At 26.7% G+C, this 57,671-nt stretch carries 43 protein-coding genes and 11 tRNA genes (1 of these 54 only partly in view); 6 read left to right on the top strand and 48 right to left on the bottom strand.

The window, feature by feature from the left end; translation table 4 throughout:
* Positions 1-1,968 precede the first annotated feature (1,968 nt).
* On the top strand, positions 1,969-5,208 hold the full coding sequence (locus EELLY_RS04230; RefSeq protein ID WP_219818093.1) for a BspA family leucine-rich repeat surface protein: 3,240 nt from the start codon (positions 1,969-1,971) through the stop codon (positions 5,206-5,208).
* Positions 5,209-5,416: 208 nt separating this feature from the next.
* Positions 5,417-7,018, top strand: coding sequence for a BspA family leucine-rich repeat surface protein (locus EELLY_RS04225; protein ID WP_104205567.1), 1,602 nt, complete (start codon positions 5,417-5,419; stop codon positions 7,016-7,018).
* 259 nt (positions 7,019-7,277) lie between these two features.
* On the opposite strand, the gene EELLY_RS00490 is transcribed toward EELLY_RS04225, so the two are convergent.
* The 3 genes from EELLY_RS00490 to EELLY_RS00480 form a co-directional block, all read right to left on the bottom strand.
* On the bottom strand, positions 7,278-7,502 hold the full coding sequence (locus EELLY_RS00490; protein WP_104205566.1) for a hypothetical protein: 225 nt from the start codon (positions 7,500-7,502) through the stop codon (positions 7,278-7,280).
* 43 nt (positions 7,503-7,545) lie between these two features.
* Positions 7,546-7,743: a hypothetical protein gene (locus EELLY_RS00485; RefSeq protein WP_104205565.1), complete on the bottom strand. Its 198-nt coding sequence runs from the start codon at positions 7,741-7,743 to the stop codon at positions 7,546-7,548.
* A gap of 547 nt (positions 7,744-8,290) precedes the next feature.
* On the bottom strand, positions 8,291-8,506 hold the full coding sequence (locus tag EELLY_RS00480) for a hypothetical protein (protein ID WP_104205564.1): 216 nt from the start codon (positions 8,504-8,506) through the stop codon (positions 8,291-8,293).
* Between the two features lie 195 nt (positions 8,507-8,701).
* Between EELLY_RS00480 and EELLY_RS00475 the strand changes: the two genes are divergently transcribed.
* Positions 8,702-12,055: a hypothetical protein gene (locus EELLY_RS00475; RefSeq protein ID WP_104205563.1), complete on the top strand. Its 3,354-nt coding sequence runs from the start codon at positions 8,702-8,704 to the stop codon at positions 12,053-12,055.
* Positions 12,056-12,262: 207 nt separating this feature from the next.
* Here EELLY_RS00475 and asnS read toward each other — a convergent pair whose 3' ends face one another.
* The 11 genes from asnS to EELLY_RS00420 all read right to left on the bottom strand — a co-directional run bounded on the left by asnS (position 12,263) and on the right by EELLY_RS00420 (position 23,679).
* Positions 12,263-13,639 carry an asparagine--tRNA ligase gene (gene asnS / locus EELLY_RS00470; RefSeq protein ID WP_104205562.1) on the bottom strand — a complete coding sequence of 459 codons (1,377 nt, stop codon included), beginning with the start codon at positions 13,637-13,639 and terminating at the stop codon, positions 12,263-12,265.
* A gap of 1 nt (position 13,640) precedes the next feature.
* The gene (locus EELLY_RS00465; RefSeq protein WP_104205561.1) at positions 13,641-14,486 is read right to left on the bottom strand and encodes an HAD family hydrolase; all 846 of its coding nucleotides are present in this window, start codon (positions 14,484-14,486) and stop codon (positions 13,641-13,643) included.
* Positions 14,473-15,615, bottom strand: coding sequence for an alpha/beta hydrolase (locus EELLY_RS00460; protein ID WP_104205560.1), 1,143 nt, complete (start codon positions 15,613-15,615; stop codon positions 14,473-14,475). The genes EELLY_RS00465 and EELLY_RS00460 overlap by 14 nt, the downstream gene beginning before the upstream one ends.
* Positions 15,616-15,630: 15 nt before the next feature.
* Entirely contained in the window at positions 15,631-16,410 is a 780-nt protein-coding gene (locus EELLY_RS00455; protein WP_104205559.1) for a MurR/RpiR family transcriptional regulator, read from the bottom strand.
* A gap of 120 nt (positions 16,411-16,530) precedes the next feature.
* Positions 16,531-17,475: a tRNA (adenosine(37)-N6)-threonylcarbamoyltransferase complex transferase subunit TsaD gene (tsaD, locus tag EELLY_RS00450; RefSeq protein WP_104205558.1), complete on the bottom strand. Its 945-nt coding sequence runs from the start codon at positions 17,473-17,475 to the stop codon at positions 16,531-16,533.
* Between the two features lie 80 nt (positions 17,476-17,555).
* The gene (locus tag EELLY_RS00445; protein WP_104205557.1) at positions 17,556-17,906 is read right to left on the bottom strand and encodes a hypothetical protein; all 351 of its coding nucleotides are present in this window, start codon (positions 17,904-17,906) and stop codon (positions 17,556-17,558) included.
* A gap of 65 nt (positions 17,907-17,971) precedes the next feature.
* Positions 17,972-18,325 carry a hypothetical protein gene (locus tag EELLY_RS00440; RefSeq protein WP_104205556.1) on the bottom strand — a complete coding sequence of 118 codons (354 nt, stop codon included), beginning with the start codon at positions 18,323-18,325 and terminating at the stop codon, positions 17,972-17,974.
* A 4-nt stretch (positions 18,326-18,329) separates the two neighbouring features.
* Positions 18,330-19,268 (bottom strand): DHH family phosphoesterase, encoded by a 939-nt coding sequence (locus tag EELLY_RS00435; RefSeq protein WP_104205555.1) that lies wholly within the window; start codon positions 19,266-19,268, stop codon positions 18,330-18,332.
* Positions 19,269-19,355: 87 nt separating this feature from the next.
* Positions 19,356-21,038 carry a hypothetical protein gene (locus EELLY_RS00430; protein WP_104205554.1) on the bottom strand — a complete coding sequence of 561 codons (1,683 nt, stop codon included), beginning with the start codon at positions 21,036-21,038 and terminating at the stop codon, positions 19,356-19,358.
* A gap of 60 nt (positions 21,039-21,098) precedes the next feature.
* Positions 21,099-23,507 carry a leucine--tRNA ligase gene (gene leuS, locus EELLY_RS00425; protein ID WP_104205553.1) on the bottom strand — a complete coding sequence of 803 codons (2,409 nt, stop codon included), beginning with the start codon at positions 23,505-23,507 and terminating at the stop codon, positions 21,099-21,101.
* 95 nt (positions 23,508-23,602) lie between these two features.
* A tRNA-Ile gene (locus tag EELLY_RS00420) sits at positions 23,603-23,679 on the bottom strand.
* A 347-nt stretch (positions 23,680-24,026) separates the two neighbouring features.
* On the opposite strand from EELLY_RS00420, the gene EELLY_RS00415 reads away from it, so the two are divergent.
* Complete coding sequence (locus tag EELLY_RS00415) at positions 24,027-24,212, top strand: hypothetical protein (RefSeq protein WP_104205552.1); 186 nt, start codon at positions 24,027-24,029, stop codon at positions 24,210-24,212.
* A gap of 102 nt (positions 24,213-24,314) precedes the next feature.
* The gene (locus EELLY_RS04155) at positions 24,315-24,476 is read left to right on the top strand and encodes a hypothetical protein (RefSeq protein WP_181021028.1); all 162 of its coding nucleotides are present in this window, start codon (positions 24,315-24,317) and stop codon (positions 24,474-24,476) included.
* A 47-nt stretch (positions 24,477-24,523) separates the two neighbouring features.
* Here EELLY_RS04155 and rpsI read toward each other — a convergent pair whose 3' ends face one another.
* The 7 genes from rpsI to oppD all read right to left on the bottom strand — a co-directional run bounded on the left by rpsI (position 24,524) and on the right by oppD (position 32,897).
* Positions 24,524-24,919: a 30S ribosomal protein S9 gene (gene rpsI, locus EELLY_RS00410; RefSeq protein WP_104205551.1), complete on the bottom strand. Its 396-nt coding sequence runs from the start codon at positions 24,917-24,919 to the stop codon at positions 24,524-24,526.
* The gene (gene rplM / locus EELLY_RS00405; protein ID WP_104205550.1) at positions 24,919-25,368 is read right to left on the bottom strand and encodes a 50S ribosomal protein L13; all 450 of its coding nucleotides are present in this window, start codon (positions 25,366-25,368) and stop codon (positions 24,919-24,921) included. Before rplM ends, rpsI begins: the two co-directional genes overlap by 1 nt.
* Positions 25,369-25,462: 94 nt before the next feature.
* The gene (gene tsaB, locus EELLY_RS00400; protein ID WP_104205549.1) at positions 25,463-26,032 is read right to left on the bottom strand and encodes a tRNA (adenosine(37)-N6)-threonylcarbamoyltransferase complex dimerization subunit type 1 TsaB; all 570 of its coding nucleotides are present in this window, start codon (positions 26,030-26,032) and stop codon (positions 25,463-25,465) included.
* Between the two features lies 1 nt (position 26,033).
* Positions 26,034-26,522, bottom strand: a complete 489-nt coding sequence (tsaE, locus tag EELLY_RS00395) for a tRNA (adenosine(37)-N6)-threonylcarbamoyltransferase complex ATPase subunit type 1 TsaE (RefSeq protein ID WP_181021027.1) — start codon at positions 26,520-26,522, stop codon at positions 26,034-26,036.
* A complete protein-coding gene (gene mgtA / locus EELLY_RS00390) occupies positions 26,509-29,169 on the bottom strand; it encodes a magnesium-translocating P-type ATPase (RefSeq protein WP_104205548.1) in 2,661 nt (886 codons plus the stop codon). The genes tsaE and mgtA overlap by 14 nt, the downstream gene beginning before the upstream one ends.
* 192 nt (positions 29,170-29,361) lie before the next feature.
* Positions 29,362-31,140: an ATP-binding cassette domain-containing protein gene (locus EELLY_RS04325; RefSeq protein ID WP_104205547.1), complete on the bottom strand. Its 1,779-nt coding sequence runs from the start codon at positions 31,138-31,140 to the stop codon at positions 29,362-29,364.
* Positions 31,140-32,897 carry an oligopeptide ABC transporter ATP-binding protein OppD gene (gene oppD, locus EELLY_RS00380; protein WP_104205546.1) on the bottom strand — a complete coding sequence of 586 codons (1,758 nt, stop codon included), beginning with the start codon at positions 32,895-32,897 and terminating at the stop codon, positions 31,140-31,142. Before oppD ends, EELLY_RS04325 begins: the two co-directional genes overlap by 1 nt.
* 74 nt (positions 32,898-32,971) lie before the next feature.
* Between oppD and EELLY_RS00375 the strand changes: the two genes are divergently transcribed.
* On the top strand, positions 32,972-33,463 hold the full coding sequence (locus EELLY_RS00375) for a hypothetical protein (protein WP_104205545.1): 492 nt from the start codon (positions 32,972-32,974) through the stop codon (positions 33,461-33,463).
* A gap of 125 nt (positions 33,464-33,588) precedes the next feature.
* Here EELLY_RS00375 and EELLY_RS00370 read toward each other — a convergent pair whose 3' ends face one another.
* The 27 genes from EELLY_RS00370 to EELLY_RS00245 all read right to left on the bottom strand — a co-directional run.
* On the bottom strand, positions 33,589-35,991 hold the full coding sequence (locus EELLY_RS00370; RefSeq protein ID WP_104205544.1) for an ABC transporter substrate-binding protein: 2,403 nt from the start codon (positions 35,989-35,991) through the stop codon (positions 33,589-33,591).
* A 15-nt stretch (positions 35,992-36,006) separates the two neighbouring features.
* Positions 36,007-36,966: an oligopeptide ABC transporter permease OppC gene (oppC, locus tag EELLY_RS00365; protein WP_104205543.1), complete on the bottom strand. Its 960-nt coding sequence runs from the start codon at positions 36,964-36,966 to the stop codon at positions 36,007-36,009.
* Positions 36,967-36,980: 14 nt separating this feature from the next.
* Positions 36,981-38,195, bottom strand: a complete 1,215-nt coding sequence (gene oppB, locus EELLY_RS00360; RefSeq protein ID WP_181021026.1) for an oligopeptide ABC transporter permease OppB — start codon at positions 38,193-38,195, stop codon at positions 36,981-36,983.
* A 744-nt stretch (positions 38,196-38,939) separates the two neighbouring features.
* The gene (locus EELLY_RS00355) at positions 38,940-40,769 is read right to left on the bottom strand and encodes an ABC transporter ATP-binding protein (RefSeq protein WP_104205541.1); all 1,830 of its coding nucleotides are present in this window, start codon (positions 40,767-40,769) and stop codon (positions 38,940-38,942) included.
* Positions 40,770-40,881: 112 nt separating this feature from the next.
* The gene (gpmI, locus tag EELLY_RS00350; protein ID WP_104205540.1) at positions 40,882-42,477 is read right to left on the bottom strand and encodes a 2,3-bisphosphoglycerate-independent phosphoglycerate mutase; all 1,596 of its coding nucleotides are present in this window, start codon (positions 42,475-42,477) and stop codon (positions 40,882-40,884) included.
* A 1-nt stretch (position 42,478) separates the two neighbouring features.
* Positions 42,479-43,297, bottom strand: a complete 819-nt coding sequence (locus EELLY_RS00345; protein WP_104205539.1) for an HAD-IIB family hydrolase — start codon at positions 43,295-43,297, stop codon at positions 42,479-42,481.
* Between the two features lie 3 nt (positions 43,298-43,300).
* Positions 43,301-44,047 (bottom strand): triose-phosphate isomerase, encoded by a 747-nt coding sequence (gene tpiA, locus EELLY_RS00340; protein ID WP_104205538.1) that lies wholly within the window; start codon positions 44,045-44,047, stop codon positions 43,301-43,303.
* 151 nt (positions 44,048-44,198) lie between these two features.
* Entirely contained in the window at positions 44,199-46,343 is a 2,145-nt protein-coding gene (locus EELLY_RS00335) for a hypothetical protein (protein WP_104205537.1), read from the bottom strand.
* A gap of 28 nt (positions 46,344-46,371) precedes the next feature.
* Positions 46,372-47,076, bottom strand: coding sequence for a hypothetical protein (locus tag EELLY_RS00330; protein WP_104205536.1), 705 nt, complete (start codon positions 47,074-47,076; stop codon positions 46,372-46,374).
* Between the two features lie 83 nt (positions 47,077-47,159).
* Positions 47,160-47,235, bottom strand: a tRNA-Phe gene (locus EELLY_RS00325).
* A gap of 8 nt (positions 47,236-47,243) precedes the next feature.
* Positions 47,244-47,320 (bottom strand) — tRNA-Asp (locus EELLY_RS00320).
* Positions 47,321-47,323: 3 nt separating this feature from the next.
* Positions 47,324-47,399 (bottom strand) — tRNA-Met (locus tag EELLY_RS00315).
* A gap of 11 nt (positions 47,400-47,410) precedes the next feature.
* A tRNA-Ser gene (locus EELLY_RS00310) sits at positions 47,411-47,503 on the bottom strand.
* A 42-nt stretch (positions 47,504-47,545) separates the two neighbouring features.
* Positions 47,546-47,622: transfer RNA gene (locus tag EELLY_RS00305), tRNA-Ile, on the bottom strand.
* A 10-nt stretch (positions 47,623-47,632) separates the two neighbouring features.
* Positions 47,633-47,709, bottom strand: a tRNA-Met gene (locus EELLY_RS00300).
* Positions 47,710-47,716: 7 nt separating this feature from the next.
* Positions 47,717-47,792 (bottom strand) — tRNA-Ala (locus EELLY_RS00295).
* Positions 47,793-47,806: 14 nt separating this feature from the next.
* Positions 47,807-47,883: transfer RNA gene (locus tag EELLY_RS00290), tRNA-Pro, on the bottom strand.
* A 46-nt stretch (positions 47,884-47,929) separates the two neighbouring features.
* Positions 47,930-48,006, bottom strand: a tRNA-Arg gene (locus EELLY_RS00285).
* 139 nt (positions 48,007-48,145) lie between these two features.
* A tRNA-Cys gene (locus EELLY_RS00280) sits at positions 48,146-48,220 on the bottom strand.
* Between the two features lie 45 nt (positions 48,221-48,265).
* Positions 48,266-49,237: a Pr6Pr family membrane protein gene (locus EELLY_RS00275; protein ID WP_104205535.1), complete on the bottom strand. Its 972-nt coding sequence runs from the start codon at positions 49,235-49,237 to the stop codon at positions 48,266-48,268.
* Between the two features lie 57 nt (positions 49,238-49,294).
* Positions 49,295-52,447: a spermidine/putrescine ABC transporter permease/substrate-binding protein gene (gene potCD / locus EELLY_RS00270; RefSeq protein ID WP_104205534.1), complete on the bottom strand. Its 3,153-nt coding sequence runs from the start codon at positions 52,445-52,447 to the stop codon at positions 49,295-49,297.
* Positions 52,411-53,583: a spermidine/putrescine ABC transporter permease gene (potB, locus tag EELLY_RS00265; RefSeq protein WP_245859134.1), complete on the bottom strand. Its 1,173-nt coding sequence runs from the start codon at positions 53,581-53,583 to the stop codon at positions 52,411-52,413. The genes potCD and potB overlap by 37 nt, the downstream gene beginning before the upstream one ends.
* Positions 53,584-53,585: 2 nt before the next feature.
* The gene (gene potA / locus EELLY_RS00260) at positions 53,586-54,635 is read right to left on the bottom strand and encodes a spermidine/putrescine ABC transporter ATP-binding protein (RefSeq protein WP_104205533.1); all 1,050 of its coding nucleotides are present in this window, start codon (positions 54,633-54,635) and stop codon (positions 53,586-53,588) included.
* A gap of 102 nt (positions 54,636-54,737) precedes the next feature.
* Positions 54,738-54,872 carry a hypothetical protein gene (locus EELLY_RS04315; protein ID WP_281253988.1) on the bottom strand — a complete coding sequence of 45 codons (135 nt, stop codon included), beginning with the start codon at positions 54,870-54,872 and terminating at the stop codon, positions 54,738-54,740.
* A gap of 67 nt (positions 54,873-54,939) precedes the next feature.
* A complete protein-coding gene (locus EELLY_RS00255) occupies positions 54,940-55,767 on the bottom strand; it encodes an HAD family hydrolase (protein WP_104205532.1) in 828 nt (275 codons plus the stop codon).
* A gap of 22 nt (positions 55,768-55,789) precedes the next feature.
* Positions 55,790-56,704 carry a carbohydrate kinase family protein gene (locus EELLY_RS00250; RefSeq protein ID WP_104205531.1) on the bottom strand — a complete coding sequence of 305 codons (915 nt, stop codon included), beginning with the start codon at positions 56,702-56,704 and terminating at the stop codon, positions 55,790-55,792.
* A 538-nt stretch (positions 56,705-57,242) separates the two neighbouring features.
* A protein-coding gene (locus tag EELLY_RS00245) for a hypothetical protein (protein WP_104205530.1) crosses the window boundary here: on the bottom strand, positions 57,243-57,671 show its 3' portion. It continues 75 nt past the right edge of the window; the window shows 429 of its 504 coding nt (coding positions 76-504); its start codon lies beyond the right edge, outside the window; the stop codon is at positions 57,243-57,245.

Raw genomic sequence — 57,671 nt, 5'->3', positions numbered from 1 at the left:
CTTCATCAATATTTTTTAAATAATCACCAGTCAAAGGAACTCAAAAACTATTTAGACAACTAGTGAAAATAACTTAAATAATTGCATAATCATTATTTTTGATTTGCTCTATAATTCTACCAATTTCATTTAAACTTAAACAACTTATTTGATAATTTACCTGATAATTTAAATAAGTAATTATTACTTTAAAAATTTATTATCATCAAGATAAGCCTCTTTTTCTTTTAACTTTAATACTTGATACTATCATATTGTTTAAATTCAACATTAAAGTCTGGCTTTTGACTGGAACATCTTCGGCCTCTAATGGCATCAAAGCACTATAAATTTTTTATAAATAATAATTTAAAATCTGAATTAATTAGTTCTAAGATTTCTAATAATTCTAATTTTCCATAACTATTAGTTCCAAAAGTATTAACAACCTATTCGATTTTAATTACTGTATGTAAATTTATTAATTAGCTTTTTCTATTTATTGATCAGAAAGGACTTTTTTGGTTTTTGCTAGGGTTTTTTAAAAGGTTCTTTAAACTTATTTTCAACTTTTGGTTTACTTAATAAAAATTTTATTTTTTCATGTGAAGATTTCATAATTCCTTATTTTAAAATAAGTTACGAATTGTAACTGTGGTTGAGCCTTTGTTTAATCATTTCAATGCTAATTCTTAACCAATTTTAACTTCACCTTTTAATACATCAAAAGTTCCAACTAATTCAATTTATTTGTCATGATGGTTAACACGAAAATCTGCTAAAATTCTGTAAAAAACGTTCTTTTTTCCAGTACTTTTTAATCTTAATTTTACCATTTTTCCTAATTACAAATTTTGTTTTTGTATTTCTTATTTTATAATTTTTATTTTCAAATTTAACGCTAAGTCATTCAAAATCTTTCTATCTATTAGTGTAATTTGTTGATAAAGCAACATTGATATCTACTCGTGAGATCTCAAGGGATACAGTATTTTACTTTCATCAACTTTTAAGGCATTTTTTGATTATAATTTTTAGTAAATTCTTCTATATAATCATTTACTAAAACTAAATTATCAATGCATATTAATTTCAATTCTTAAAGAATTCACTTTTAAAATCTATCTCATACTTTTTAGATTTTACCTTTTGTTGTGCGATAGACGTGCAAGAAAGTTTTATTGCTATATTGATTACACATAAACCTATATTTGTTATTTGCATCATTATAATCTCCACCTTTTTTTGGCGAATAAAAGTCAAATATCTTGTGAGTAATATTTCTTTTGCTGTTTTTTATTTTAATGATTATTTTGCTCATTGTAATAAGCCATATAAAGTCCCTTGCTTATCCAAATAAACACTTAGGTTAAATCATCGATATAAGCATGCGACCTTATTTTTCAATTTCAAATCATTATGAATTAAAACATCAGTTTGTACATATATTCTCCAAAATAAGCTTTTCATGGTTTAAACTAATTCCTTCTTTTTTTATCTAGTTTTATTTCAGTCAAAAAGTCTTTAACTTTAACTTTTTTTCTTTACTTTTTTTGAAAAATGAATATAGCTAAAATTGTGATAAAACTTGTGTCTTAAAATTAATATTTTATTACTATACCTTTTGATGTTTTTGATTAGAATACCTGTTAAAGTGTTTATGCATAAAACCTTTTAAACCTTCTTTTTTTATATTTTTCAAACTTTATGTTGATTTAAATGTTGTTCGCTGTTCCACTGCTGCTACATTAGATTTATTTATTTTATTTTTTTACTTATTGAATAACTTCAATACATTTCTTTCCGTATAGTTTACCTCTGTTCTCATATCCACCCCAATTTAATTGAAAGGGTTTTGGGCATTTCTACTTACCAATTGAACAGACAAAGTAACTTACGATTACACAAGTTGACAACATACATGAAATGTTTTGATTTTTTTTATTATATTGTTATAATTTATTTAGTGATTTAACCTTGGGGGCAAAAATGAAAAAAAAAATATTATTTGAAATAATATCGTCTTTATTGGTGACAACCACAATAGCTGGATCATTATTTATTATTTTTAATAACAAACAGAAAACAATTGTTAGTGAGAAAAAACATGTTTCTAAAGTTGAAGATAAATTGCAAAATATTTTAGATTCAAAAACTAATCAAGAATGAAGTATTGAAGAATTAAATCAAGCTATAATTACTGCTAATATCGATGTTGCTGGTGGAATCACCATTACTGCTGGTGAAAAATCACAAAACTTTGAAAATAAACGTGATTATCATAAAGATACTTATGTATTTACTGGTAATGGAACTTCTGAGAATAATTATAAATACAATAATTCTATTAGTTTAACTCATGAGTGAAATGAAAAAAACGATACAACACAAAATATTTCTAAAGTTGAAGATAAATTGCAAAATATTTTAGATTCAAAAACTAATCAAGAATGAAGTATTGAAGAATTAAATCAAGCTATAATTACTGCTAATATCGATGTTGCTGGCGGAATCACCATTACTGCTGGTGAAAAATCACAAAACTTTGAAAATAAACGTGATTATCATAAAGATACTTATGTATTTACTGGTAATGGAACTTCTGAGAATAATTATAAATACAATAATTCTATTAGTTTAACTCATGAGTGAAATGAAAAAAACGATACAACACAAAATATTTCTAAAGTTGAAGATAAATTGCAAAATATTTTAGATTCAAAAACTAATCAAGAATGAAGTATTGAAGAATTAAATCAAGCTATAATTACTGCTAATATCGATGTTGCTGGCGGAATCACCATTACTGCTGGTGAAAAATCACAAAACTTTGAAAATAAACGTGATTATCATAAAGATACTTATGTATTTACTGGTAATGGAACTTCTGAGAATAATTATAAATACAATAATTCTATTAGTTTAACTCATGAGTGAAATGAAAAAAACGATACAACACAAAATATTTCTAAAGTTGAAGATAAATTGCAAAATATTTTAGATTCAAAAACTAATCAAGAATGAAGTATTGAAGAATTAAATCAAGCTATAATTACTGCTAATATAGATGTTGCTGGCGGAATCACCATTACTGCTGGTGAAAAATCACAAAACTTTGAAAATAAACGTGATTATCATAAAGATACTTATGTATTTACTGGTAATGGAACTTCTGAGAATAATTATAAATACAATAATTCTATTAGTTTAACTCATGAGTGAAATGAAAAAAACGATACAACACAAAATATTTCTAAAGTTGAAGATAAATTGCAAAATATTTTAGATTCAAAAACTAATCAAGAATGAAGTATTGAAGAATTAAATCAAGCTATAATTACTGCTAATATCGATGTTGCTGGTGGAATCACCATTACTGCTGGTGAAAAATCACAAAACTTTGAAAATAAACGTGATTATCATAAAGATACTTATGTATTTACTGGTAATGGAACTTCTGAGAATAATTATAAATACAATAATTCTATTAGTTTAACTCATGAGTGAAATGAAAAAAACGATACAACACAAAATATTTCTAAAGTTGAAGATAAATTGCAAAATATTTTAGATTCAAAAACTAATCAAGAATGAAGTATTGAAGAATTAAATCAAGCTATAATTACTGCTAATATCGATGTTGCTGGTGGAATCACCATTACTGCTGGTGAAAAATCACAAAACTTTGAAAATAAACGTGATTATCATAAAGATACTTATGTATTTACTGGTAATGGAACTTCTGAGAATAATTATAAATACAATAATTCTATTAGTTTAACTCATGAGTGAAATGAAAAAAACGATACAACACAAAATATTTCTAAAGTTGAAGATAAATTGCAAAATATTTTAGATTCAAAAACTAATCAAGAATGAAGTATTGAAGAATTAAATCAAGCTATAATTACTGCTAATATCGATGTTGCTGGTGGAATTGAAGTTGCAAAAGCAGAATTAGAACCTTTAAAAAATGAAACAACAACAGTTAATCAAATAAAATACACTTTTACAGGTAAAGGTGAAGTTAATAATAATTATAAGTATAATGGCTCAATTGAATTAGTCACATCAATTATTTCTGGTGAATCATTAGCAGATAATATTACTGTTTATCAAGATCAAAATGGCAGTTTATTAGAAACTAGTGAGATGAATTTTTTAAATTTAAATGCAGTTGAAATATATAAAATTGGATTTAATTCAGATGGTTCTACAATTCAAAATTTGAAAACTGTAAAATCATTACCAAGCACATTGCCTAAGGAAATAACTTCATTGAAAGCTTGTTTTGCAAATTCTTCATTAAATTCAATTAAAGGGATAAGCAATTGAGATACATCAAATATTACTAGTATGGAAGAAACGTTTAATAGTGCTTCAAATTTTAATGGTGATATATCAAATTGAAATACATCAAAAGTTACTGATATGTCCTATATGTTTTACAAAGCATTTTCATTTAATCAAGATATTTCAAAATGAAATACAGGCAATGTTGAAAATATGTCTTTGATGTTTGCATCAAATTTAGAGACAATAACAATGCCTTTTAATCAAGATATATCTAAATGAGATACATCAAAAGTTACAGATATGTCAGGAATGTTTCAAAACGCTTCATATTTTAATAGTGATATCTCAAAATGAAATACAAGCAATGTTACTAAGATGAACCATATGTTTTGCAATGCATTTTCATTTAATCAAGACATATCTACTAAAAAAGTAAATGATGAAAAAGGTAAAAAATATACAGCTTGAGATACATCAAAAGTTACAGATATGTCATATATGCTTGCAACAATTTCGAATTCAGAATTAATGTCATTCAATCAAGATATTTCAAAATGAAATACAAGCAATGTTACTAACATGAAGGCAATGCTTCAGGGTGCATCAAGTTTTAATCAAGATATATCTAAATGAGATACATCAAAAGTTACAGATATGTCCTATATGTTTTGCAATGCATTTTCATTTAATCAAGACATATCTACTAAAAAAGTAAAAGATCAAAATGGTGAAGAATATACAGCTTGAGATACATCAAAAGTTACAGATATGACTCAAATGTTTTGAAATGATCGTTACCCTTCATTTAATGGTAAAGAAATGAGTTTTAATCAAGATTTAACTAATTGAAATGTTAGTCAAGTTAGTGTTTATACAGAATTTTGAAATGACAAAAATATAAAATGAGACAAGCAACCAATTTTTACTAAATAAAAAGTTAATTAAAAATACAATATTAGAAATAAGTTTAAAATCAATATTATTTGTGATTTCAAACTTACTTTCTTAATGTATTGTTTTTTTTGTAATAATATTAGTTAAGTTTGTTAAAGTTGAAAGTAAAAAATGAAAAAGAAAAAAATATTATTTGCAATAATATCATCTTTATTGGTTACAGTTGTAATTGCTGGACCTGTAATTTATGTTATGAATAAAAAATGAAAAACCAATTGTTAGTGAGAAAAAACAAAATATTTCATTAATCAAAGATAAATTACAAAATATTTTAAATTCAAAAACTAAAAGCGAATGAAGTGCTGAAGAATTAAATCAAGCTATAATTACTGCCAACATTGATGTTGGTGGTGGAATCAATGTTACTGCTGGTGAAAAATCACAAAACTTTGAAAATAAACGTGATTATCATAAAGATACTTACACTTTTACTGGTAATGGAACTTTTGAAAATGCTTATAAATACACTGGTTCTATTAATTTAATTCATGAGTGAGATGAAGTTAACGATACAACACAAAATATTTCTGAAGTTGAAGAAGAATTACAAAATATTTTAGATTCAAAAACTAATGGCGAATGAAGTATTGAAGAATTAAATCAAGCTATAATTACTGCTAATATCGATGTTGCTGGTGGAATTGAAGTTGCAAAAGCAGAATTAGAACCTTTAAAAAATCAAACAACAACAGTTAATCAAATAAAATACACTTTTACAGGTAAAGGTGAAGTTAATAATAATTATAAGTATAATGGCTCAATTGAATTAGTCACATCAATTATTTCTGGTGAATCATTAGCAGATAATATTACTGTTTATCAAGATCAAAATGGCAGTTTATTAGAAACTAGTGAGATGAATTTTTTAAATTTAAATGCAGTTGAAATATATAAAATTGGATTTAAAACAGATGGTTCTACAATTCAAAATTTGAAAACTGTAAAATCATTACCAAGCACATTGCCTAAGGAAATAACTTCATTGAAAGCTTGTTTTGCAAATTCTTCATTAAATTCAATTAAAGGGATAAGCAATTGAGATACAAGTAATGTTACTAGTATGGAAGAAACGTTTAATGGTGCTTCAAATTTTAATCAAGATTTAAATAATTGAGACACTTCAAAAGTGACTAATATGTATTTAATGTTTGGCAGTGCTACAAAATTTAATAATTATATATCAAATTGAGATACAAGTAATGTTACTAATATGGCAGGGATACTTCAATATGCCTCTAATTTTAATCAAGATTTAAATAATTGAGATACATCAAAAGTGACTAATATCTCCCATATGTTTAATAGTGCCTCATCTTTCAATGGAGATATTTCAAATTGAGATACATCAAAAGTTACAGATATGTCATGAATGTTTAGAGATGCTTCAAATTTTAACCAAGATATCTCTACTAAAAATGTAAAAGATCAAAATGGAAGAGAAAATACAGCTTGAGATACAAGAAATGTAACCAATATGGAGAAGATGTTTAATGAAACGTTTGCTTTTAATCAAGATATATCTAAATGAAACACAAGCAACGTAACTAACATGAGCTATATGTTTTGTAATACATTTTCTTTTAATCAAGATATATCTAAATGAGATACATCAAAAGTTACAGATATGAGTCAAATGTTTTGAAATGATTATTTACCATCATCGAATGGAAAAGAAATGAGTTTTAATCAAGATTTAACTAATTGAAATGTTAGTCAAGTTAGTAATTATGAAGAATTTTGAAATGACAAAAATATAAAATGAGACAAACAACCAATTTTTACTAAATAAAAAAATAAAATATTATAAAAATGTTTTAAATCAATATTATTTATTATTTCAAACTTATTTTCTTAATGTATGTCAGTAGGTAAATAGAAATGTGTCAATAGATAAATATAAATGTCGCGAAAAAGTTAAATTAAATACTAAATTTAAGAGTGGAACATTGTTCTTTCCACTTTTTTTGATAATAAATTTAGTTTAAATTTTTTCATTTATTGCTATTTGTTTTAGTTTTATTAATTTTTGACACTTTGATATTTATATATTAACACAAATTTTTTTGATCAATTTCTATTAATGAATAAAAGTTTGTGTAATAGTTTGCAAATATTTCACCAGTGAAAGTTTTCACAATCATTACATCTTGCTTTTTAGCTGAATTAACTCTTGTGCCATTTTTATCAAAAGTTGCATAATTTTTATTTTCAAACTTAATGGTTAAACCATTTAAAACCTTTCTGCTATAATGAGTCGAAGGAGCAAAATCCATATCAACTTCATGGGCTTCTCAAGGTACAAATAAATTTTTTTGTCTACTTTAATGCATAGTTTTCATTATAATTTTGAATAAATTCTTTGATTCATTCGTTAGCTAAATTCATATCATTTATGCAAACTAATCTTAGCTCTTGAGCAATGCACTTTTGAAAGCCTCATCATAGTCTTTCAATCTTAACTTTTGTTTGAGCCACTGATGGGCAAGTTAAAGTTATTCATAATTGATTACACATAAATCCATATTGTGTATTAGAATCATTTTGATCTGTGTTTTAAAAAACTGTTCTTTTGTCTGTAAGCACTTCTTTTGGTGATCCATAGTTCTCAAACATTTGTTTTGTAGCCCTATAATAGCCGTTAAAGTCTCTTGTTTATCAAAATAAGCAGAAAGTACCATTCCAGTTGAATTGTCAATAAAAGCATGTAGTGTTTATTTTTCCTTTTCAATTCAATTATGAATAGAAGCATCTGTTTGTACACATTTTCCAAAAAAATCTTTTCTTGGTTATAAAGGGTGAGCAGATTTGGAGTCTAAGATACTCTCATTTAAAAATTGTTTAAAATCTTGTTGGTCAGTGTTTTTATCTTCCATAATTTTCTTCGCCATTTTCTTTCTAGTTGAACGATGTGAAAAAGGTGAAATAATATACTGTTTTTCAAGAATAAAAAATTAATGTTTTATAAGAAATCCTAATATCTTGATCTTAAATTAATTTATCTCAAAATGTATATAACTAAAATCATAGTAAATTTAATATCTTAGTTTTAAAATTTTGTTATCTACAACATTAGGTGTTGCTTATTAGATTTTTTATTACAGTTTTTATGAATAAAACCTTTTATACCATTTTGTTTATATCTTATTATTTTTCTATTGATCGTTCTTATTGTGCAATTAAGTATGATTGCTGCTTTTTGTTTTGTAACCTTGCCCTTCATTACTTGTTCAATAAATTCGAATGCATTTCTTTTGATATAGTTTACCTCTGTTCTCATTTCATCACCTCAAATATAATTTTAAGGCTTTGGGACATTTCTACTTTCTAATTCATTGAGACATTATCACTTACAATTCGACAGAAGGTTCTTATTTTTGGCCAAAATGCCTTGACAAAAAAAAAAAAAAAAGAATAGAATGAAGTTAATTTAGTGCATTGTCATAAGTTAAATGTTGAGATTATAAGGGGTAATATGAAAAAACGTAAGTTGATTTTATCATTATTATTTTCTGTTACATCTTTAGTAGTTATTGCCATTATTATTTATGAAGCTAAATCTTGTCAAAAGAAGAAAAATAATTTAATTCATAAAGTAGAAATATATAATTTAGCAGATTTAAAAACAAACCCTAATTTTAAATTACAACTTTCTAATCAAATAACAAAAGAAGAAATATTACAAGCTGTAATTAGTGCGACTGAATTTAATAATTTAACTGAGGCAAATGATTTAATAATTACTATTAATAAAGCTAATTCTCAAGATAATGGAGCTATCGACATTACAGCACGTAATTCAAAATGAGTAACTGGTAGTGCCCAATTTGAGATTCCAAAAATCAATTTATATAATTTAGCAGATTTAAAAACAAACCCTAATTTTAAATTACAACTTTCTAATCAAATAACAAAAGAAGAAATATTACAAGCTGTAATTAGCGCGACCGAGTTCAAAGGTTTAACTGAAGCAAATGATTTAATAATTACTATTAATAAAGCTAACTCTCAAGATAATGGAGCTATCGACATTACAGCACGTAATTCAAAATGAGTAACTGGTAGTGCCCAATTTGAGATTCCAAAAATCAATTTATATAATTTAGCAGATTTAAAAACAAACCCTAATTTTAAATTACAACTTTCTAATCAAATAACAAAAGAAGAAGTGTTACAAGCTGTAATTATTGCGACTGAATTTAATAATTTAACTGAGGCAAATGATTTAATAATTACTATTAATAAAGCTAATTCTCAAGATAATGGAGCTATCGACATTACAGCACGTGATTCAAAATGAGTAACTGGTAGTGCGCAATTTGAGATTCCAAAAATTAATTTATATAATTTAGCAGATTTAAAAACAAACCCTAATTTTAAATTACAACTTTCTAATCAAATAACAAAAGAAGAAATATTACAAGCTGTAATTAGTGCGACTGAATTTAATAATTTAACTGAGGCAAATGATTTAATAATTACTATTAATAAAGCTAATTCTCAAGATAATGGAGCTATCGACATTACAGCACGTGATTCAAAATGAGTAACTGGTAGTGCGCAATTTGAGATTCCAAAAATTAATTTATATAATTTAGCAGATTTAAAAACAAACCCTAATTTTAAATTACAACTTTCTAATCAAATAACAAAAGAAGAAATATTACAAGCTGTAATTAGTGCGACTGAATTTAATAATTTAACTGAGGCAAATGATTTAATAATTACTATTAATAAAGCTAATTCTCAAGATAATGGAGCTATCGACATTACAGCACGTGATTCAAAATGAGTAACTGGTAGTGTGCAATTTGAGATCCCAAAAATTAATTTATATAATCTAGCTGATTTGAAAAACAATTCTAATTTTAAATTACAATTTTCTAATCAAATAACAAAAGAAGAAATATTACAAGCTGTAATTAGCGCGACCGAGTTCAAAGGTTTAACTGAAGCAAATGATTTAATTATTACTATTAATAAAGCTAACTCTCAAGATAATGGAGCTATCGACATTACAGCGCGTGATTCAAAATGAGTAACTGGGAGTGTCCAATTTGAGATTCCAAAAATCAATTTATATAATCTAGCGGATTTGAAAACAAATCCTAATTTTAAATTACAACTTTCTAATCAAACATCAAAAGAAGAAGTATTACAAGCCGTAATTAGCGCGACTTCTTTTGAATCATTAAATGAAACTGATGATTTAATTATCGGCATTACTAAAGTAAACAACATCAAAGATGGATCGATTGAAATTACAGCGCGTAATTCAAAATGAGTGACTGGGAGTGTTAATTTTATTATCCCTCAAACAAATTTATATAATTTAGCGGATTTAAAAACAAATTCTAATTTTAAATTAGATCTAAATAATAATTTAAATAATTTTGATGTTTTAAAAAGTATTCAGATGTTTTTTAATGATAATTCCATAAATGAGAATAATGATATAGCAATATCTATTAATAAATCTGATTATTCAAAAGATGGTAGTGTTATAATAAAATCTAAAAACTATTCAGAATTATGTACTGGGAATGTTAATTTTATTATTCCTAAACTAAAACCATTTGATATGGCACTGTTAGACATTAAATATGATCAACAATGAGATATAAATGATTCTGATACATTAAAAAATTACTTTTTGAACTTATTACACCAAATCACCAATAATAATTTAATAACAATTGATAGCTTTGATATTTCTATTTCCAAACCTTCTTGAACAAATATGGGTTATATTAATTTATCAGCTAAAGATGATAATAAATATTTGATAAATTCTTATAGAATTGATATCCCAAAAACAGAAAAATTTGATTTAGCTAAATTTAGTATGAATAATATTTCTAATACAGATATTGAAGGTGAATATTCAAGATTAATTCAAAAAATAGATTCATTTGCTAGCTTCCAAACTGCATATAAAAGAGATTACACTATCACATCTCAACTAGGAACTATTGGAAAAGATGGTTATATTAAGATAACAACTGTTAAAGGTTCTCTATATTTAAAAGGAGAAGTAATTTTAACAATTCCAGCAAATCCCAAAATAGACCTTGGCTCATTAAAAATTGAAGATCAAGACTTCACTTATGATGATTTATCTGATGAGGGTAAGATAGTAAAACTAATTCGTAAAAAATATGATATTAACGAAGCAAAATTAGGAACTGATTTTACAATAAAACAAAACACTAAGCAAATTTCAAAACCTAATTATTATAATATAACAATTATTGCCACATCTGATTCGAATTACTTCGTAGGAGAAGTTACAATAAACTCAACAAATTATATTAAATTAGACATATCAAAAACAGAAAAAAATGAAAATGAAATAAAGAAAATAATGAAAGATTATGATCATAAAGATTTCAATAACCCTTACACAAGTTATGGTTTAATACAAAAACTTTTTCCATTAAATTCACCGGGCAGCATTGGGGATACTAATGTGTCTGTATCGATGCCATATTATGGTATTGATGGAAGTGTCAGAATTACTGCTAAAACAGAATCTACAAAACTCGAAGGAAGTTTAACTTTAAGATTTGAACCTTGATCACCATTAAATATAAACGACTTTGATGCAAACATTTTTTCTAAACTGAAAGTTGAAAATTTCGGTTCAAATGATATAATAAACGAATTTTCAAAATTGTTAGGGACCGATAGCAGAGGTTCTATCAAAGAAGGAACGGATTTCACATTTAGTAAAATGGGAGATGGACGTATAAAAATTACTGCTGTAAAAAATTCCAAATATATCACAGGTGAAAAAATATTTGATAAAAATCCTCCTTACTATCAATAAAGCTAAATTGTTTAACGCTAATAAAAAATATACATTTTATAAAAGTGATTAAAATTCACTTTTTATTTTTACATTTTAGATTCTTTTAAAAAATTTATTTTATCATTTGATTTGGTGTTGGTTGTTGTATTTTTCAATTCCTGTATTAAAATTAACTACTCTGATTATTTATCAGATTTGATTGTAGGTGTGCAAAAAATCAATCTATTAGTACAATAGCGTTTTTGGAGTTCTAGGAAAAGGGATAACATCTCTGATGTTAGCAGCTCCAGTAACATACATTATAAGTCTTTCGAATCCTAATCCAAATCCAGCTGATTTATAAAAACCATATTGTCTTAAATTATTATACCATTCTAAGTCTTCAGGGTTAATTCCACTTTCTTTGCACCTTAAAATTAGAGTTTCATAATTTGATTCTCTTTCACTACCTCCAATTAATTCTCCAATGCCTGGGACCAATAAGTCAACAGCAGCTACTGTTTTATTGTCGTTATTAACTTTCATGTAAAATGATTTAATTTCTTTTGGGTAATTAGTGACAAATGTTGGACATTTATTAACAATTTCACAAATATATCTTTCATGTTCTGTACCTAGGTCTAAACCAAAGAAAATTTTATTTTCTTCAAATTTGTGCCCATTATCAATTGCTTGTTGTAAAAGTTTTAAAACTTCTTCATAAGTATTGACTTTGAAATCAGCATTAACCATTTTAGTTATTTTTTTAATTAATCCAGATTCTAATTGAGATTCTAAAAATGTTAATTCTTTAACATTGTGATCTAAAAGATATTTAACTACATAAACTAGCATATCTTTCATTAAATTAATATTGTGATTAATGTCAGCAAATGCTACTTCAGGTTCTATCATTCAAAATTCAGCAGCATGTTTTGAAGTATTTGAATTTTCAGCTCTAAATGTTGGTCCAAAAGTATATATATTTTTAAATGCTTGAGCAAACGCTTCGCCATTTAATTGACCCGAAACTGTTAAATTGGCTTTTTTAGCAAAAAAGTCATCAACATAATCTTTGTTTAATTTACTTTCAGTTGTAGTTACAATAAATTCTTCTCCAGCGCCTTCAGCATCATTAGAAGTTATGATTGGTGTTGTTACATATGTAAAGTTTTTTTCTTCTTGAAAAAATTTGTGAATTGCATAAGCAGCAGTTGATCTAACTTTGAAAATAGCTTGAAAAGTTCTAGTTCTTGCTCTTAAATGACTAATTTCTCTTAAAAATTCAGAAGAGTGTTCTTTTTTTTGCAAAGGATATTCTTCAATTGCTTGGTCAAGTAATTGAATTTCACTTGCTTGAATTTCAAAAGGTTGCGGTCTTGATGGTGTTAGAGTTAATATTCCAGTTATTTCTACAATTGATGATATTCTAGCTTGTTTAGCATCTTCATACCCTAATATTTCTGGTTTATAAACAACTTGCAAATCATCCATATAAGTCCCATCATTTAAAACCATAAAACTAACAGTTTTACCTTGTCTGTTTGATCTTATTCTTGCTATAATTGAAATTTTTTGATCAGTTAGTTTTTTATAATTATCATATATATATTTTAGTTCCATATTATTCCTTTATAATGTGTGCTTTAATAAATTGACCAACACCACCATTCATGTTAGTGTCAGTTATATATTTGGCTTTTTGTTTAATAAGTTCGACTGCATTTCCCATAGCTACTGAATTTGGTATCATTTCAAACATTGATATATCATTAAGATTATCACCAAATATTAAAATGTCTTCTTTATCAATGTTTAGTATTTCAGCTAGTTTTAAAACACCATAACCTTTATTTGACTCTATATGAATAAATTCATAGATTGGTGTTGACTCTACATTAGAGCGCATATGATTTAATTTATTTGTTAAATTATTTTTATTAATCCACTCTAACAATAATCTTTCCTGTTCTTCTTCTACAAATATCATTAATTGAACAACATCAATATAGTTTTTAAATGTTAATACATCGACTTTTTCTGTATTATACTTATCAACTCAATTTCTTTTAACCATTGATTCGACTTTAATATCAATCCCATTTCAATAAGCATGTGCAGGGATTTTAGTATAAGCTAAACAAGCTACATCAAGTATACTCATCATTTTCATAAACTCTTCAACTAACTTACTATCAATGCTTTGACAATAAATCGGATTGTATTCTTTTATTTCAGAAATAACTGCACCATTAAAAAAAACTGATAAATTAGAATATTTATCAACATTAAACATTTCAGCTCTTGGTTTAGCTGATGATCACCCCTGACCAGTCGATACAACAACATGAATACCTTGCTCTGCTGCTAGTTTTAACATTTCTACATCTAATTTATTTGAAATTTTTCCGTGATTTAAAATAGTTCCATCCAAATCAGTAGCTATAAGTTTTATATTATTTAATTTCATTTACATCCTTATTATCTGATGAATTAAGATAAAAAGTATTAAGCTCTACTTTTTCATCAAAATCATCATTATCTTTAATTTTATCCAAGTCAAAATATTCAAGAGCTTTTCTGGTCGCCTCATCATCTTTCATTATTTTATTTTCAAATTTTAATCATCTATATACAGTTTGCTTAAAGTGATATCTTAAACTTAATGCATGTCTTGAAGAATCATAAATTAATATTTCGTCATCTCTTGAGTGAATAGATCTTTTAATAAACAGTTTTAAACTATCGTCAAAAGGAGTTACAATGTCATCTCTTGAGTGCATGATAAACATTGGAAACATGTTATCAATTTTTTTATTATCATAAAACTTGAATACATCTATATTATTTCAATCAACACCAGTGTCTTCAGATTGAGCTTTAATAACACCTTGAATAAACTTTTGAATTCTTTTTTTTCTTATAAATTTTTTTAGTCAAAAATTCCTTATTTGTAATAACAAAGTAGAAATTGAACCATATCCAGAATCACAAATAGCAAACTTAACATTATATTTTTTGAACTCTTCATTATATGTATTAATTCCATAATTTATCACAAAAGACCCCATACTTACACCAAGCAAACCAATTGTTTCTGGTTGATGATTTTCTTGTAATCATTTCATTATAGCTAAAAAATCTTTTGATTCATTCAAGCCCATAGTAACATGTTTTACTTTTTCAGATTCACCATGATTTCTAAAATCAAATGAAACAACATTGTAACCTAATTCAATAAAAACTCTAGCATTATATAACCCTCAATATTTATGACCAGCAAATCAATGTAAACTAACTATTCATTTTTTTGAATTATGATTTGTTATATACTTAATTCCAGACAATGTTACACCATCTTCAGTTTCAAATTTAAAAGGTATTAAATTATCTGAAACTGTAATTTTTAATTTTGGAGTCTTATGAAATGAGTCCAAAATTGAATTCATTTTTTTTATTTCAGGAAAATATATTGAGTTTCTATGTTTTAAACGCGTTAAATTTTCTATACCATTATAAAATGATATTAGATTTTTATTAACAGTTTTAAAAACTATATTACCCATTTTTAAATTTATTTTCTTATAAATTTTTCCCATGAAAACCTTTCGTTATTATTTTTTAGTATTTAGATAATGATATATCAAAAGATCATTAAAATAATGAAAAGGCAAAGTCTTTGAAATATAAATTTTTTTGTTTTGAAATTCAACACTATCAACAATTAAAGTATGTTTCACTAATGCATTATCTTTAATTGATTTTGAAGGAACTTTTCCAGAAATAAAAATTGAATTGCCTTTTTTGCCTCCAATTGTTTCAATTACTCTAGCTAGATGCGTTGATGTTCCATATTTAGTTATAAAGATAAATAAATCGTCTTTTGTTGAAGAATTAACACGCTCATTGATTGAATCTCAATCTGAGTCAAGCAAATAAACATTTAATCCTTGTTCAAAAAAGAAATTAGATAAGTCCATTGCTGGCCCTTTAAGAACACCTTCTCAATAGCAAACAAAAATTCTTGGCGCTTTGTTAATCAATTCAATTGTTGCAACTAAATTATTTTTCTTGATAACAGTGTGATTTTGTTTAATAATATTTATATAAGCATTTGAGACACACTGGTCATTTTGAGCAAAGTTTAATTCAGAATGCTCAACATCATTTGCTAAACAAATCATAAAATCTCTATATCCATCAATATCAATTTTTTTCAATAAACCATAAATTGCACTAAAACCCGTTTTTGCTCTTTTAGCTAATTCATCAATTTTAATATTAAATTCAACAATATCTTTAGAATTAGTTTTTATAAAATCTACTAAAACCTCTTCTCTTGAAGTTAAGTTCCCATCACCAACTGTTGATAGTTTTGCTAGAAATGATCTCATATCTTCTCCTTTGTTTTTATAAATTTTACAATATTTAGAAAAAAAATTCCACTAATGACTTCTTCTTTTGAATTAAATTACCAAAAATTTTAATTTATCACAATAAACTTTTTTATCTTTTTATTTCAATTTTTCATATGCTAATTTTGCAATCATAGCAGCATTATCAGTGCAATATTGAAATTCAGGAATAATAGTATTTTTTATGTTATTTTTCTTACCTAACAATTTTATAACTTCTCTAAGTTCACTATTAGCACTAACACCACCAGCAATTGTCAAAGTTTTTGGCTTAAATTCTTCAATTGCTTTTTGCAGTTTTTTTTCAATAATGTTTGTTGCTGCGAACTGAAAACTAGCACAAATATCATTTATTGGAATTTCTTTATAGTTCTGTTTTAAATTATGAATCGTATTTATAACATTAGTTTTTAAACCTGAATAAGAAAAATCATAACTACCATCATTTTTTGGTTGAGTAAAATTAAAAGCATTTTTATTTCCAACCAATGCATGTTTATCAATTAATGGCCCTCCTGGGTATTTAAAACCAAGAACTCTAGCAACTTTATCATAACACTCCCCAATAGCATCATCAACAGTTGCCCCAATCACTTCAAAATCATTAGGCGAATAGACCATTTCTATTTGTGTGTGGCCCCCACTTACAACCATTGCTAAAACTGGATACTCAAATTCATTATTAATGTTAGCACCAAATATATGGCCTTCTATATGGTCTAAAGCAACTAAAGGTTTGTTTATGTATTCAGCAATACTTTCACCAACTAACTTACCAATAATTAAAGATCCAATTAATCCTGGTCTTTCAGTATAAGCAATATAATCAATTTCATTAATATCTAATTTTGATTCTTTTAAAGCAGCCAGTAAAGTATAATCAATACTTTCTAAATGCAATCTTGCTGCTAATTCTGGAACAACTCCACCAAAAGCTTCATGTTGCTTTATTTGAGACGAAATTATATTAGTTAATACTTTTCCATTATCAATGATTGAAATAGAAAACTCATCACATGATGATTCAATTGCTAATATTTTCATAAATACCTCTTTATTCTTAGATATTGTATAAAAAAAAGTTGTTTTAAACAACTTAAATTTGTTTTTTCTTTATTGCTATATTATTCATGAAACATTGATGTTGCAATTAATATAAAGATAGCAGAAGGAGTCATGAATAAGACACAAACAATGCCAAGTGCTAAATGATCTTTTTCTTTATCAGTACCACATTGTACATATGCTCTTTTAATATTTATAAATAGTATTATATATAAAACTATAAATACTAATAAAAATATTATTTTAAATAAAACTGTAAGCCCTAAAGCTACAACTGCAGTATGTCCTAAAGTTACAACTGCAAATATTAAAATTATAAGTGATACAAATGTTAAAGCAATTATTGAAATTAAAGAAAATATATATCCAACTTTGTACATTCTTTTTCTTTGTTGTTGTAAAGTTAACATAAAAAATTCTCTTTCTAATTAAATATAAATTAATAATAACATGTGATTATTTAAAATTTAATTTTTTAAATATTATTGATTCATAAATTGATAGCTTCAAACAACTTTTTTGAAAAATCTTTACTAATGTTTGCTTCTAAATAATCAATTTTAATTATTGGTTTATCTTTAACATATAAAACTACATCAAATATGTCTCCAACAAAACTAATTTTAATATCAAATATCTCTTCTAAACCAAACTGTTGTACTTTTACAAAAATGTCTATTTGCTTTTTAACAAGAAATAATCTCGACTGAGTAAAAGCAACCAAATAAGCAATTGATTCAATTTCACCAACAATTGAAGCTTTAATGGTTTCATTCTCAAATAAAAGTTTTTCAAGATGTTTATATTCTTTTGTATTAACTAAACTCATGATTTTAAACAGCCAATAACTGATTAGCTTCTTCAACAATAGCTAAACAATCTTCTATTGTTTCAACAATAGCACCGCTTGCCTGCAAGTGGCCACCACCACCTCATTTAATAGCTAATTCATTTATTGGTACTCCTGTTGATCTAAATTCAACTCTTCATTTACCATCAATTCTTGCTGAAAAACTTAATCAAATGTGAACATCTTCAATATCTTTTAAAAGATTTGAAAATTTTCCGTTATCATCATAATTTACTTCATATTTTTCCATTAATTCTTTGGTTAAAAAATTGTACCCAACACCATGTAGTGTAACATTAGCTGTTTGCATAACTTCTGCTTGAAGTTTTAGGTGTTGAAAATTTTTTTTATACATTGATTTATATAACACATGAATATCAAAACCACTATTTAATAAACCTGAACAAACTTGAAAAGTTCTTGATGTAATCCCACCAAAAGCAAACCTTCCACTATCAGTACATATCCCATGATAAATTACTTTACCAGCTTGTGGTGATATTATTCATTTTGCTTGAATAGCTAATAAACCAATCATTTCACTAGCACTTGTAAATGTAGTATCCACTCATGAAATATCACCATATGGAGTTGCATCGGGATGATGATCAATTTTAATTAAGGTTTTTCCTTTATTATAATTTTGATTGTCAATTCTTTCAACATTACCACAATCAGTTACAATAACTAAAGCACCATTAAATACTTCTTCATTTTCCATTTGATCAAAATTCCCAATAAATTTTAAATAATTAACTTCTTCACCAAAAGCATAAACTTCTTTTGTAGGATAATTAGTTTTAATTAATTCTTTTAACCCTAACTGAGAACCATAAGCATCTCCATCTGGTTGAATATGGCGTAAAAGTATTATTTTTTTGTGTTCTTCTATTGCTTTTACAATTTTGCTTATCAATTCCATAAATCCTCATTTCTAATAATTATTATACTTATATAAAATGATAAAAATAAAAAAGTGACTAAATATCACTTTTTTCAAAATGTTAAATTATTTAGCAACTTTAGCAGCTTTTTTTTGCACTTTAGCAGCTTTTCTCATAGCCAATGCTTCTGCTTCAAAAACTTTTCTTAATTCTCTTGCAACTTTTGGTGATATTAAATTATTAATTAAAAATGATGACACTGAAAGATATATTCAGAATCCTATTAAAGTTACACCGTTAATTGCAACTAATATGGATTTAATAGTTTCACCATATTCAACAACTAATCAAGAATTACCTTGAATACCATATAAAGATATAAAAGTAACTGCAGTTGAAATAATTCACGCTGTTAATGGTAAGATAACTCCATCAATCAATAATTTTGGAGTTAACACTTTATATGTTTTAAAACTATCTACAAGAGTAGCTAATACATAAAAAATTAAACTTGATGATAATACAAGATAACCCAAAGCTGAGAATCATTCTCAGATTAAGCCTCCAGTACCTGGTTGAGAAATGTCTCCAACTCTTGCAAGCGCTACACATCCAGCAGATATTGTGATAAAAGTTAATAAATAAATACCATAATAAACTAATGCTGGTCTAATTAAAACTTTTTTCATACTTGCGTATGCTGGATTTCTAAAAATAATTAATGCATGGACTAATATTGTTAATAATACTCAAGGAATTAAAAATGATGCAGCAACAGCTAAAGTTTTAACATCGGGTGATGCATTTGTCGCTAATCCTGTTACTAAACCACCAACTAATCCTGAAAGAATAAATGATGGTAAGAAAGTTATTGCTAAGAAAAAATTGAATTTAAAAATTTCTAATGAGTAAATTTTTCAACCTAATGAATTATCTGCTTTTTGTTGCTGAGATTTATAATATGCTATTGAGTATTTTGAACCTTTAGCACAATACTCATAACCACGTTTTAGATCAAAGAATAACTCATCCCCACGGCCGTTAATTGATCTCATTCTTTCTTTTTCATACATTTCAGTCAATGAGTTTTGAACAATTTGCGCTGGTTCTGCAAAAATTGTTAAATCTCTTTCTTTGATTAGTGCTGAACAAATTTCATCCATCATATTATTTAAAAATTCAGGTTTAAATGCTAATCCTGAAAAAGCAGCATATGAAGCTTTAACTTCTTCATAATTACCAGCTTCTAGTTTAGTTTTTAAATCAGAAACATAACCAATACTTTTTTGATAGTTATATAAAACATTTGATTGGCGATTTTTCATGTAACTTTTCATTCCAATGATTGTTCCAAATAATAATTGTTTTGTAAGTGGAATAAATAGTGCAAAAACACCCCCAACTAAAACCATTTTAAAAGGGTCTAATAAAGTTTTCATTAAAGAATTTGCTCCCATAAAACCATTTAGTGAGAAATTTACTCCCTCTGTTTTATTAGCATACTCAATAACCATTCTAATAACTTTGATATCTGACATAGCTCCCATTGAAAGCACTTCAGTAATTTTCCCTTCGCTTCCAATTATAAAAGATGAGTTGATGCTTTTTAAATTTTCAATAATCTTTAATTGGTCTTCGCTTGAAACTTTTAATCAAATTTCTTGCATTTGTGAATTTCAGTTTGTCCCTGACCCAACTTGCACAGAACCAATGTTGTAAATTGCAACTGAATCTATTCAAGCTGAATAACCAAAATAGATAATAGCAACAACTAGTAGCAAAATAGATAATCTAATTGTTTTTCTCATTTTAAAATTTCCTTTCTTTAAATTTATAAATAATTTTATAATATTTGTTTATTTTTGTGTTTATTTAACTACAATATTAACAATTTTATCAACTACAACAATTTCTTTTATTATTTGTTTATTACTAATAAACGACTTAACATTATCATTTGATTTGGCTAATATTAGTAATTCTTCTTTGGATGTATTTTTTGCAACTTCGATTGTTGCTCTTAATTTACCATTAACTTGAATAGCTACAATTGTATTGGATAATACTAATTTACTTTCATCAACTGTTGGTCATGTTGATTTTAAAATAGTTTCTTTGAAGCCTAATCTTTCTCATAATTCTTCGCCAATGAATGGTGCAAATGTTGAAAGCATTTGTACAAAACCTTCAATATAAAGTTTATAAATTGGTTTACCTTCTTGTTTGTAAATTGCATTAACAAACACCATAAGTTGTGAAATGGCTGTATTAAACTTTAAGCTTTCAATCATATCAGTAACTTTTTTAACAACATCATTATAAATAAAATCTAAACTTTGATCATTGTTATTAGTTAAAGTAGCATTATTAACCATTCTAAAGGCCCTATGCACTCATTTTAAAGCTGAATCTAATCCTTCTTCACTTCAAGGCAAAGAAGCTTCAAAAGGACCCATAAACATTTCATATAATCTTAAACTATCAGCTCCATGTGTTTGAACAACATCATCAGGATTAATTACATTTCCTCACCTTTTGCTCATTTTACGATTATCAGGTCCAAGAATCATTCCTTGATTATAAAGTTTTTTAAATGGTTCTTTTGTATTAACAATTTTTAAATCATACAATACATGCATTCAAAATCTTGCATACAACAAATGTCCAACAGCATGTTCTTGTCCACCAACATAAACATCAATTGGTAACCACTTTTCAAATAGTTGCTTTGCTTGTTGTGAATCAATATCAATAAATTCGTTTTCAGCAATAGCTAAAATATAAGCTAAGAAGTATCATGATGGTCCAGCTGAATTTGGCATTGTATTAGTTTCTCTTTTATATTTAACACCATTAATTTCAACATTTACTCATTCGTCAACTTTGGCTAAAGGTGATTGTCCATCACCACTTGGTTTAAAGTCTTTAATACGTGGTAGTACAACTGGCAAATCTTCTACTAGTACAATGCTTCCATCTTCTCCATGCAAGATTGGAAATGGTTCTCCATAAAACCTTTGTCTTGAAAATAATCAATCTCTTAGTTTGTAATTAGTTTTGACAAAACCAATTTTGTGTTCTTCCACATACTTAGTCATTTTTTCAATTGCTTCAATTCTGTTTAAACCGTTAATTAATTCTGAATTAATATGAATAGATTCTCCTATAAAAGCTTTTGATTGATCATCTGTTTTTAAAACAAATTTAATTGGTAAATTAAATTTAGTTGCAAATTCTCAATCACGATTGTCATGAGCAGGCACTGACATAACCGCACCAGTTCCATAATTGTTTAAAACATAGTCACTAATTCAAATTGGCACACTTTCATTAGTTATTGGATTAATTGCATAACTACCTGTAAAAACTCCAGTTTTAGGTTTTGATTCATCTTTTCGATCTATTTCTGATTTATTTTTAGTAGTTTTGATATATGCATTAACTTCTTCTAACTTGTCTTTAGTAGTCAACTTCAATACATCTTGATGTTCTGGGGCCATCACAATATAACTAACGCCATAAATTGTATCAACACGAGTTGTAAAAACATTAATATTTATATTGTTGCTTTTAAATATAACCTCAACACCAGTTGACTTACCAATTCAGTTTCTTTGCAAATCTTTAATTGAAGAATTTCATTCGACTTCTTCTAAGCCTTGTAATAAACTTTCTGCATACTTAGTAATTTTTAAAACTCATTGTTTCATGTTTTTTTTAACAACAGGATAATCTCCACGTTCACTTAACATTACTCCATCTTTTTCAACTATTTCATCATTTGCTAGAACAGTCCCTAACTCTTGGCATCAATTAACTTCAACATTTTTGTATTCTGCTAAACCTTTTTTATACATCTGAACAAATATTCATTGAGTCACTTTGTAAAAATTCGGATTTGATGTAGATATTTCTTTATCATAATCATAAGTAAATCCAATCATCTTTAATTGATTTTTGAAATTAGCAATATTTGCTAAAGTAAAATCAATTGGATCATTACCCGTTTTTAAAGCATATTGTTCTGCTGGTAAGCCAAATGCATCTCAACCCATTGGGTGTAATACATCATATCCCTGCATTAATTTCATTCTAGATATTACATCAGTTGATGTATACCCTTTAATATGCCCAACATGAATACCAGCCCCTGACGGATATGGAAACATGTCTAATATATATGATTTTTTATTAGAAGTATTACGAGTTTTAAATGTTTTGTTTTCTTCTCAATATTTAGCTCATTTTTTTTCTATTGCTTTGTGTGAAAACTCCATATTACTCCTTTAATGTTTTTTAACTATTATTTATTTTACTATTTTTCAAAAATAAAAAAAGCAACAATCCAAAGATTATTGCTTGTCTTTCTAAATGGTCGGAATAAATGGACTTGAACCATCGACCTCTCCGTTATCAGCGGAGTGCTCTAACCAGCTGAGCTATATTCCGAAAGCAAAATAATTATATGTTTTTTCGCTCTATAAGTCAATAAAAACTTGCTTTAATTAGAATGTTATGTCCTTATTGGTTTTAATACTATTGATTTAAAACAAAAAACTTATTATTTTAATATATATAATGTTTAGCATTAAATATAATTAATAAATAAGGAGTTATATAAATGGTTAAAGAAATTGGAAACATAAATTTAATTTTTAATTTTTAATGAAGAAGAGTGAAACGATTTTATTTCAAGAAACTCTCAAATATCAATTCAGTACATAGCTTTTTTAGCAAAACTAATATCTAGTGAAGAAGATAAAAAAGATATCAATTATTCTGAATTAAGAGATTTAATGATTTATGAAAAAAGAATAAAATATAACGTTTATAAGTTTTTATTATTTTTTGAAGAAGGTTTGACAAAGCAAATAATAGATAAGGAAAGTGAAACTTGCCAAAATTACTATATGTCAAATCAATGAGAAGATAAATCTGACAAATTTGAAAAAATGAAAAACTATAATGAACAAAAAATTTAACTTTGGTTGAAAATTAGATCAACTAAAGAAAATGAACTTAATTAATCAACAACAATATGAGATGACTATAAAAAGTCAATTAGAGAATTAAGAAACAAAACTATGCATTTTAATTGTATTTACATTGACTTAAATAGCATACAAAATTGAATTGTAGAACTATTTGAATATTTACCAGAAAATTTTCAAAAAAGTTTTAAAGAAAATATTGCAAAATCTAGTAAAAACTTAAAAATAAATAGTAAATTTATTTTACAAGTATAATTGAAAAATAAAGTTGAAAAAAACTCTCAATAGAGAGTTTTGTTTTTTTAACGTTTTGAGAATTGAGGTGCTCTACGTGCTCCACGAAGTCCGTATTTTTTACGTTCTTTAATTCGTGCATCACGAGTTAGTAACCCAACTGATCTTAAAACTTTTCTATAGTCTTCACTAGCTTCTAGCAAAGCTCTTGCAATTCCTAAACGAGTTGCTCCAGCTTGTCCAGTAAATCCTCCACCTTTAACAGTAACAGTGATATCAAAATCTTTTTCTGTTGCTGTTGCTACTAATGGTTGTTCAAGTTCTTGAACCAAAGTTGCATATGGAAAGAATTTAAGTGCAGGTAATCCATTAACAATAATTTCACCTTTACCAGGAGTTAAAATAACTTGAGCAACTGAAGTTTTTCTTCTGCCAGTTCCTCTATAAATAACTTTATCTGCCATTATTTATTATCTCCTTTTTTAAATTCTAATACTTGTGGTTTTTGAGCTGCATAAGGGTGCTCACTTCCAACAAATACGTGTAATGCTCTAAATTGGTTTGCTCCTTGAACATTTTTAGGTAGCATAAGTTTAATTGAACGCTCTAAAATTTTTCTAGCATCTAATTCTCTTTGAACAGCTACTGTTCTTCTTCTCAATCCACCTGGGTGCATTGAGTGGTGGTAGTAAGCTTTATCTGATTCTTTTTTACCAGTAAATACTACTTGTTCTGCATTAATAATGATAACGTGGTCACCATTATTAATATGTGGGGTAAAGTCAACTTTATGTTTTCCTCTTAAAATTCTAGCTATCTCAGTAGATAGTCTACCCACGTTTTGTCCTGCAGCATCAACAATGTATCATTCTTTTTTGATATCTTTTGCTGCAATCAAAGTTGTTTGTTTCATGTGCTTATTTCTCCTCTTACATTGACTTGTCCGGGGTCTTATAAGTGTAGTAAGCATATTTATTATAATACATTTGATATTTTATTTATAGTACTTAAATAAAACTTTTTATATAAATTGGGCTTATCTCACTTGTGGTTTGGACTTTTTGAAACTGTTTTAATGCGTTCAATACGTTAATTTTAAAGTCAATACCATCATAGTCTTTTATTATTCTATACTCTAAAAATTGTTTTTGTAATTCTTTTAGATCTTTTTGTTCAATTAAGTAAGGTTCATTTATTACTTTATTATTGTCATAAACACCACAATAGTACTTATATGATCTTGCATCCAATAAACTTATACATTTTTTTCCAACAGCTTGCAAAGCTAAAGAGTCAATTAAAAATACATTAATTTCATTGTTTAAAGTTTTAAGTGTTTTAACAATGCTTAGCCCAACTCTAACACCAGTATAACTACCCGGTCCTTTAGTTACATAAAAATCTTTTATGTCTTTTAGAATCAAATTATGATTTTTTAAAAGTTTAACAATATTGCTCATAGTAATATCACTTACTTTTTTAGTATCTTTTTGAATAAATTCTTCAACAATTTTGTTTTGTTCATTAATTAGAATTAAACATAACTGTCAGTTTGTTGTATCTATAAATAATTTCATCCTATATACCTTCTATAATGAATTGTCTTGAAGTTTCATTTATTTTTTTTATTTCAATTTTAATAGTTTTTTTATTATCTAAATTTAATTTAATATTTGTTCACCACTCAATAATGTTTATTGCACCATCAAATTGTTCAATAAACATTTCCAAATCATTATTTATGTCTAAACGATATGCATCCATATGATTAATTAGTTTATTACAAATATTATATTGATTTAGTATTGTAAAAGTTGGTGAAGAGACATTTTTTATAATCCCCAAAGATTTAATTAGGGCCTTTGTAAATGTTGTCTTGCCAGCCCCAAGATCACCAGTTAATAATATATAAATTTCTCCATTAATAATTGAAGCTAAATCTAAAGCTATTTTATTAGTCTGCTCAACAGAATTACTAGTTATTATTTTAATCATAAATAAATTATAATATTTACAAAAAATACTTGTTGTAATAACAAGTATTTTCTTTTTTTTATAATCATTCATGAAACTTTTTAATATAAAGTGTTTTGACTAGTTGAGCTAATACAATATAACAACTAACAAAACCTAAAGCAACAAATAAGAATGATCATGCAGGTGTTGACATTAAAACTAATCCATTAATTGGAGTAAATGGTATTAATATAGCTGTCAAACAAATAACTATTGTTGCTATCATCATTAATAATGAAGCTTTTGATTTAACAAATGGTATCTTTTCTGTTCTATAAACTTGCATAACTGCAGTTTGAGTCATCAAACCAACAACGAACCATGAAGCATGGAATTTCATTGCTGCATCTTTAATGTCAGGGTTTGGACCACCGCGGAACTCTACTAAGTGGTATCCAAAAATTAAAACTAAAAATGTTGATATATCAAATATAGAACTTACAGGCCCATTAATAACAGCAAATCAAATTATATTTTTGGTTGTAAATGGTCTTGGTTTGTCTAAGAAACTATCATCAACTTTATCAAATACTAATGCAAACATTACAAAGTCGTACAATAAGTTTTGTAACAATAAGTGCAGCGGAAGCATTGGTTCTTCTTGAGTTAAAAATAGCGCAACAATAACAGATATAACGTTACCAAAGTTTGAGGCAACAGTTACTTTAATATATTTCAACATGTTAGCAAGACTCTTACGCCCTTCAACAACAGCTTTTTCAATAGCCATTAGTGATTCACCAGTTAAAATCATATCAGCTGCATCCTGTGCTATATTAGAAGCTTCACTAAATGAAATAGCAACATCAGATTCTCTTAGAACTGGCGCATCATTAATACCATCTCCCATAAACCCAACAACATGCCCTTGTGCTTGTAGTGCAGCAATTATTGTTGATTTGTGAATTGGAGACAATTTAACAAAAACATTAGCTTCTCTTACAGCTTTAAATAATTGTCTTTCACCCATTTCTTCAATTTCAATACCTGTATATAATTTAGTAATATTAAAGTCAACATTTTTACAAATAGCTCTTGTAATGATTTCATTATCACCTGTTAATACTTTTGTTGATATTCCTTTTAAAGCTAAATTTTTAATCAACTTTTTAGAAGTTTTTTTAGGTTTGTCAAAGAATGTAGCAAACCCATAAAAGATTAATTCTTCTTCAACGTCTTCATCTTGTAATAAATTATGAGCAATACCAATAACTCTATAACCGCCCATATTTAACTCATGAGTTTTTTGTAGGATTTTTTTCTTTTGTTTCGCATCTAGCTTTTCAATTTTTCCATTAATAGAAATTCTATTACATACTTTAAGTACTTCTTCAACAGCACCCTTAGTAAAAATTTCTTTATCTTTTTTAGTTGTTAAAATAACAGATAAAATTTTTCTTTCAAAATCAAAAGGAATTTCTCATTCTTTATCATATGCATCAACATCAGGTTTTTTAATTCTTGATGATAATACAGCAACATCAATTGGATTTTGAAAACCAGATTGAAAGTAACTATTTAAATATAATACGTTTTCTAAAAAATCAGATTTTTCACCATTAACACCCGATACTTTATCCAAGCTAATTTCACCACTTGTAATAGTACCTGTTTTATCAGTGCATAAAATATCAATAGCTCCAATATTTTGAACTGCGTTAAGGTTTTTAACAATAATTTCTTCTTGTTCAATTTCTTTATAACCTCTTGTTAAGTTAGAAGTTACAATAATTGGTAGCATTTCTGGGGTAATACCAACAGCAATAGCAATAGTAAACATTACACCTTTTATTCAGTCATTACTTTGAAATCCAGATATTAATAAAACTATTGGTGTTATTGCCAACATAAACGCAATTAAATATATAGTAATTTTTTTGATTCCTTTTTCAAATGAAGAATCTTTTCTTTTTTCTTTAACTTTATTATCAATTAATGAAAAATAAGTATTTTGACCAGTAGCTACAACTATTGCAATCCCACTGCCAGACATTACTTCAGTTCCCATATAACCAATATTGTCATAATTTAAATGAGATTCAAATTCTCCATCATTAGTATCTTTTTTTTGCACTGGGAAACTTTCACCTGTAAGTGATGATTGATTTACATATAAGTTGTTTGATCACAAAATTCTTACATCAGCTGGAATAATATCTCCATTAACAAGATAAATAATGTCACCAGGAACTAGTTCATCATTTTCAATAACTTCAGCTTCTTTAATCATTCTGATTGAATTGGCATTATCTAAAGTTTTATAATTATAAGAAATATTTCTAATTACTTTTGAAGTTTTTTTACTTTCTTTTAACATTCTTTTAATAACTATATGTGATCTTATTTCTTGAACAAAAGCCATAGTACCACTAGCAATGATCATCACAAGAACAACAATAGCTGCTACCAAAGAAAAAATTTCTCTTTCACCCACATACTCATAAAAATTAAATGCATCAATAAGTATCAATATTATGTTGAATGGGGCAAAAAATGTTTTTAAAAATACTAGAAAAAAATTAAATCTTGATGGTTTTAATTCTTTACCACCGAATTTTTCTCTATTTTTATTTACTTGGTTATCATCTAAACCAAATTTATTAATTTCAAATTGTTTTAATAATTTATTATTGTCAGAGTCTACATAATTGATTAATTCAAATTTTGTATTATTGTTTATTTTTTTTAGTTTTTTCATAAATCTCCAGTCTATGAATGCCTAAATATTAATAATCTTTAACGTAGAAAAATTAGTGATATATAAGCACTCTTGATAAAATTTAATTCACTTAATAAACTCTGGGAAGGAATACTCATAAAATCACCTCTTTCTTATTCTTTGAGATTATAGCATAAAAAAAACATCTAAGAAAAGATGTTTTGTTTTAAACTATTTTTTGATTATTTTTTTGATTTCTTTTAATTCACGTTTGTTAGCTAAAACAAAATGATTTTCACTAACTTCAACAAACTCAGGTGTATCAAAAATATAGTCAGGATGTTCTTCTTTTGGATCGTACACAATTAAACTTTCATCAAAGTTGTAACTTGGATCTGGTTGAGGAATTGCTGATAACAATGATCTTGTATATGGGTGAAGAGGATTTTTAAATAACTCTTCAGCTTGCGCTAATTCAACTACATCACCATGATAAATAACTGCAATTCTATCAGCTATAAATTTTACAACTGATAAATCATGAGTAACAAATAAGTATGTAAGATTATATTCTTTTTTAAATAATTGAAATAAATTTAACACTTGAGCTCTAATTGAAACATCAAGTGCTGAAATTGGTTCATCAGCAATAATAATTTTTGGTTTTAAAGCCAAACTTCTAGCAATACCAATACGTTGTTTTTGCCCTCCTGAAAATTCATGAGGGTAACGCGACAAGTGCTCTGGTAAAAGCCCAACTGATCTAACTAAATTTAAAATGATATGCTTTTTAACATCATCATCTTTTTCAATTTGATCAATTGTTATTTGGTTATCTAGATTAAGTTCATTAAAGTATCTTACATAGTCTAAACGAGCTTCTTCTGATTTATATAAATCAGTAAAGTTTTCTAAACCTTCAGAAATAACTTCTTCAACAGACATTCTTTCATTTAAAGAAGAACCTGGATCTTGAAAAATCATTTGAATATTTTTTCTATTTGCTCTTTTTTGTTCTTTTGTTGGTTTTGAAAATAAATAAGATTCACTTACAAGTTCGTCAATTGATGGTAAATGTAGATATTCAATTAGTTCAACAATTGTACTTGTTTGTCTTTCCGTCAATAAATCTTTATTTTTTAATTGATTTTCATACTTTTCAATTAATTTAGCTCTTTTGTTAGAAGGAGACGAAAGATCTAAATTTTGTTCTTCTAAAGTTGTAGCAATTTTGATTCTTCTAAAAATTCGATCATCATTTTCTTTTATTAACTTTAGCTTACTAAAAATAAACTCCATTAAATCCATAAAAATAGTTGCATCTCTGTTTTTTCTGGCAAACTTAATTTTTTTTCTAATTTCTTCTAAGTCAAAGAAATCCAAACTCATTTTATCTTTTAATCTAATAATGATATCCAATGTATCTTCATTTTTAGCTAAAACAGATTGTTCTAGCTGTTTTGATATTTGAGGTATGTATTCATTAATACCAGAAACAAACTGATTAATTCTTCTAAAATCCTTAATGATATCGTTTACATACTTTAAATTATCTTTTGTTAATCTATGAACTAAATTGATATATGATGAAGAAAATACATTTCTTCATCTAGCACTTCTAAAAGCTTCGTCTTCATCTTTATACTTTTCATATGAATTTTTCAAATTTAAAATAATTTTGTCAAAGTAGTGCGAATTAACCGCATACTTAGATTCAATTAATTTAATTTTATTGTACATTTCTTTGTTTAGTTTAAATAAAGAAGTTGGATTACCAGCAACCAATTGATTATCTAAATAAATTGACCCATCAGCTAATGTTTGAACACCAGCAATAGCTCTACCAATAGTTGTTTTTCCAGATCCTGACTCGCCAACTAAACCAAATATTTCCTGTTTATATATGTCAAAGTTAGCACCTTTAACAGCTTGAAACTTTTTTCCTTTATTTCGGAACTCAATAGTTAAATCTCTAACGTTCAATAAAACATCTTTATTATTTTTTAACATTATTTTGTACCTCCTTTTTTAGCAATAACAGTTTTTTTAGGTGTTGCTGCTTTTGAAAGTACAGAACTTTTTGTTTTTTTAGGACCAATATTTTTATCAGCTTTAGCATGTAATAACCATGTTTTAGCATAATGTGTTTCAGAAACCTTAAACATTGGAGGTTCATGTAAATAATCAATAGCTAATGCATATTTATTTCTTGGAGCAAAAGCGTCACCTTTAATTTCATTAAATAAACTCGGAGGTGTTCCACCAATTGAATATAGGTCTTCTCCTTTAGTTCCTAATTGAGGTAGTGATAATAACAGAGCTCATGTATAAGGATGTTTTGCATTATTAAAAATCTCTTCGGTTGTACCTATTTCAATTATTTGACCAGCATACATGACAGCAACTCTGTCAGAAATGTTTGCAACAACTCCTAAATCATGAGTAATAAATATTACAGAAAAATGATATTCTTTTTGTAAATCTTTAATCAATTTTAAAATTTGAGCTTGAATAGTTACATCAAGTGCTGTTGTTGGTTCATCACAAATTAAAATTTTTGGTCTACAAGCTAAAGCAATTGCAATAACAACCCTTTGTCTCATACCACCTGAATATTGACCAGGAACATCTTTATAACGAGATGAAGGATTTGGAATACCAACTTGCTTTAATAACTTAAGTGCTTCTTTTTTTGCCTGTTCACGAGACATTTTTAATTGCTTAATCAAAACTTCTGTAATTTGAAATCCTACAGTCAATAATGGGTTTAAAGAAGTCATTGGATCTTGAAAAACTGTAGCTATAGTTTTTCCTCTTATTTCTCTAATTAATTTGTTTGCACTTGACTTAGTTTTAGTATTCAATATTTCATTTCAATCAAACATGATATTAGCGAAATGTTCTTCATCAACTTTTTTATTTTTGATAATTTCTTCATAAATTACTTTTAATTCTTTTTCAAATTTAACTAAATGATTTCTTTCTTCAAAGTAAGAATTAAATTTTTCTATATTTTCAAGAGTAATTGCTTGTTTAGTTTGAATAAAACTTTCTATGTTTGAAATTATTTCTTTAATTATTGCTTGTTCTTTTAAAGTTAAACCAGCAACTTTTTTTATATCGCCTTCTAATAAAATCAGTTTATTTTTTAAATCACTAATTTTTTTGTTTTGCAAGTCAACACTTAATAAAATTTCTTTTTTAATATTAAGTACATTTATTTTATTTTCTGCTTGAGTTAATTTAAAAGCGTCATTTCTTTTTTTGAATTCTTTAGCTTTTTCAGCTTTTTGAGATATAAATAATTCTAATTTTACTATTTGAGAATCAATTTCTGATATTTCATTTTCAATTAAAAGTTTATTATTCTTAAATTTTTCTAAATTTAAAATTTCTTTTTTTATTTTACTAATTTCAGCATTAGTAGTTTTTTTAACAAATTTTATAACATCACTCAAAATTAATTTTTTTTCAATATTAACTATATCAACAGGACTTTTAAAATATGATTTTTCATCATTCATAGCACCTTGATTTGGTGTATATATAATTGATCCATCATTTATTCAACCATTTGAATCTAACATTCCGGTGAAAGTTTTAGTAATAACCGACTTACCTGAACCTGATTCGCCAACTAGAGCTAATACTTCACCATCATATAAATCAAAAGAAACATTTCTAATTGCAGTCAATACTCGACTTCTAACTCGAAATTTAACTTCTAAATTTCTAATTGATAATATTTTTTTATTTAAGTTTGACATTTTTCTCCTTTTTTATTAATTAATTTTTCTAAAATTGATTTAAAATTAATCTTAGATTTTGTGAGGTTAATTTAATGAATAGAATAAATGCAAGCAATACTGATTCTAAAAAATCAAAAAAAGAAGTTCATGAATTTAAAAAGAATAGCATTGAACAAGATATTAACTCAAAGGTTGAAAAACACGATTCTAAAGCAATGTATAAAAGTATCAATTACAAAGTTTCTAAAAAAATGCGTTGATATGATTATTTAACTGTTTTAAGTGTTTCTACAACTTATATTATTATTTCACTTTTAATGCAAAGATTTATTAAATTTAGTAAAAATGGTAATAATATTTTTGAAATACTTATAACAACTGGTTTTATATTGTTTATTGCATTATTTATAATTAATGGTTATTTAAGAAATAAAAAAACCGCTAAATATTTTAATAACAAGATCAAAAGATACGAAACCACTTTAGATGAAAAAGAAGGTTTTAGTAGAAGAATATCAAAAATATTTATTTTAATATCCTTAATTCTTTTTATTACATCTATTGCATGTTGATTAATATTATAAGCTTAAAGTTTTCATTATTTGCACCTTGCGGTGCTTTTATTTTTCAATTACGCGATTTTTAAAGATCACATAATTGAAAAATAAAACAAGTTTTGCTTGTTTTATTTATAAAGTTGATCAGTTTATTAAACAGTGGTTGATTTTGTAGGTGTTTTAAACAAAACATTATTTGCTTTACCTGTTGAAGGTCTAGTGTCTATTGCTTCTTTAACCAACTTATATTGATTTATCTGGTAATCATATTCTTCTTTTGTTGCAATTGAAGATGATTTTTGTTGAGTAAATGTTCTGGCTGTAGATAAACCATATATAGCATGCCCATATGTATAAGGTTTAATATACGAAACTTTATATTCTTTATACTGATTTCTATTGTAGAATGGTGTAAATAAAAAGTCAATATAAATAGCTTTAGCTTCTTCCTCAGCAAAATTATTGTATCTGTCATCTGTTGTGTCACCTTCATTAGTGTCAATTTTTTTTACCTTTGTATCATAAGAATTAACTATTTCCATAAATGAATCTGTAGCTGATGTTTTAAGTTTTTTATCACCGTTTTCACCAAGATCATCAGTTAATCTTCTAAACCCATGGTAAGCAGCATAATCTCCATTAATTTTATAAGTAGCTAAATATGAATATGGGTCAGCATAATCTGGTCCTCACCCACTTGACGCCAAGTCAAACTTACCTGACCTTTGAAGTGCAGTCCAGTCTTTGTGAGTGTTGGAAACCGGAGCAACAATTTTTAAAGGATTGCCTTCAATTTTGTTAAAGTTATCAAACATTTGAACCAAATATGGGTTAGTAACAGAATTATCTGGAGATAATGCTCATATCAATTCAACTTTACCCTCTTTTGTTTCAATACCATTGTCTTTTATGTGTTTATTAATTGCTGCAATTAATTCACTTTGGTCTTGATTTGAAAGACTTATTGAATTATTTAAAAATGGATCATGGCCCTCTTCAAGATCTTTTGATTTAACTTTTTTGTTTGTTAATCTTTCTACTGCTTCTTTTACGTATTCAACGTAATCTTTAGAACCAATTTCTCCATCACCAAGATCAGCGCTCGGATTGATTGCGAAGTTTGGCGATGTATAAATATTTCTAACATTTTTTGATACTTTTTGATCAACTGTGTCAAATTTTTCACTATAATATTTTACAAAATCACTTCTATTAATACTTGTTGCTAAAAATTCTCTAGTTTCTTTTAATTGTAAAACTTTACTCGCTGCAATAGCTTTTGAATCCCCAGTTGCATTAGCAAAGTTGTAGTAGATACCAAATGAAAAATCTTTTACTGGATCAGTACTGTAGACACCAGTAAATTTTGGATTTAAAGAATCTTCACCAACATATTTATTTCAACCAGCTTCATCAGTTTGTTTTACTACAAAACTATCAACTTCTCCGGCTTCAAACATTTCTCTTGCTTTTGATGATGTAGGTTTAGCCAGATATTTTCAGTTAATAGTACTGATTGAAGTTTTTTCTGCAAAATGGTAGTTATCATTTTTTACAAGAGTTTTGTCATCACCATCAATTGATTTTGGCAAGTAAGCTCCACTGAATGCATCAATAGGAGAATTTGCTAATTGATCAACATGTGCATCATAAATAGGTGAAAAACACCCATAAGTTAAAACAGTTTCAAAGTAAGTTGAAGGTTTTGTTAACTCAAACTTAACAGTTCCCTCTTCTTCATTAATATGAAGTCCAAATCCAGGTTTTAAAATTTTGACTGGTTCTTTTGATTCAACCACTTGACCTTCTTTATTTTTTAATTTATAAAATACTTCACCAACTTTTGAAACTTTTTCTAAGGCTTTTTTTCAAGCAGCATCAATTAGTTTATTTTCTTCAGTTTCTGATATACCATTTTCATTTGGTAGAGCTACATAAGCAGAAAATAACTCACTTAATTCAGTTGCATTTAATATAAATGACTCTCATAACATTGAAAGATCTGAACCTTTTGATGAATTTAAGATATATTTTGCTGTATTTTCAAAATCGGAAGCTTTAATATTTCTTAGAACTCTGCCAGTTTTATCAAATCATTTTGCATTACTACGTATTTTATATTGCCATAAACTTGCATTAAATTCAACGTCTTGTTCATCACTAACTATTTGAGAACTTTCGTGTTCTGAAGATTCAGACTTTTTAGGTGCAGGATTTCCAACATAAGGACTATTACCATTTGAATCAGCATATCCAGATTCAAAGACATCGCCATATGTTCTTCCATATTCATCAATTCCTAGAGCTCCTGCGTATAAATTTGCCAAGAATTCTCCATCTCCAGCCAATTGAGTATGAGCTGTATTTCAACCTTCAACTGGACTTTGATAAGTTAAAGTTAAAGTTTTAGTGTCTCTTCTTCTCTCAAGAACTTTTTCTAATGAAATACCAGTTTTACATGATACTACCGCTACTGAAGCCGATGAAGCTATGAAACCAGCTGCAAGCAATAAAGCTAAACCACGATATTTTGTTTTGTTATTTAATTTGTTCATAAATTTTCTCCTTTTTTATCTATGAGTTTTTGGATCTAAAGAATCCGAAAGTACTTTACCTATTAGATAAAATACTAATGATATTCCACCAACTACTGCTAATGGAACAATTAAAAGGTGCGGTGTTACTTGTCAATCACTACCCGCTAAAGTTTCATTTAAAATAGAACCTAGAGATGCTTTTGAGTTATCATTTTGAGGAATAAAACCAAAACCTAAATAAGCTAGGGTTGAATCAATAGCTATTGCCTCTGGAATAACAAAGGCACATGTTTGGATAATAATTGGTAGTATTTTTGGCATTATGTTTTTTCTAATAATTTTAGGACCTTTTGAACCTAAAACTTTTGACGCTATGTTATATTCTGCATTTCTTGTTAAAAGGATTTGAATTCTAATTAATGAAGCTAAACCTATTCAACTTGTCAAAGAAATCGCAAAAACAATGCTTGCCATACCTTTATTAAAAATAAATATAACCACCAGTCATAATATTAACGAAGGTATAGCTGTTAAAAATCTAACTATTTCTAAAAATAACATATCTACTTTTTTATAAAATCCTCATATAGAACCAATAGTAATTCCTATAAGAGTTTGAAATGAAAATACTAAAATTGTAAATAACATAGTACTTCTAGATCCTATTCAAACTTTATTTCATAAATCCTCACCTTTAGTACCAGTACCAAACCAATGTTCTAGTGAAGGTGGTAAATTTTTATTAGATAAATTAATTTTAGGAACTGCTGATTCTCCAAGAGCTACAGTACAAGTCATCACCAAAAAAACTAATAATATAATTGAGCATACAATAAAGGTGTAGCTTTTGAATACTTTTTTTAAAACTGTATTTCAATATTTGTATGGTTTTGTGTATATTTGTTCAGCTTGTGATAAATCATCACCAACTAGTTCAAATAAACTTGAATCTAAATCATTTAAATCAATATCTGTCTTTTTAATATCTTTCATAAATAATCTTTCTCCTACTTCAAACTAACTCTTGGATCAAGGATTGCTAATAATAAATCTCCTACCAATGTTGTCATAATTCCCAAAGAAGCTGATAAAGTAACAAAACCTAAAACTGTAAATATATCTGTAAAGTTAATTGCTCTGACCATGTAGTAGCTCATGCCTTTCATTCCTCACATTGTTTCAATTAAAATACTTGAACCAAAAATTGTGAACAAAAATATTGTAGGTATATTCCTTGCCATTCTAATAAAAGAATTTCTAAATACATGCACATAAAACACATAAGTTTCGCTTAAACCTTTTGAATTAGCAAATTTAGTATAATCAGAAGTCATTTCATCAATAACTAATCTTCTTGTTTCAACTAATACACCAGGAGTTACTAAAATCATAATTGCTATTATTGGAAAAATTTTCCCAAATGCTGAAAGTTGATCTCAGCTAGTGTTACCACCTAAATAAACAAGCGTAAATTGATAAAAAGGTATAATAATAACTAAAACAGGAATTGCAATAACTGCAAGTGTAATTGTTGTTATAACAGTATCAACTGGTTTATCTTTTTTTCTTGCTACAAATATTCCTAAAGGTATCCCTACACAAAAGGACAATAGTGTTCCAGTTCCGCCAACCAAAAACGAAAGTGGCATTGCTTTAATAAACATATCAGAAACAGGCTTACCAAATTGACCGCTTACATCCCTACTCAATGAAATTCCTAAATAGAATCATTTTGTCACAGGTTCATAAATAGTGAGTGGAGATCCAGCTTCAGAAGTTATTATCGTAACTTGTTTTGGTATAACCGGAGTTACATTTCGTAAGTAAACTAATACTTGAATAATTAAAGGCTTATCTAAGCCTAACTTTTCTTTTCTTGTTGCTAAGCGATTTAAATATCACTCACCAGTAATACCACCATTTTGATTAATTGATTTATCTGATATATCTATCATAAGAGTAGTGTCATCAATAAGGAAATTCAATAAGCAATAAACAACAGCTATAGTTATATAAACAGTAATTATTGAAAAAAATATTCTTTTTAATGAATAGGTTAATAATGGGTAATGTTTTGTAAATTCTTCCAAACCTTCTTTTAACTTATTAAAGTGGTAAGGGATTCTTTGCAAAATACTATTTGACTTTTCACTATCAGTTACAGTTAAACTGACTTCATTAATTAATTCTGTTACTTGTAACTCTTTTTGAGTTTGTTGCAAAACTATCATCTCCTTTCTTGAAATTTTAATTGAAAAATAATCTTGTTAAACTTTTAAAAAATTAATATAATTTTTATAAAAAAACTTAGAAATCTTTTAGATTTGCTAAGTCACTATTTTAATTACTAATTACTTTTTTCATACACAATATTATTTATTGATTTAAATTATATCTATATAAGGAAAATTAATTATCTACTAAAACAGTTCCTTTAAACTTTCTTTTAATAACAATATTACCAATTACTTAATAATATTTAATTTAAAAGTTGATTTTATGATAGCTATCTGCATATCACCAAATATCATTAAAGTATTAAAAAATTATTTTTCGCAGATAATCAAACTGCAGAAAAACCTTTATCAATAGTTGCACAAGCAATTACTAAATTAATGTTTTTCATAAGCGACTCCTTATCTTACATTAAAATAATAACAAATAAATTCTATAAATGTGTAATTTTTTAAACAATTTACAAAAATTTATTTTAAATATAATTTGTTTAATTATTAAAAAAATAAATAAGTTTATTGAAAACATTTATTTCTTAAAAATTTAAAAATTGATCTTTAACTTTTGAAAATTTAAAATATTGAAAATTCATATATGCAGGTTCTTAAAATCGTATATTTTATTTTTTAAAGTTTATTTTATAATTTCTCATAATCTATTTAATAAATTTTTCATTTATTTTTAGCTTTCTATTTTTATTATTTAAAACTTGTTAATAAAAAACAGCTTTTTTATTCCAACATGCCAGCTTCATAAAGTTTTTTAAAGTGACCTTCAATTTTTTTAAGATTTTCAAACGTCCCTCTTTGAACAATACCAGCTCCATTAGCACCAAGCACAATAATTTCATCAACATGTTTTATAGTTGATAATCTATGTGCTATAACAACAGTTGTTTTATTAACCATTAATTCATTTAATGACACTTGAATTTCTTTTTCAACAATATTGTCCAGAGCTGAAGTTGCTTCATCCATAACTAATATTTCTAGATCTTTTAAAAACATTCTAGCAATAATTAATCTTTGTTTTTGCCCACCAGATAAAATAAAACCTCTTTCACCAAGAATAGTATTATAACCATCTGGCATATTTGATATTAACTCATGCAATTTTGCTTTTTTACATGCTCTTATAACTTGTGAATCTGTTTTATCAAAAGCACCATATTTAACATTTTCAAAAACATTACCAAAAATAATTTGAGGTTCTTGTTCTACATATCCAACCCTTTGTAAGTATACAGGTAAATTTAATTTATTTAGATTATGTCCATTAATAAGAATTTCACCACTTGAGGGTTCATAAAATCTTAACAATAACTTAGAAATAGTTGTTTTACCAGCCCCAGTTTCTCCAACAAATGCATACGATTTACCTTTTTCAAAAGTAATATTCATATTTTGTAAAATAGTTTTTGAAGGTTGTTCTGGATAACTAAACACGATGTTTTTTAACTCAATTCTTTTAATATCTTCATTAATAATTATTCCATCATGTTCATGTTCTAAAAATAATGGTTTTGATTTCATAACTCCATATATTTTTTCAGCACTAGCAGATGCTCTTGAAATAGCTGGAATAATTCCAGACACTTGTCACAATGGTCTTGTTAGTGCAGTTAATCCAGCTGTAATAGGCACTAGTTTAGCAAATGATTCTGAATCTTGTCTTGATATTAATACAGCAACAATAACAACAACCATTGCTACAATAACATCTGATGCTATTAATATAGTACTTAGTGCAGCTCCTTTAAGCGCAACTGGTTTATATTGTTTTAAATAAGGTTCATAAATTTTTTCAATTTCCTTATTTTCATATTCTCTTGTTCCAGATGATTTGATTAATCTAATAGAATTAATTTTATCAGCTGTTATTCCATTTATTGAACTCATTATGTTTCTAAGTTGTAAATGGTTTTTACGATAATTTTTAACAACAAACACTAATATTAAAACCATTGAATAAACAGTTACTAAAGCAGCTGTTGCTAAATGTGGTGAAATAATAAATAATGATACTGTTCCTAATATCAAAACCATGGGTGCTTGTATTAAAGAATTCAACAAACCGCTAATTTCATTTGATACATTTGATGTATCATATAATACTTTTGTCATTATTTCACCAATTTTTTTATCAGAATAATATGATATATCTTGTTCAAATAATTTTCTTAAAATTGCTATTTTAAACTTTACTTCTAATCTTGAAGTGATGATGCTAAACAATCAATCTTTAAAAAAAACTATACTTGATAAAAGAATAACAACTAATGTCATAATAATTATTCATACATATCAAACCTGACCATAATCTTGCCCAGCACTTTGTCTTGATTGATTATCGAAAAGAGCTTGTTGTATTACTATATTAGTTAGTATTGGTACTATAGAAACCAATAGAGCCTGAGCCACAATTGTAATAATAACTAAGCTTGCAACTTTTTTATTAGTTTTACCAACTGTGTAAAGAAGTTTAAAAAATCCCATACGTTCTTTATTGTAATTTGATAAAACATTTTCTAAATTAGCATTGTATTTATAATGTTTGCTCATTATTCCTCCTTAATATTTTTATTAGCTTATATTATAACTTTATGAATAAAGTTATAATATAAAAAATAAAAAAGTTTTCAAATTTAATTCAAAAACTTTTTAATGTATTTATCTATTTTTTAATCATTGAAGGTTGTGTCATTTCTTTTGGGATTTCTACACCCAAAATTTCTAAAATTGTTGGTGCTATTTTTACAATAGCTGGATCTTGATCATCGAGTTTAATAGTTTTATCAGTAACAATAATTGGAACTAAACTTGTTGTGTGCTTTTTATTAGGGCCATTTTTTTCATCAATCATAACTTCAGCATTTCCATGATCAGCTGTTATAATCATAACTCCATTATGTTTTAACACAAATTCATCATGAATTCTTTTTAATTGTTCGTCTAAAACTTTTACACCTTTAACAGTAGCTTGATAATCACCAGTGTGTCCAACCATATCACAATTTGCAAAGTTTAACACAATTAAGTCAAACTCATCTTTTTTTCTTTCTTTTATTAATCAGTCCGTAATTTCTTTTGCAGACATTTCAGGTTTTAAATCATAAGTTGCAACTTTTGGTGATGAAATTAAATCAAGACTTGCATTGGTTAATTTAATTTCATCTTGTGTTGCTAGACCATTTTTAAAATAGTCATTTCCTCCATCAAAAAAGAATGTAACATGAGCAATTTTTTCTGTTTCAGCAATTCTTAATTGTTTTAACCCAATTGCAGCAACATACTCACCAAGAGTGTTAATCAGAGGGGTTGGAGGATAAGCTATTCATTGCGAAGTTACACTATCTGAATATTTCATTGTTGAAACAAACATAATCTTGTCTCCAATAAATTCTAAGTTTTTAAATGATTCATCTTTCCATGAAGCATAATCTTTATTAGTTATAACAGAAGCTATTTGAATAGCTCTATCGGGTCTAAAGTTGAAGAATAACATTGCATCATTTTGTTTTAATTCTCCACCAATAATATTTGCATTGTAAGCAGGAACAATCATTTCATCATCCAACCCACCATCATATGCTGATTGTATATAATCCAATGGGTCAGTAAATGATTTTACTTGTGAAGTTCTTTTCGTTAATACTTCATATGAAACAGCACTTCTTTCAAATCTTTTATCTCTATCCATTGCATAGTATCTACCATGTATTGAACTAATTACACCAATGTTATTATTTGCTTTAATTAAATCTAATAATTGTTGAATGTATTGTTTTGCAACTTTAGGTTCAGTATCTCTTCCATCAGTAATTAAATCAAATGCGATTTTTTTAATCCCTGCTTTAATTGCATGTTTGTATAATGACATTGCATGTAACATGTGAGCATGAACTCCACCATCTGAAAATAACCCCATTAAATGCAATGTTGAGTCGTGTTTTAGTACATAAGCAAAAGTTGTCTGAATAACTTCATTAGTGGCAAAACCATTAATTTCAACTTCATTGTTTAGTTTAGCTAAAGATTCCATATTGATTCTTCCTGAACCTAAATGAATATGACCAACTTCTGAGTTTCCCATTTGTCCTTCGGGTAAACCTACTCATTTTCCTGAAGCATGTGCTTCAACTCATGGGTATGTATTTTTCATTTCATTAACAAATTTTTGATTTGCATTATCAACAGCATTTCCTTTGGCTGGAGCTTCAATTCCTCAACCATCTAAAATAGCTAAAATAACTGGTCTTTTACTTTTCATTTTATTTCTCTCCTAATATATATGTTTCAATGAACTCTTTAACAGCACCTTCAACATTTGTTTTATTAATATAAACATCAGCTATATCTTTAATAGGTTGAACTGAATTTGCAATACCAACCCCAATTCCAGCAATTTGAATCATCGGATAATCATTCATCCCATCCCCAATAGCAGCCATGTTGTCAACAGGAATGTTATAGAAATTTGATAATCATTTCAAAGCATATGCTTTATTTATTCCTTTAACATTTATTTCCCCAATTAAATTATCATTAGTTGAAATGTTTAAATCAAAATTTTCTTCTAATAAATTATATAATTTTTCATTACCTTGAAAACCTAACAGTTTAAAAAACTTAAAACTAAAGTCATTTTTAACATCTTCATAAAATAATACTTCACCATCAAAAAAACCTTTTTCTAAAATATAGTCTTTACTATTTATTGAATTTTTAGTAACAACTACTTTATTTAGATCATCAGTGTATCCTCACATGCAAGCATTATGTTTTAAAGCTTCTTCAAAAACTGCTTTAGCTGTAATTGAATCAATACAATTTGATTCTATAACTTTATGATTTTTTAAATCATAAATACATCCCCCATTACAACCAACAATAATTTCACTATCTTTATCAAAACCATATTTTTCTAATTCATTTAATTTTGAAACAGCTGGTCTACCTGTTACAAAAGCTAATTTAACACCTTTTGCAATTGCTTTTTTAATAGGCTCTACATTATCTAAAATAATACCTGCCATTTTATGATATGAAGTTCCATCCATATCTAAAGCTAATAGTTTAATTTCTTTCATAATTTATTTTTTATAGTTGATTAAAGCAATAAAATCATCTGCTTTTAAACTAGCTCCACCAACTAATGCTCCATCAATATTTTTTTGTGACATTAATTCAGAAATGTTTGAAGGATTAACACTTCCACCATATTGAATAGTTATTTGATCAGCAACTTTTTCATCATAAATTTTTGCTAAGTTTTCTCTAATTTTTTGACAAACAATTTCAGCATCATTTGCAGTTGCAGTTTTACCAGTTCCAATTGCTCAAATTGGCTCATATGCAATAATAGTTTTTAAGGCATCACTTGGTGAAATATTTTTATAAGCTTTTTTAATTTGACCATTAACTCAAGTTACAGTTTTTTTAGCTTCTTTAATTTCTAAAGTTTCACCACAACAAATAATCGGAGTGATTCCTGCTTTAATAAGTTCAATAGCTTTTTTATTTACAGTATCATCAGTTTCACCAAACATTTCTCTTCTTTCAGAATGACCAATCACAACATATTTAGTGTTGATTTCTTTTAGCATTGCAATTGACACTTCTCCAGTGTAAGCTCCATTAGTTGCAAAGTGCACATTTTGTGCAGCAATGTCAATAATTTTTGCTTTATTGATCCCAGTTTCTAATAAAGTAAATGGTAAAGCTAATCCTGCTTTAACATCAGACTTTTTAATTGCTTTTTCTACTTTTTTTAAAAAAGAAATTAATCCTTCTTTGTTCCCATTCATTTTTCAGTTTCCAAAAATTACTTTTTGTCTCATTTTATTTTTTTCTCCTATATATCATTTTTTACTCTTTTTTATTATAACTTATAAATCTTGAGGTTTTATTTAAATAAAAAACTTATCTAAAAAGATAAGTTTTAAATAAGTTTTAAATAAGTTTTAATTTTATGTTATCTAACTCTTGTTCTTAGGATGAAACTTTTGTTCTTACAGTTCATAGGGTTTGGCCATTTCATTTGATGTAAGCCTTTTGGCTACCAAATAATTTGTTTTTTTTAACACCATATATTTTTAAAATATATAAACCATTAGCAACATCTTCTTTAATTATGCTTGTTGTTATGTAATTATCTTCTTGATCACTATCTAAAATATTACTTGCATCATCATAAAAATCTATATGAAAATGAACGTCTTTATTTTTACCTCTTGCTATATCAACCTGCCAAGGTTCTTCTGTTGTTATTACCGGTTGTCCAATAATTTTTACTTCAAAACTTACTTGAGATTCAGGTTGACCATACACTTGAACATCAACTTTAACAGTTTTAACTCCGGCCACATTCGTTAATGATTGAATACTTAAATACTTATTATTATTTTTTTCATATTCTGTAATTGAAATTAAATTATCAACATCAGTTTTGAATGTTAAATCTTTACCAATAAGTTTATATCCACTAAGTTTAATATCTTGATATTTTTTTTGACTACCATTAACTCAACTTAATTCTTGATTATCAATTGGTTTAATTTCAGAGAACTTCAAGTCAGCTTTTCATTCTAAAACATTATATTGCATTGAGTGTAATTCATCAGTAATGACTGTAAATTTAACATTTTTAGTTTCAGAATCAGATGTTATATTAACAATTTCTTTAACACCTTCAATTTTAGGTAAAGTGTTACTAATATATTCTTTGGCTGCGTCCAAGTTTTTAAATTCTTGGTTTTCAAAAATTGATTTTTGTTTTAAAACATTGTCATCAATTGGTTTTTTCATTTCAAAATTAGATTCAAAAGTTTTATTGCCAAAATAGTTTTCGTCATCATAACTTACTTTTATGCTTAATTTATAAGTATTATCATTATTTGCATTAGTAGAGAAATCTAATGTTTGCACACCTTTAATTTGCTTTAAATTCTTAGAAAATATTTCTTGGACTTTTAATGCATTTTCATAAACTACACCTTTATTTTCAAATTCTATATTTGTAATTGCACCTTTAATCATATCAGTAATGTCCATTTTTGGTAAAATTTTTGCAGAAAGTGTTTCAGGGCCAAAATAACCTTTCTTATAATTAAAAGTAAGTTTATATGTATTATTAGGTTGTGATAATCAACTAAATTTTACTGATTCTAAATAATTAGTACTATTAAATGGTTTGATTAATTCTTCTTCAATATTTTCATCTGCTATGTTGTATTTTTTATTTTTAACAACTTCAAAGATTTGTTCAACTTCTTTTCCAACTGATTCATTTTTTACTAATGAATCTGAAACATTTGTGTCATCAGAATAATATGTTGATTCAAATGTTAAATTAACTCTATATTTATAATTAACAGAATTTTCTCATTCAAATGTCACATCCTTCACACCTTCAATATTGTTATATAACCTTATAATTGTGCTTTTTGCATCATCGTTTGTGCTATAACCCTTTTCTTGAATTTTACTTTTTACAGATGAAATTGCTTCCTTTAAGTTTGTGTAAGTTTTTGTTTCACTATTAACTACTTCAGGTCCTGAAAAATTTTGTTTGTATACCAGTTTTAGTGAATATTTTAGCAAATTCTCATCAGTTCAATTTAATTCAACTGAACTAATACCTTTTATTTTTTTAATTTCTTGAATTATTTCAGTTTTTGCAGATTCTAGATTTTTTTCATCATATTTGTTATTTTTGATTTCTTCAATTTTTTTGTTAATTTCATTATTTAAATCTACTTTAATATATACTTCAAAAACGTTCCCATAAGTATCAAGTCATTCATATCCTTCTTTTAAAATTGGTGTTATTGCAATACTAGCTGCATCAGTTTCTGTAAAAATAGACGCTTGGACTCTTAGTACACCTTCTGCTTTTCAATCTTTGTATGTTGCAATAAATTCAGCAGCTTCTTGTACACTATTAAATGTTTTATCTTTTAAAAGGCTTTCCACTTCTAACTTAAGTTCTGTGTTTTTTATTCTTTTAGTTGATGTTTCTGTTGTTTTATTTTCGCTTTTTTCTTTACTTTTAAATGACACATCACATGAGACAGCAGCCATACTTACAGTAGGCAAAATAGTAACTACTGTAAGTAGTTGTAATAATTTTTTCATTTTGTATCCTCCAAATTAATTTTTAAAATTAAACTTGGAACTTTGCTGGTAAATTATACTTTTTGTTAGTTTTTAACAATACGATTCTTTTAATTTTTCAAAATAATTCAACTGTTGTATTGTTTATATGTAAAATAACATTAACTAAAACTTGTGATAAATTAGAATCGGCTTTATTATTTTTCTTTTCTTTTGATTTTTCTTTTTTCTTCATTTCAGCAAAAAAGATAATAAGGACTTTAAAATTGACTGATAAGTTATTATTTTGATTAGATCTAAATTTAAATAAAAGTGTTCCAAAAATAATGATGATTGTAGATAATAATAAAAAACTTATTATTACTATTGACAAATATTCAAAATTGTTTGCTCGAGAAAAAAGAATGTTATTTTGAAATAATTTTACGAATAGTTTAATAAGTATTAATGGAACTAAACACAACATATTTCTAACCATGGCAAACATTAGTTCTTTTTTTTCAGTTTTATCATCTTGATTTTTTTTATATACATAGGCATCAGTTTTTTTAATAAAGTTAATAAAATTGACAATCATTAAAATAAACAAAAATAATAAAATTGCAGAATTTATTTTCTGAATATTTGAAAGTATTCAAAGACCCATTAATGAATCATCAAAAAAATAAATAAAAAAAGCAAAAAATAAATAGATAATAACTACTGAGATTATATATACATTTTTACTTAATAATAACTTCATAATTTTTTTCATAAAAATAACCTTTTTATAATTATATTCTTAAAAAACGATAAATAAAATAAAAAAACACTAAAAAGTGTTTTGCTTTTTTTGGATGGTGGTTGTGGACGGAATTGAACCGCCGACACGCAGAGCTTCAATCTGCTGCTCTACCAACTGAGCTACACAACCAAAAATAATGGCGACCCCAACGGGACTTGAACCCGTGATCTCCTCCGTGACAGGGAGGCGCGATAACCAACTTCGCTATGGGGCCATATGGTTGCGGGGATAGGACTTGAACCTATGACCTTCGGGTTATGAGCCCGACGAGCTACCAACTGCTCCACCCCGCGATAAATAAAAATGGCGGAAGATGAGGGATTCGAACCCCCGCTCGGGTTTCCCCGACTCTCGGTTTTCAAGACCGATCCCTTCAGCCGGACTTGGGTAATCTTCCTTATAAAATTGTTCAAATAGCAACAACTGTGTAATTACTAAATGGTGGACCTTACTGGACTTGAACCAGTGACCGTCCGGTTATGAGCCGGATGCTCTAACCAACTGAGCTAAAGGTCCTTTATGAATATGGTAGCGGAAGAGAGACTTGAACTCTCGACCTTTCGGGTATGAACCGAACGCTCTAACCAACTGAGCTACCCCGCCAAAAAAATGGTGGACCCTATCGGGATCGAACCGACGACCCCCTGCGTGCAAGGCAGGTGCTCTCCCAGCTGAGCTAAGGGCCCACATAAAAATATAATGGTCGGGAAGACAGGATTCGAACCTGCGACCCTTCGGTCCCAAACCGAATGCTCTACCAAGCTGAGCCACTTCCCGATACTAAATGTTATTACTTCAACAATAATAACATTGCTGACAAAATTGGTGCGCCCGAAGGGACTCGAACCCCTAACCTTTTGATCCGTAGTCAAACGATCTATCCAATTGATCTACGGGCGCATTTGTTATTATTGTTACCCTTAAAAAAATTTAGGGACTTATTTATTATAAAGGAGACAAGTGTAAAAAACAATAAATTTTTTGAAGATTTTATAAAACACAAAAAAAGAAGCATATAAACTTCTTTTGTTTTTCTTAATGGAGGCGGCAATCGGATTCGAACCGACGATCAAGGTGTTGCAGACCTATGCCTTAGCCACTTGGCTACACCGCCATGAACATACCTTATTTATTATAAGGTAATTAATAAAAATTTAGACTAATTCAGTTTATTTTTATTTGTTAAATAAATAATTGATTGATAAAAAATTGAAAACACTAAAGATATAACTATTAATATCACAATAAATATTACAAATCAAACATATCCTGGCAATCCTAATATTAAAGGGTTTGTAACTTGTAAAAAGAAATACGGATAAGCAATATCAATTGGAGTGCCTGCTGTTTGTTTTATCATTCCTCGTAAAATTGCATAAGCACCATATGCTAATAATATACATATGATTACTAATAGTGTTTTTGAAAAATTTTTAAAAGTTACTTTTTGTGCATTTTGGTGTTTCATAAAGAATAAAACATATAATACAAATAATAATGGTGCTATTGTGTGTAGTATTTCATTTGAGACATGTGATAAAATTTTTTCTCATAAATAAGCATTAGATGATGACATTGAGACTCCTCTTAAAAATGCATTGTAAATAATTCCTGTAATTGTAATTAAAGTAGCTGTAATAATTGATGCTTTCTCACTAAGCAATCCTTTTTTAGACTCATTATGAGGTTTAATTAGAGATGTATACATTCACACAGTGATTAAAATGTTTGATAAAACAGTAAAATAAGATGATAAACTGTTAATTTGTTCAAATGGGTTAAATATAGCTTTTAAACCTTGAGATGCTTGAACAAAATTTATTGTTGTTGAAATGTACTCTTTTTTAGCAATTCATCGGGCATTATGCAAAACACCATATGTTAATATATCATCTAATGTTATAACTTCGCCTTTTGCAAGCAATCCATTAATTTGGTGAACATATAAAATATTTCAAACAGAACTTCTAATATACATATCTAAAATAGTTATTGTCATAATTAATACAAATAATATTTTAAATAATGTTCTTCAATAAAATTTATTTTTTTTGAACGAATTTTGTCTTTTTGTTATAGTGTTTTCTATTTTAAAAGCAAAGGTGTGACTATTGTTTTGTATATGTTTCATAAATCTCCTTTAAATTAAATTATAAATAAAAATAAACCAAAAAAGGTTTATTTTTATTTATTGTTTACCAGCAATTAAATTTGTATATTCATCAACTAGATAATCATCTATTTTTCCATTATAGAAAAATGGTTCAAGATTTCCTTCAATTAGTTGTTGACCTTTCATAACTATTGGTAAAAATAAGTTTTTATATTTTTCAAAAGTTGCACCTTGCTCAGTTGCAGATTGTAAAGTTTCAACATAAGGTGTTGGAGTACCTGTAAAATTAGACAACTCTTCAGCATTAGCAATTATAAAATTCATAAATTTATAAGCTAAATCTTTATTTTTAGCATTTTTAGACATAACCATATTATCTGAATAAATATTAGTTGTTTCTCTAAAGTTTTTTGCTTGATTGTATTTATTTGGTCTTCCATATAAGAAATAAACTTTTTCATTTTCAGTAATTTCTTCAGCAATCAAACTTTCTTCATCTACTTCTTCTACTTCATCTTCTTCTGGTTCGCTCTCGCCATTATATAAAGCATTAGCATTGGCAGCATCTCCATTGTACATGACTGCAAAATCAAATCTACCTTCACCAGCAGTTTGAATTAAAGAATCACCTTCAAGACCAACATTTGGTTTATAAACTAAAGTTTTTAATTCTTCTGCAATATCATCAATTTCTGATTTATTTTTAAGATTACCTTTACCAAATAATTTTTGACCACCAATAGCAAATAGATTCTTAGGATCTTCATTTATAACAACTTTTTTACCAGCATCAGCTGCTTTTCATAAGATATCTCATGATAATTCAAAATTAATAACTCCATATGTTTTAGTAGCATCATAAACATCATCAACTTTTAAAGCAGATAATGTTCCACTTTCATCAACAACACCAACAGCATCGCGATAGTTATCAAATAATCATTTAATGTTATCTCCGCCATCACGACCTTTTGAATTAGGATTAATTACTATAGTTAAATCACCTCAAAAGTAGTTTAAAGCATAATCTGCTATTGTTCCAGTATTTAAACTATGTTCTGGAATATCAACAGAATCTAAATTAACTCTACTATTTCCCATAACATCTAAAAGAGAACTAACAATTTGTAAAGGCTTAGTTTTTTCTTTTGTTTCTGTTTTTGAATCAACTGGTTGTTTATTAATACCTTCATGAGTTTTTTTTGCATCACTTTGGTCCAGATATTCAAATGCTTCTGATCAAACGTTCAACTTAGAGTAATCTAATTGTTCTAACTTATTTTCTTCAGCAAGCTTTTGAACCATATAATCACTTGGTACCATTAAATCATAAGAAAATGTGTAAAGTTTATTATACAAAGTTTCATTTGAATCATATTCTTGATAATTAACTTTTACTTTATATTCTTTTTCAAAATCTTTAATAATTGTTCGATCGATATATTCCCCTCAGTTACCAACTGTTAAATCATAAATATTGTTTTTAATAAATGCTACAGTTAATGCTGAAAAAGATGCTAGACCAATTAACGATACTAATAAAACTTTTCAACTTCTTGTAAATCAATTTTTTGTATATCTAACATCTTCAGTTTCAATGTTATAAAATTCATTTGATTTTTTCGCTATTTTCATTTGAATTGGTGTAATTTTAAATTGAATTTTATCTATTGTTTTTTTAATTTTATTTTCATAATTTTCAATTATTGATAGTTTTTTTGTTTGTTTCAAATCTTTATAACCAACAAGAATTGGTTGTTGACGATAAATTTGGGTTCAAATTAAATCTTTTTTTGAAGATAAATTAGAAATTTTATTTTCATTATTCTTTTTAATTTCTTTTAGTTTTTCAACAACTAATTTTAACTTGTAATTGTTTTTACCTTCTTCAACTTCAATTTTTCAATCTTTGTAATATTTAATTTTTTTTGTATATCATTTAATTGTTGATTTACTTGGTTCAACTTCTTGATTAAAATCAGATATTAAGCTTTGCAATTTATCATTTATTGACTTAGCTTTAATTACAGCTTTATCATCACGAGCTTTCATTCACTCAATCTCTTCTGTTAAAAACTCAATCTCTTCAATGATTTTTTCTAAGTCAATAGAATACTTAGCAGCTTTTTTAACATCTTTAGCTAAAGCTTTTTGTTTTCTCAAAGTTAACTCTTTTTTTTGATTTTTTAATAATTTAGATTTATATTTTTTTTCATTATTAATTTCTGTTTGTAATTTATATCTTTTTCATTCTAAAACAGATATTTTTTTATCATAATTTTTTAAACTTGCTCTTCACAATTTTAAACTTAATATTCAATATTGCACTCATAGTTTAATACTATAAGACTTTTTAATAATAGATAAATTCTCTAAGTTTGATTTTGCTAAATTAAGTTTTGATTGTAATTTATAAATTTCTTTTTGTTTATAAGTTCCATTTTTAATTTGAGCTATAGTTTCTTCTTGTTTTTCTCCAACAATCAAAAATGCGTTATATACTAAAACAGCTAATGCAATAATTGCTACTGTTAATGTTCCAAAAGCAAATATAAATGGCTTAATTCTTTTGGCTGCATAAATAAATCCAGATACATTCTGTTGATCTCCACCTGTAAAATAAGAAATTATAAAGTCATCAAAACTCATTGCAAATGCAATAAACGCGGCTAAAATGATAGCTGGTTTTAAAATTGGTAATATAACTTTAAATATTACAGTAGAGCTTTTAGCTCCTAAATCATTAGAAGCTTCAATAATCCCTTGGTCTATTTTTCTTAAACGCGGCATGACTGTAATAATTACATATGGGACGTTAAATGATATATGAGCCATAATTAGTGTAAATATGCCAAACTTTATACCACACAATAAAAATACGACCATTAAAGCAACAGCTGTAATGATGTCAGCATTAATTAAAGGCACATTTGAAATAGTTAATCATTTATTTCTTTTTCGTTTATCAAGTTTTGATAAACCAATTGCTGCACTAACTCCAATAACTAACGAAATAGCAGTTGATACAACAGCTACAAACAATGAAGTTATAATTGATTTAATAAAAGTTGAATCTTGAAAAAATTGCTCATATCATTTTGTACTAAATCCCATTCAGCTAGAAACTGTATTTCCTGAGTTAAAAGAAAATATCACCATAATACCTATAGGAAGGTATATTAATAATATGATTAAAGCAAAGTAACTTGATTTGAAGAGTCTTTTCATTTTTTACCTCCTTTATTTTCAAATTTATTACTAATAAATTTAGAAGCTAACATAATTATTAATACTATTGCTGCTAAAACAACACTAATGGCTGCACCAGCCCCAAAATTACTTCCTTTTAAAAAGTATGACTCAATAATTTTTGATATTAAATTTATTTTTCCATCACCCATATACTGAACAACTATTAAAGATGTTGCTGTTTGTAATAAAACAAGAGTAAAAGCAGTTATTATCCCAGGGACTGATGATCTTAAAGTGATAACTCAAAAAGTTTTGTTTTTTGAGCACCCCAAATCTTGAGCAGCTTCTTCGATATCTTTAATTCTTGATTCCAAAGCATCGTATATTGGTGGAATAGCAAATGGTAAAAACATATAAGTCATACCAATAATAATTGCAACTTGAGTTCCTAGCATACTTGGTGCTAGAAGTAAAAATAAACTTCTAAAACCTAAAACTTTCATAATCATTGAAATTCACATTGGTAGAGTTACCAATAGTCAAACATTTTTTGCAACCATTTTTGATCGTAATTGAGACATAATTAAAGCTATTGGGTAACCTATTAAAATACACATTAAAGATGATATTAAAGCATAAAATAAAGTTACACCTAATGCAAGCATTATATTTTTATTGCTAAATAAATCCAAATAATTTTGTAGCGTTACTTTGAACATTGATAAATCATTTGTTGGTTGAATAACTGAATAAATTATAATTGCAACAATTGGTAAAATTACTAAAAATATCATCACAATAAAAAAAGGCAATAATATAGGTGTTGTTTTTTTACCTATTTTATGAAAAAAACTTTTTGATTTTAACATCCCACCATATTTTTGAACTCTATCTTTAATACTTTGCTTTTTAGCTTCTGCAATTTGAAGATCTATTTCTTCTTCAAGTTCATCTTTATCAAAAGATTCTTTTGCTTTTTGTTGAAGTTTTAATAATCTTTTTTCCTCTTTGAATTTACTATCCAAGTCTTGTTTTTCTTTTTTAGTTAACGGTTTAATTTTGTCATTTTTTAAATTGGCAATAGGCTTAATTTCAGTTTTATAGTTTACTTGAATAGAAGAATTTAATCATGTTAATTCTTTTTCGTTATTTTTTTGTTTTGCTTTACTCATGATTAAATCTCTTTTCACATAACGTGAATTGATTGATCGTTTCATTTTAATGAAACAATATCATCCATTTCAAAAGTTTGTGTAGTTTGAATTTTTCACTCTCTGCCACTTTTTGTTTCAACTAAAACTTCTCAAAAAACACCTTTAAAAGTTGTTCTTACAACTTTGCCTTTAAAAAATCCAGTGCCGCCTTTTTTAATTTCTATATCTTCTGGTCTTATAACAATATCAACACCAGTCTCATTTTCTCCAAAGTTTGTATCATCACAATAAAATTGTTTATTATCAATTTTAACTTTATGATCTTCAACAAATTCACCATCTTCAATTAAATTTGACTGACCTACAAACTTTGCTACTCATAAACTTTCTGGTTCATTATAAATATCTTCTGGTGTTCCAATTTGTTGAATGACACCGTTATTAAGCACAACTACTCTATCAGAAATACTTAAAGCTTCTTCTTGGTCATGAGAAACCATAATAAAAGTAATTCCAATTTCTTCTTGTAATCTTTTTAATTCTTCGCGCATTTGTTGTCTTAATTGAACATCTAATGCTGCTAAAGGTTCATCTAAAAGTAAAACTCTAGGCTTCATAACTAAAGCTCGTGCAATAGCAACTCGTTGTTTTTGACCACCAGAAAGATCTTGAACTCTTCTTTCTTCAAAACCTTTTAAACCAACTTGTTCTAATTGTTTTAAAACTTCTTTTTCTAAAATAGCTCTTTTTACTTTTTTAGTTCTCAATCCAAAAGCTACATTATCAAACACATTTAAGTGAGGAAATAATGCATATGATTGAAATATAGTATTAAATTGTCTTTTGTTTATAGGAATAGGTGTTAAGTCTTTCCCTTCATACATTATTTGTCCAGCATTAGCTTTTTCAAATCCTGCAATAATTCTTAAAGTTGTGGTCTTACCACAACCTGATGGTCCTAGTAAAGTAATAAATTCACCCTCTTTTATGTTTAAATCTATTCCTTTTAGAACTACTTTACCATCATATTCTTTGGTTACGTTACGTAACTCTAAAATATTTTTTTCCATTTTTGTTCTCCTGTTTGTTTTTGGTTTTAAGTAAATTAATACTCAACAAAATAACATCATGCATGCATGACAAAAAAGAAGTCTTATTTTTAATGCTGACTTCTACTTAAGGGAGAGACTCTGTGTTTGCAAGTTAGTTTCTAAAATTTGAGCATGAAAAAAAACCACATCCAATCATTCAACTGTAATGTATTGATTAGAATTTAAAGAAAATTGATTTCTAATATCTAGGTACATTTCTTACTCCTTTTTTTAATGTAAATAAATTTTACAATATAAAATAAAAAAAAATCAATAAAATGTTTTATTTTTCAAAAATATTTTTAAAAAGATATTCTCCAACTCCACCTTCTTGAACTGGTAGATCTGTAATGTATTTAGCATGACTTTTTACTTTTGTTTTTGCATTTATCATAGCAACACCATGACCAACAAATTCTAAAGCAGCAATATCATTATCACCATCACCAAAGTATATTACATCTTTTGGATCAATTTTCATATCATCACAAATAAATTTTATACCTTTAGCTTTATTAACACCAGGTGGGTTAATTTCAATATTAGCATGAGCATTTGATACATAACTAAAATCAAAAATAGATAAATTAAGTTCATCAATTGAACTTCTAAAATTTTTCATATTTTTAGAATTACCAAAGCATACGCATTTAGAAATAGCTGAGTTTTGATCAATTTGTTTGATGCTTAAAAGTTTTTGACGTTTAGATTTAAATTTCATGAATGTTGTGAAAGCACCCATTTTATTTGTACAATAAGCATGTTTTTCATACTCAGAATATGCAAAAACTTTAATTTTGTTCGCTTTTGCTTTTTTAAATATAATTTTTGCTACTTCATTATCTAAAACATCAGTGTACTCAATACAAAACTCACCATTTTTTAAATATTTAAAAACTTGACCACCATTTTGACCAATAAAATAATGTCCTTCATTAAAAACACCTAATTTTTCAGCAATTGGTTTTATAGTAGTTATGTTTCTACCTGTAGCTATTACAAAAGGAATATTTAAAGACTTTGCATATTGCACAGCTTCAATAGTTCTTGAATGAATTTTATTTTTATGCAAAATAGTTCCATCAATATCTACTATTATCATTTTAACCATAACATCCCTCTTTCTTTTGTTATTATATGAAATCTAAAAATGTTAAAGCACCTAAATGCTCAACACTTTTACTTGCAAATAAATTAGCATTATGAACTATTCTAGTTATCTCATCAATGCTTGTTTGATCATTTATTTTATTTGTAACATATTCATCAATTAACTTTGAAATAAATGAATCACCAGCTCCAGTTGTATCTCTTAATTTTTTAGAAGATGCAACAGGAACATAACTAATAACATTTTTTCAAACAAATAAGGTGTCATCACTACCCCTTGAAACAGCAATTAAAGCTTTTGGATTTTTACTCGCTATTGAACTAACAGCTTCAATCTGATTGTCGATATCTGTTAGTAATCTTAATTCATCATCAGATAATTTAATTAAATGTGCAGTTTCAATAAACGGTTTGCAATATTCTACAAACTCTTTAATTTCTTTATCTGTTATTCATAATTTATCTCTAAAGTTTGGATCAAAAGAAAACTTAATTTTATTATTAATAGCATATTTAAAAAGTTTTTCGTATGATTTTTTTAAATTGCCTCCTAAAAATGCTGTAGCACTCCCAAAGTGAATAAAATCAACATTTAAAAGCTTTTCAATTTCGTTTGTGTTTAATTTGTATTCTGCATCACTATTTCTAATAAACTTAAAATATCTTTCTTTATTTTCATCTAAAGTAACTTGAGCAATTGTTGTTGGAACATTGGAATTCTGTACTAACTTATCTTTTACATTATACTTTTTAAAAAATTTTTGTATTTCATTTTTATACTTATCATTTCCTAACGCACCAACAAAATAACTATTATTATTTTTAATAGCACCAATAGAGCAAGAAACATTAAAAGATGCACCACCAACAATTTCACTTATTTGTTCTTCATAATATACATCCATTAAAACTTCTCCAATTGACAATATATTTTTCATAATTTAACTAACCTCTATTTTTCTTCATTATATAAAATTCTCAATTAAAATATTTTAGATTGTAATAACTTAATCTATATTCAAGTACATAACCATAATTACTAATTAAATTAATTCATCAAAAATATGAGATTGTATTTCATTTCCAAAGATTTTAATTAATTCTTTGTTGTATGAAATGTCAATTCTTTTTTTAAAAGCATGGCTTGTTAAAATTTTACTTTTATTTTTTAAATATTGTAAAATTTATGTTTATTCAAATGGTCAATTGTTGTACCTTCAAAAACTTTTTTAAATATAACTTTTGTTGCTTTAGCAAAGTTTGAAGCCTTTGCTAATTCTTCATTAACAATTACATCTATTAAAAGTGCAATTTTACTTGCTTAATTTAGCAAGTAACTCACTAAAACTGAATAACAAAATATTTTTTAGTTAGTTTTTAATATGTTTTTGTTAAGAAGATATTTTCTGACTAAGCTTTGTTTTTCATTATTAAATTCATTAAATAATGAAAAATGACTCCTCATTTTTTATAATGTTATTCCTCTATGAATTTTTTGTTTTCAACATCTTCTTCAACTTGTTTTGGTTTTTCTTCTTTAGAAGATTTAGATCTAATAAAAATTAGTTTCATTTGTGGTTGCACAGTTACTGAATAACCAATAAATATCAATAAACAAGATCCTATTAGTTTAAAATAGTCAGGTTTGTCTATTTTAGCAGTGAAAGTTATTTGAGATGCTAACATTAAAGCAACTGCTATTGATAATAATGCAAAATTAACGATATCTAAAATTCTTTTTGTTGATGGTTTTTTATTAAAAATTTTTATAAACGGAAAAACAATAGCTACAACAACTAGAGTTATTCCAATTATGCCTAGTCAAAAAAATGGTGTTGAAATAGTTGAATGACCTTTACCCAAAGCAACCCCATCACTAAAACCTACACTAAAAAAAGCTACAAT

The sequence above is a fragment of the Entomoplasma ellychniae genome (assembly GCF_002930155.1).
GTDB classification, from domain to species: Bacteria; Bacillota_I; Bacilli_A; order Mycoplasmatales; family Mycoplasmataceae; genus Entomoplasma; species Entomoplasma ellychniae.
Note: the sequence above shows the minus strand (reverse complement) of the source record. Positions and strands in the feature narration are given on the sequence as shown.